This is a genomic window from Pseudomonas sp. GW821-FHT11G12 (assembly GCF_058808055.1).
The window spans coordinates 58,325-113,471 of record NZ_JBXARH010000009.1 but is presented as its reverse complement, the minus strand read 5'-3'; the positions used below and the strand labels follow the sequence as shown (position 1 = coordinate 113,471).

Genomic DNA, 55,147 nt, shown 5'->3' with positions numbered 1-55,147 from the left:
AGCATCACCACATCGGCGTGCCGACACAGCTCGGCGGGCGTCGCCACCTGCCGGGCACCGGCCTCGACCAGCGGCGCGCATTTGTCCGGGTTGCGGTTCCATACGGTCAGCGGATAACCCGCTGCCAGCAGACGCCGGCACATCGGCAGGCCCATCAGACCGATTCCGGCAAACCCCAACGAAGGTAGCGTTGACATCATTTAGCCTCCTTTTGATTAAAGATCGCCGAATAATGGCCGATCCATCATCAATCAGGAAAGGATTCCCCCGCGCGGCACTCAGGCCAGAACCCTGACGCACGGGCCAAATACGCGCAGTAAAAAGACGCGAGATTCCCATTCCGTGAGGCTCGACGACACCGGTCGCCGAACCAACCAGTCCAGGTATATGGCGCACAATGACTTCTAAAAACAATCCGGCCACTGCGGTATCCGATCTGACCCTGAGCCCAGCAGCGAACAGCCCTGCCCCGATGAAGCCATTGCCTCCTTCGCGCCCGTTGGGCACCCAGCAATACCTGTACTTCACCGAAACCAACACCGACCGCATCCTCGACAACCTCGATGGCCTGCGTGACCTGGTGTTCCCGCGCCCGCCGCATCTGGAAGGCGACAACGAGCAGCACAACGATCAGGAATTCCCGTCGGTGTGCCTGATCGGCCTCGGTCGCTGCGGCTCCAACATCGCCCTCGACGTGGCGGAGCTGGTGTACAACGCACGCAAGTTCTACCTCAACGAGTTCAACAACGAAGATCGCGCGGCTGACCGGCGTCTGGCGACCGACAAAGGCTACAGCCCGGCCCAGTGGATCAAGCAGAACCTGCGGATCGGCCCGAACAAGTCGACCAAACCGGTGTTCCTGGTGGAACCATTGGTGATGCTCGGCGACCTGGACAAAGACATCGCCGGACGCATCCGCTTCTCGCGCAAGGGCGAAAAGAGCGGCTTCCTGCGCGACTACAGCAAAATGAAGATCATGGACTTGTCCGAAGTCCACGCCGGCGGCGCCGGTAACGCGCCGATCCTCGGCCAGTACCTGGCGAAGATCATCCTGAACAAGGACACCCAGCGCTTCTCCAGCCCTGACTGGAAAATGATTCACTCGTACCTGATCGACAGCTGCGGCATCAAGGCCAACCAGTCGCGCCTGTATTTCTCGATCTTCAGTGCCGGCGGCGGTACCGGTTCGGGCATGGCCTCGGAATTCGGCCTGGCCCAGCAGCACTCGTACATGAACAAGACGTTCGACACCAAGCCGATGGACGAACATGACGGCAAGAGCGGTCATTCGTTCGTGTTCGAGCCGATCTTCACCAGCGGCATCTGCGTGCTGCCGAACATTTCCGACCACCGCAGCGAAATGTCCGAGGCGCTGCACATCAACGCCGGTCGCCTGCTGTGCAAATACCTGTCGGAAGAATGGGATTTCTCGTACAACTTCGCCAACGAAGACAGCAGCGAAGCCAGCGTCATGGGCCGTATCCGCCCATGGAACGCGATGATGCTGATCTCCAACGACATCATGCGTTACGCCGAAGAAAGCGATGACGGCAACATCCAGAACATTGATGTCAATGCGATGGAGAAGCACGCCAACCAGTACATCTCGCAGCAGATCTTCAACATTCTGACGGCCCAGGCAGTCACGACCGACTACGACCAGAACTATTTCCGTCGTGCCGGCATCGACATCGGCGAGACCATTCGCCTGGACGCCAACGACCTGTTCATGAGTCTGGCCGGCCCGGTGGCGATTGCCTACGCAGAATCGGTAGTGCCGGAAACCCCGCCGCCGAGCAGCGACAAGTTCAAGGTGTTCGACAAAGAGCCACAGCGCCTGAACATCGACGACCTGTTCTTCCGTTCGATCGACCTGCCGCACTTCAACAAGGTCACCCAGGCCATCGAAGGCATCAGCCTGCTGCCGATCGAATCCAAGCGTTATCGCGCCTCGCTTGAGCAGTACAAGAACTCCGGCTACGACGCCGCTGCGCTGCATGACCTGCACTTCTTCAAGAACTGCTCGTCGGTGGTCTCGATCGTTTCGCTGCCGAAAGACTACAAACTGTCGTACATGGACCTGAACCGGTTGAAGACCCACCTCAACAGCCTGTTCCCCAACACCACGCTCAAGCGTTACGCACTGGTGATCGGCGCCTCGGCGAACCTGTCGCTGACCACCCTGATCGCCAAGAGCCCGTGTCTGTCGGACGACTTCCTGACCCTGATCGTAGCGTTCATCAAGCGTTGCTTCGCGAAGAACCCGTACCGTTTCGACGAGACCCTGGACAACTCGATCCTCGACTTCATCATCAATGAAGAATTCGACGAAGACCGTATCGACGAACTGCTCAACGAATTCGAGAACCCGGCGAAGATCCTCGATACCAACTGGTACGCGATCAAACCGATGTACGAGAAGAAGTACCGCGAGCTGATCAACGACAAAGAGAAGTTTGTCTCGATCAACGACATCCGCCTGTCGCGCGATTGCGTGAAGAAGTCGATCAAGTACCTGCGCGAGATCTACCGCCACCGGATCGGCAAGACCAAGGTCATTTCGCTGAATAACCATACTGGCAAGACTTACTCGGTCTGACACCAGACCGAGGCTCTCCCATCGAGAGCAGGCTCGCTCCCACATTGAAAAACATTCCCTGTGGGAGCGAGCCTGCTTGCGATGAGGCCCTCGAATTCCCCGATGTATTCAGACTTTCCAACATCCAGAAACAATTAAGCAGCCGTTAGGCTGCTTACTAAACTGTGCCCGTTACGTTTACGTCACCGTTATGCCACCCCCGCTTGTGGCATTTCTCTACGGCAACGTGCCATCACGCTACTCGGCTACACACTTTTCCTCGGCGATCGCGCGCACCAACAAGGTGCACCACCTCAGGCAGACGCCCTTTCCTGGACCAGAATCCATGGCCGAACCACGACCGCCCACATCTGCGGATCACGTTCAAAAATATCCAGCGCCCGCGTTTCAGACAGCTTGGCGACTTTGTCTTCGGCCAGCCAGGCAGCGACTTTCTCGCCTTGATCCGATGCCACGGCCTCGGCCACGGCGATCAAATCCAGGTCAGCGTCGACCCACAATAGGGCACCCTGGGCGTAGAAGCGCTCCAGCTCCTTCCAGGTAATAGATGCGGTTTCACCAAGCAGCTTGGCATAGAGGGTGCTAGGTTCTTGATTCATGGGACTGTCCGGAAAAGAAATCGGCGCGAATGATAACGTCGGTGGTCCGGCAGAAAAACCCGGTAGCAAAAGGCTGTACCGAACGAAAAGAGCAGGAAGGCCAGGGAATGCTGATGATTGGGGTATAAGCCCTCTGAACGTCCCGCCGCAATTCTGTCTTTTTCTTTCATTAAAGCGACATCTCCAGAATTTGCCCCTGGGCGCCAGCTTCCCAGGCCAACAACCGGCGCTCTACACTGTACCGGTACAGTTGCCGGGGGCATTTCCGGACGATATCGCGATGATATCTGGCCCGGTTCTGCTGCTACGGCGTCAGGACTCTAAAAAAATACAACAGTAAGAGTGGAGCACTATGACTAAGGCTACTAAGCAGATTTCCAAACTGTTTGCCGCTATGGTACTGGCCGGGGTTGCCAGCCATTCGTTCGCAGCTGACACCATCAAGATCGGTATCGCCGGCCCTAAAACCGGCCCGGTAGCCCAGTACGGCGACATGCAGTTCAGTGGCGCCAAAATGGCCATCGAACAGATCAACGCCAAGGGCGGCGTCGACGGCAAGAAGCTCGAAGCCGTTGAATACGATGACGCTTGCGATCCGAAACAAGCGGTAGCCGTTGCGAACAAGGTCGTCAACGACGGCGTCAAGTTCGTGGTCGGTCACCTGTGCTCCAGCTCCACTCAGCCTGCTTCGGACGTTTACGAAGACGAAGGCGTGATCATGATCACCCCGGCTGCCACCAGCCCGGACATCACCAGCCGTGGTTACAAAATGGTGTTCCGCACCATCGGCCTGGACAGCGCCCAGGGCCCTGCCGCCGGTAACTACATTGCCGATCACGTGAAACCGAAAATCGTTGCTGTTCTGCACGACAAACAGCAATACGGTGAAGGCATCGCCACCGCCGTGAAGAAAACCCTGGAAGGCAAAGGCGTCAAGGTTGCCGTGTTCGAAGGCGTCAACGCCGGCGACAAAGACTTCTCCTCGATGATCTCCAAGCTCAAGCAAGCCAACGTCGACTTCGTCTACTACGGCGGCTACCACCCAGAGCTGGGCCTGATCCTGCGTCAGTCCCAGGAAAAAGGCCTGAAAGCCAAGTTCATGGGTCCGGAAGGCGTGGGTAACGACTCCATCTCGCAGATCGCCAAGGACGCGTCCGAAGGCCTGCTGGTGACCCTGCCGAAGTCCTTCGACCAGGATCCGGCCAACGTTGCCCTGGCGGATGCATTCAAGGCGAAGAAAGAAGACCCGAGCGGCCCGTTCGTGTTCCCTTCCTACTCGGCGGTTGAAGTGATTGCCGGCGGTATCGCCGCTGCCAAATCCGAAGACCCTGCGAAAGTGGCGGCTGCCATTCACGCCGGCACCTTCAAGACCCCGACCGGCGACCTGAGCTTCGATGCCAAGGGCGACCTGAAGGACTTCAAATTCGTGGTCTACGAGTGGCACTTCGGCAAACCTAAAACCGAAGTTTCGCCTCAGTAAGGCGCTGCCTGACTGACTGCCAATAAAGCCCACGGCGTGCCGTGGGCTTTGTTTTACGAATGTATTGGGCCGCGCTGGCGTGATCCGCCAGTCTCCCCACCTGAAAATCTCAAAACCGTCATCAGCGGTTCGCTGGCAAAACCCGGATTCGAAGTGGATAAAGATCCACGGGGCCGGGCGGGAAAATGACTCCACCAGTGAAATGCGTATCAGGTTTTTAGGAGCGCTGTAATGCCTGACATCTATCACTTCTTCCAACAGCTGGTTAATGGCATGACCATTGGCAGCACGTATGCCCTGATCGCCATCGGCTATACGATGGTCTACGGCATCATTGGAATGATCAACTTCGCCCACGGCGAGGTGTACATGATCGGCTCCTACGTGGCCTTCATCGCCATCGCCGGGCTGTCCATGATGGGACTCGACAGTGTTCCACTGTTGATGACCGCCGCTTTTCTCGCAACCATCGTCGTGACCAGTGCCTACGGTTACAGCATCGAACGCGTCGCCTACCGCCCCTTGCGCGGCAGCAACCGTCTGATCCCGCTGATTTCCGCCATCGGCATGTCGATCTTCCTGCAGAACACGGTTCTGCTGGCGCAAGACTCCAAGGACAAATCCATCCCCAACCTGATCCCCGGCAACTTCTCCATCGGGCCAGGTGGCGCACATGAAGTGCTGATTTCCTACATGCAAATCGTGGTGTTCGTGGTGACCCTGGTCGCCATGCTCGGCCTGACGCTGTTCATCTCCCGCTCTCGCCTGGGTCGCGCCTGCCGTGCCTGTGCCGAAGACATCAAGATGGCCAACCTGCTGGGCATCAACACCAACAACATCATCGCCCTGACCTTCGTCATCGGTGCTGCGCTGGCGGCCATCGCGGCCGTGCTGCTGAGCATGCAATACGGCGTGATCAACCCGAACGCCGGTTTCCTCGTCGGCCTCAAGGCCTTCACCGCCGCGGTACTGGGCGGCATCGGCAGCATCCCCGGCGCCATGCTCGGCGGGCTGGTGCTCGGTGTGGCGGAAGCCTTTGGTGCCGATATCTTCGGCGACCAGTACAAGGACGTCGTGGCGTTCGGCCTGCTGGTTCTGGTGCTGTTGTTCCGGCCAACCGGCCTGTTGGGTCGTCCGGAGGTTGAGAAAGTATGACTAGGAATCTTAAACAGGCGCTGTTCAGCGCCCTGCTGGTGTGGGCGGTGGCCTACCCGGTACTCGGTCTGAAGCTGACCATCGTCGGCATCAACCTCGAAGTGCATGGCACCAGTACCTCGACATTGATCACCATTGCCGTCTGCTCGGTACTGATGTTCCTGCGAGTGTTGTTCGACCAGCAGATCGGTGCGGCGTGGAAATCCTCACCGAACCTGCCCAAGATGCCGGCCAAGGCCAGCAGCTTCCTGACCCTGCCGACCACCCAGCGCTGGATCATCATTGCGTTGATCATCGGTGCACTGGTCTGGCCGTTCTTCGGCTCTCGCGGCGCGGTGGATATCGCCACGCTGGTGCTGATCTACGTGATGCTCGGCCTCGGCCTGAACATCGTGGTCGGCCTGGCAGGCCTGCTCGACCTCGGTTACGTCGGCTTCTATGCCGTCGGCGCCTACAGTTATGCGCTGCTGTCGCACTACTACGGTCTGAGCTTCTGGATCTGCCTGCCGATCGCCGGACTGATGGCGGCCACCTTCGGCTTCCTGCTCGGTTTCCCGGTACTGCGTCTGCGCGGTGACTATCTGGCGATCGTGACGCTGGGCTTCGGTGAAATCATCCGTCTGTTCCTGCGTAACCTCACCGACATCACCGGCGGCCCGAACGGCATCAGCAACATTCCGAAGCCATCCCTCTTCGGGTTGACCTTCGACAAGACGGCCGCAGAGGGGATGCAGACCTTTCACGAGTATTTCGGCCTGACCTACAACCCGGTGAACAAGGTGATCTTCCTTTACCTGATCGCGGTGTTGTTGTCGCTGTTCGCGCTGTTCGTCATCAACCGCTTGCTGCGCATGCCCCTGGGTCGTGCCTGGGAAGCGTTGCGCGAAGACGAGATCGCTTGCCGCGCGCTGGGCCTGAATCCGACGATCATCAAGCTCTCGGCGTTTACCCTGGGTGCCTGCTTCGCCGGTTTCGCCGGCAGTTTCTTCGCTGCCCGTCAGGGTCTGGTGACGCCGGAGTCCTTCACCTTCATCGAGTCGGCGACCATTCTCGCCATCGTGGTGCTGGGCGGCATGGGCTCGCAGCTGGGCGTCGTACTCGCCGCGGTCGTGATGATCCTGTTGCCGGAAATGATGCGTGAGTTCAGTGAGTACCGCATGCTGATGTTCGGCGCCCTGATGGTGCTGATGATGATCTGGCGACCTCAAGGTCTGCTGCCCATGCAACGTCCTCACATGGAGCTGCGCAAATGAGCCGCGAGATCCTGAAAGTCGAAAATCTGAGCATGCGCTTCGGCGGCCTGCTGGCGGTCAACGGCGTGGCCCTGACCGTGAAGGAAAAAGAGGTGGTTGCACTGATCGGGCCGAACGGCGCGGGCAAGACCACCGTGTTCAACTGCCTGACCGGTTTCTACAAGCCGAGCGGCGGCAGCATCGTGCTCGACGGCGAGTCGATCGAAGGCCTGCCGGGCCACAAGATCGCCCTCAAAGGCGTAGTGCGTACCTTCCAGAACGTGCGGTTGTTCAAGGACATGACAGCGGTCGAGAACCTGTTGATCGCCCAGCATCGTCACTTGAACACCAACTTCCTGGCCGGTCTGTTCAAGACCCCGGCGTTTCGCAAAAGCGAGCGCGAGGCCATGGAATACGCCGAATACTGGCTGGACAAGGTCAACCTCAAGGAATTCGCCAACCGTCCGGCCGGCACCCTGGCCTACGGTCAGCAACGTCGTCTGGAAATCGCCCGCTGCATGATGACCCGTCCGCGGATCCTCATGCTCGACGAACCGGCCGCCGGCCTGAACCCGAAGGAAACCGAAGACCTCAAGGCGCTGATCAGCGTGCTGCGTGAAGAGCACAACGTGACCGTGCTGCTGATCGAACACGACATGAAACTGGTCATGAGCATTTCCGACCACATCGTCGTGATCAACCAGGGCACGCCTCTGGCCAACGGCACGCCGGAACAGATCCGCGACAATCCTGAAGTGATCAAAGCCTACCTGGGGGAAGCGTAAATGCTGCAGTTCGAAAACGTTTCCACCTTCTACGGCAAGATCCAGGCCCTGCACAGCGTCAACGTCGAAGTCCGCCAGGGCGAGATCGTGACCCTGATCGGCGCCAACGGTGCCGGCAAGTCCACCCTGCTGATGACGCTGTGCGGTTCGCCGCAGGCGCACAGCGGCAGCATCCGCTACATGGGTGAGGAACTGGTCGGCCAGGAATCGTCGCAGATCATGCGCAAAAGCATTGCCGTGGTCCCGGAAGGCCGTCGGGTGTTTGCCCGACTGACCGTCGAAGAGAACCTGTCCATGGGCGGATTCTTCACCGACAAGGGCGACTATCAGGAACAGATGGACAAGGTTCTCGGACTTTTCCCACGCCTGAAAGAGCGCTTCAACCAGCGCGGCGGCACCATGTCCGGCGGCGAACAGCAAATGCTCGCCATCGGCCGGGCGCTGATGAGCAAGCCGAAACTGCTGCTGCTCGACGAACCGTCGCTGGGCCTGGCACCGATCATCATCCAGCAGATCTTCGACATCATCGAACAGCTGCGCAAGGACGGTGTGACGGTGTTCCTGGTTGAGCAGAACGCCAACCAGGCGCTGAAAATCGCTGACCGTGCGTACGTGCTGGAGAACGGCCGGGTGGTGATGCAAGGCACCGGTGAAGCGCTGCTGACCGACCCGAAAGTGCGCGAGGCGTATCTCGGCGGTTGATCGATTGCGTTAAACAAAAAACGGCCTTCGGGCCGTTTTTTTTTGCGCTTTGAAAATTATTTTCGCGATCGCTGTAACGCATCGCCAGGTCGTTTCTCTAGTGGGGTAAGCAAGCGCACATCGCTTGTTCCAACCCAAGTTGAAACCGGAGAAACATCATGACCGCTACCACCCGCACCCTGTCCGCCACCGCCCTGGTTCTGGCCCTCGGTTCCGCCCTGAGCATGGCCGCCGTTTCGACCGTCCAGGCTGCCGACAACACCAACATGGAAAAATGCTTCGGCGTGGCCATGAAAGGTCATAACGATTGCGCCGCCGGCGCCGGCACCACCTGCGCAGGCACGGCGAAAATGGATTACCAGGCCAACTCCTGGAAGTTCGTTCCGAAAGGCACCTGCGCCACCACCGAAAGCAAAACCTCGCCGACCGGTTTCGGTCAGATGGAAGCCTTCAAGGCCAAGTCCTGATCCGGCGGCTGTCCGAGTGTCGACCATGATCACTTCCTGCGACCATGCCTCCACCCGCACTCGGGCAGCCCTCCCCGGGCTCCCGCCCCGTGCCGGGCTGGGGCTCAAGACCGGGCACTTTCGTGAAGTGCTCGGTTCTTTACCGGACATCGGTTTCTTCGAAGTCCACGCCGAAAACTACATGGTGGCCGGCGGCCCCTTCCATCACTTTCTGGGTTTGATCCGCGAGGCGTATCCGCTGTCGCTGCATGGCGTCGGCTTGTCCATCGGTGCCGAAGGCCCGCTGGATGTTCAACACCTCAAACGCCTGAGCGCGCTGATCGAGCGTTATCAACCCCAATCCTTTTCCGAACACCTGGCCTGGTCGAGCCACGGCCCGGTGTTTCTCAATGATCTATTGCCCCTTGCTTACGACACGCCGACGCTGAATCGCGTCTGCGATCACATCGACCAGGTGCAGAACACTCTCAAGCGCCCGATGCTGCTGGAAAACCCGGCGACGTATCTGGCATTCCAGCGCTCGACGATCGACGAAGCGGACTTCATCCGTGAAGTCATCCGGCGCAGCGGCTGTGGTTTGTTGCTGGACGTGAACAACGTCTATGTCTCGTGCATCAACCATCAGCGCGATCCCCTGGCCTACCTCGACGCACTGCCATTGCACGCCGTCGGCGAGATTCATCTCGCGGGTTTTGCCGAAGATTCCGACAGCCTCGGTGATCGCTTGCTGATCGACGATCACGGCGCACCGATCGATCAGGCCGTCTGGTCGTTGTACCGGCAAGCGCTGGAACGCGTCGGCCCGGTGGCGACGTTGATCGAGCGGGACAATCAGGTGCCAGCCTTCAACGTGCTGCTGGCCGAAGCGCAACAGGCCGATGAGCTTCTGCTTTGCGCAGGAGGTCGGCCATGAGTGTCCAAGCCACTTTCAGCGCAGCACTCCTCGACATTAGCCAGCCTTGCCCCGACGGCTTGTGCAGCGCCAACGGGGCCGATCCGGCCAGTCGATTCGCGGTGTACCGCAACAACGTGCAGGGTTCGTTGAGCAATGCACTGGCCGACAGTTATCCCGTGGTAATGCAATTGGTAGGAGAGGAATTCTTCCGCGCCATGGCCGGAGTTTTCATTCAAAACCATCCACCACACAGTCCGTTGATGAGCGACTACGGCAGTGATCTGGCGGACTTCATCAGCGGATTCGAACCGGCGTCGAGCGTTCCTTACCTCGCCGATGTCGCGCGGCTGGAGCGCTTGCGCACGCTGGCCTATCACGCCGCCGATGCATCGCCGTTGAGCCAGGAACAGATTGCTGCTGCATTCGCTGATCAAGAGGCTCTGAGCAATCTGCAAATCGGTCTGCATCCTTCGCTGCATGTGCTCGATTCAGCCTTTGCCGTGGTGGATATCTGGGCCGCGCACCAGCACGACAACACGCTGGCCGGGATCGATCTGAATCAGGCCCAACAGGCGCTGGTCCTGCGCAACGGCCTGGAGGTCGAGGTATTCGCCGTGGATCACGGCGCCAGCCAGTTCATTCGTCAGCTCAAGGCCGGCCTGTCACTCACTCAGGCGCTGGAATCTGCAGAAGCCTTCGATCTCAGCCAGACCCTGGCCCTGTTGATCAGCCGCCATGCCCTCACCCATTTCCACCCAAAGGTTTCGCCATGAACAGCCTCGTTGCCCGTGCCATTGCACTGCTGGAAAAAATCCCACACAGCCTGATCGCCTTCATCGCACGTTTTTCCATCGCGGCGGTGTTCTGGAAATCCGGGCAGACCAAGGTCGAGGGTCTGGCCATCGACCTGATCGACGGCACCTTCCAGATCGGCTGGCCGCACTTGGCCGACTCGACGATTCCGTTGTTCCAGAGCGAATACCACGTGCCGCTGGTGTCACCGGAAATTGCCGCTCACCTGGCCGCGTTCGCCGAACACTTTTTCCCGATCCTGATCCTCGTCGGCTTCGCCACTCGGTTTTCGGCGCTGGCATTGCTGGGCATGACGTTGGTCATCGAGTTGTTCGTGTACCCCGACGCCTACCCGACTCACGGCACCTGGGCCGCCGTTCTGCTGTACCTGATGACCACCGGGCCGGGCAAACTGTCGATCGATCATCTGATCGCCCGCCGTTACCGCTGAAGCCGGTCCAGCGCCTCGCCGCTGCGCTTGAACCAGCCGATCAGGTAGTCCGCCAGCACTTGGGTACGTTTCGGTAACCCGCCCTGATACGGATGCACCAGGTACATCGGCATGCGCCGGGTCTGAAAATCACGAAGGAGCCAGCGCAATCGGCCGTCAGCCAATTCCGCCTGCAGCAGATAGGACGGCAAGCGTGCGATGCCGGCGCCGGCCAGTGCGGCTTTCTTCAACAGGTTGTAGTGATTGCTGGCGAACGGCCCCGATACCCGCACCCGCAACAATTCGTGCTGCTGGTGATACAGCCACTCTTCGCGACCGCTGTAATGACTGTTGAGCAGGCAACGGTGTTCGACCAGTGCCTGCGGCGTCAGCGGCTCGCCGAAACGCTCAAGATACGCCGGACTGGCACAGGTCATTTCCTGCCAGGCAAGCAAGGGCCTGGCTACCAGTCGCTCGTCGTTGGCGACTTCCGTGCGAATAGCCAGATCGAAGCCATCGCGGGAGAGATCGCGGTAGCTGTTGTTCAACTCCAGCTCGATCTGCACTTCCGGGTATTTCTGGGAGAACTCCAGCAGCAGTCCATCGAAGAACGTTTCCCCGAGCGACACCGGCACGGTCATACGCACGGGACCGGCCATATCGTCCTTCAATCGCGCCAATGCCTGACGCGCCCTTTCGACCTGGACTACCAGCGCCTGGGCCTGCGGTAACAGCGCCGCCCCCGCCGCTGTCAGGCTCAACCGACGCGTCGTGCGCTGCAGCAACACCACGGAAAACCGTGTTTCCAGCTGACTGATGCGCTTGGACAACTGCCCCTTGCTGCACCCCAGTTGCTGCGCCGCCAAGGTAAAACTGCCCGCCTCGATCAACACCGCGAACGCCGCCAGATCATCCATCTCGCTCATGGATTGTTTCCATTTGAAAACCAAAGGTTGCCCATTAGTGCGCTTATCAGCAGAAAAAACCACTCTAGACTGAAACCTCGTTCAATCACTTGAGGCAAGCACGATGAAAATTCTGTTGATCGGCGCAGGCGGCACCATCGGTTCGGCCGTGGACAAAGAACTGTCGCAGCGTCACGAAGTCATTCGCATCGGCCGCAGCAGCGGCGATTTCCAGGTGGATATCAGCGACAGCGCATCGATCCGCAAGCTGTTCGAAAAGACCGGCAAGTTCGACGCCCTGGTGTGCGCCGCCGGCAACGTGACCTTCGCCCCACTGGGTGAAATGAACGAAGAGAGCTTCGCCCTCGGCCTGAAAGACAAACTGATGGGCCAGGTCAACCTGCTGCTGATCGGCCGCGAGTTCGCCAACGATGGCGCGTCGTTCACCTTTACCACCGGCGTACTGAGCCACGACCCGATCCGCAGCGGTGCTTCGGCTGCACTGGTCAACGGCGCGCTCGACAGCTTCGTCCGCGCCGCCGCCATCGAGCTGCCACGCGGCCTGCGCGTGAACTCGATCAGCCCGACCGTGCTGGTGGAAGCCATGGGCAGCTACGCCCCGTACTTCCGCGGCTACAAGCCAGTTCCTGCGGCAGATGTGGCATTGGCCTACGCCAAAAGTGTCGAAGGCTTGCAGACAGGTCAGACATTTCACGTGGGCTAAACCCTTGTGATGAACGGTCAGCCTGCGTAACGTGGCGGCACTTGTCTGGAGAGCCAAAGATGCGTGTTGCCCGTTCCTTGATCGTTGTTGCCCTGCTCCCTCTGTTTGCCGCGTGCCAGTTGTTCGATGGCGCGCGGGAAAGCGCCTCCCACGTCGGCCAGACGCGGATGCAGGGGCAACTGACCGCTGCCGACGGCAAACTGGTGTTCCAGGCTTGCGGCGAGCAGCGCCAATACGTGGTCAACGACATCGGCGGTACCAGCGTCCTGCAAGAGGCCGCCACGCTGGCCGATCAACAGGGCAAGCTGTTCGCCGACGTGCGCGGGAAGATCGCCGGTGACCGCCTCGACCTGACCCAGTTGTATCGCGTCGAACGTTCCGGCACTGCCTGCGATGATCCGAACTTCAAGCAACTGATCCTGCGCGCTGCCGGCCATGGCCAGGAATGGAACGTCAAGGTCAGCGGCAAAGGCATGGTCATCGACCGCGAAGGCCAGCCACCGCTCGCCGTGCCTTACGTCGAAGAGCAACTGGGCGACGGTCGTTTCAACCTCAGCAGCGAAGCCAACAACCAGCGCATCGAGTTGTGGGTGGCGCCGCAGCGTTGCGTCGACAGCAACACCGGCAGCGTGCAGCACATGAGTGCCGAGCTGCGGATCGACGGCAAGGTGCAGCGTGGTTGCGGGTATTTCGGCGGTTCGCGCAACGACTGATCGTTTTACCCTCACGGGATCCGGCCGTTGCGGCTTATAATCGCCGCCTTCAAACGCCCTGGCGCAGTTGTGCGCCCCGCGAACCGGATCCTGTCATGTTACGAATCACTGAACTCAAGCTGCCGATCGACCATCCCGACGAAGACCTGCGCGCTGCCATCGTGCAACGCCTGGGCATCGCCAGCGATGACCTGCTCGATTTCACCTTGTTCAAGCGCAGCTACGATGCGCGCAAAAAGTCCTCCGAACTGTGCTTCATCTACACCATCGACCTCGAAGTGCGCGACGAGGCGAAAGTGCTGGGCAAGTTCGCCGATGACCGCAACGTCAACGTGGCGCCGGATGTCAGCTACAAATTCGTCGGCCAGGCGCCGAGCGACCTGAGCCTGCGTCCGATCGTGGTCGGTTTCGGCCCGTGCGGAATCTTCGCCGGCCTGCTGCTGGCCCAGATGGGCTTCAAGCCGATCATCCTCGAACGCGGCACCGAAGTGCGCCAGCGCACCAAGGACACCTGGGGCCTGTGGCGCAAAAGTGTGCTCAACCCCGAGTCCAACGTGCAGTTCGGCGAAGGCGGCGCGGGCACGTTCTCCGACGGCAAGCTGTACAGCCAGATCAAGGATCCGAAATTCCTCGGCCGCAAAGTCTTGCACGAATTCGTCAAGGCCGGCGCCCCGGAAGAGATTCTTTACGTCAGCAAGCCGCACATCGGTACGTTCCGTCTGACCGGCATGGTCGAGACCATGCGTGAAGAGATCCGCGCCCTGGGCGGCGAAGTGCGCTTCCAGGAGCGCGTCACCGACGTGCTGATCGAAGACGGCCAACTGGTCGGCGTCGAGCTGGCCAGCGGCGAAACCCTGCATTCGAAACACGTGGTCCTGGCCCTCGGCCACAGTGCCCGCGACACCTTCCGCATGCTCCACAGCCGTGGCGTGTTCATGGAAGCCAAGCCGTTCTCGGTGGGTTTCCGCATCGAGCACCCGCAATCGCTGATCGACCGTGCGCGACTGGGCAAGTACGCCGGTCACCCCAAGTTGGGAGCCGCCGACTACAAACTGGTGCACCACGCCAAGAACGGCCGTTCGGTCTACAGCTTCTGCATGTGCCCGGGTGGCACCGTGGTCGCCGCGACCTCCGAGCCGAATCGCGTGGTCACCAACGGCATGAGCCAGTACTCGCGTAACGAGCGCAACGCCAACTCCGGCATCGTCGTCGGCATCACCCCGGAAGTCGATTATCCGGGCGGTCCGCTGGCCGGGATCGAGTTGCAGGAGCGTCTGGAGTCCCACGCCTTCATCCTCGGCGGCAGTGACTACAAGGCGCCGGCGCAACTGGTCGGCGACTTCATCAACGACATTCCTTCGACCGAACTGGGCGAAGTCGAACCGTCGTACAAACCGGGGGTAGCGCTGGGCGATCTGGCCCTGGCCTTGCCGGATTTCGCCATCGAAGCGATTCGCGAAGCGTTGCCGGCGTTCGAGAAGCAGATTCGCGGTTATTCGTTGCACGATGCGGTGCTGACCGGGATCGAGACGCGCACCTCGTCGCCGCTGCGCATCACTCGTGATGAGACGCTGCAGAGCATGAACGTCAAAGGTCTGTTCCCGGCCGGTGAAGGCGCGGGTTATGCGGGCGGGATTCTGTCGGCGGGTGTTGACGGGATTCGCATCGCGGAAGCTGTCGCACGCGACATCCTCGGTCTGAAAGACTGATCTGCAATACCTGAAACAATGCAAAAACCTGTGGGAGCGAATTCGCTCCCACAGTCGTATTCGGCGTCAGATATTGGCGCGCAGAACCGAGGCCGGCAGCGCTTCACCCTTCTCGGCACTCGCCGCAACAGCGGCCATCAATCCATCCAGCTCATAGCCCTGCGCCTTGAGCCACGCCTGATCGTAATAGGTGTCTGCGTAGCGCTCGCCGCCATCGCACAGAATCGCCACGATCGACCCCGACTCTCCCGCCGCTTTCATCTGCTGCGCCGCCATCAGCGCGCCGATCAGATTGGTGCCGCTCGACCCACCCACATGCCGGCCCAGACGCTGCGCCAGGTAATGCATGGCCGCCAGCGACAAGGCATCCGGCACCTTGACCATCGCATCGATCACCTTGGGCAGGAACGACGCTTCCACCCGTGGCCGGCCGATGCCTTCGATCCGCGAACCGTGATCCAGACGCAAGCTGGCATCGCCGGTCTGGTAAAAGTCGAAGAACACCGAACGCTCGGCATCGGCACACAGCACGCGGGTGCAATGTTGGCGATAGCGCACGTAGCGGCCGAGGGTTGCGGTGGTGCCGCCGGTGCCGGGGCTGGAAATCAGCCAGGCCGGGCACGGGTGCTGCTCGTAGCGCATCTGCTGGAAAATCGACTCGGCGATGTTGTTGTTCGCCCGCCAGTCGGTGGCGCGTTCGGCGTAGGTGAACTGGTCGATGAAGTGCCCATCGTGTTCGCGGGCCAGACGTTCGGATTCGGCGTAGATCTGGGTCGGATCGTCCACCAGGTGACTCTTGCCGCCATAGAACGCGATCTGGGCGATCTTCTCCTTGGACGTGGTCGCCGGCATCACCGCAATGAACGGCAGCCCCAGCATCCGCGCGAAGTACGCTTCGGAAATCGCCGTCGAACCACTGGACGCCTCGATCACCGGCGCGCCTGGCTTGAGCCAGCCGTTACACAAGGCGTAGAGAAACAGCGAACGGGCCAGACGGTGCTTGAGGCTGCCGGTGGGATGGCTGGACTCGTCCTTGAAGTACAACTCGATGCCCGGGAACCCCGGCAGCGGCAAGGGGATCAGGTGCGTGTCGGCGCTGCGCTGGAAGTCAGCTTCGATGATCCGGATGGCTTCGCGGGCCCACTGTCGGTTGTCGCTCATGGCTGTTGATCTCGTTGAATCGGGCAGAAGTGCCTTCACAGGCTCAGCCCCCAAGCTTAGGAAAAAACCTACGGCACCGACAGATACAGCTGAGCTTCAATCCCTTGGGCAACTGCTAGGCTCTGCTGCACGTCGACTGGGCGCTCTGTAACCACATATAACAAAAAAGAATATAACTTTTGTTTTAACAACTAACGGTACGGGTTAGGGTGTCCCACCTTTTGACTTTATCGATGGAGAGCGACCTTGCCTCTGCGTAGCACTTTCACGCGTTTCTTTCAGTTGGAAGCTGCCAGCGGTCTGTTACTGATCGCCGCGGCCATCCTGGCTTTAATCATCAACAACTCGCCGCTGTCGTGGTTGTACAGCGGCCTGCTCGATACCCCCGTGGTGGCGCAGATCGGCGCGTTGAAAATCGCCAAGCCCTTGCTGCTGTGGATCAACGACGGCCTGATGGCGCTGTTCTTCCTGCTGATCGGCCTGGAAGTGAAGCGCGAAGTCCTCGACGGTCAGCTGTCGAAACCGTCGCAGATCGTCCTGCCCGGCGCGGCCGCGATTGGCGGCATGCTGGTGCCGGCGCTGATCTACTGGTTCCTCAACCGCGACAACCCGGCCGCCCTCGACGGCTGGGCGATTCCGACCGCCACCGACATCGCCTTCGCCCTCGGCGTGCTGGCCTTGCTCGGCAAGCGAGTGCCGGTGTCGCTGAAGCTGTTCCTGATGACCCTGGCGATCATCGATGACCTGGGCGCCATCGTGATCATCGCGATCTTCTATTCCGGCGAACTCTCGACCCTGTCGCTGGGTCTGGCGGCGGCGTGCATCGCGGCTCTGGTGGCGATGAACCGACTCGGGGTGGTCAAGCTCGGGCCGTACATGATCATTGGTCTGATCCTGTGGGTCTGCGTCCTCAAGAGCGGTGTCCATGCGACGCTGGCCGGCGTGACCCTCGCGTTCTGCATCCCGCTGCGCACCAAAAACGCAGAGCCTTCGCCGCTGCTGACCCTGGAACACGCGCTGCACCCGTGGGTCGCCTACGGCATTCTGCCGCTGTTCGCCTTCGCCAACGCCGGTCTGTCGCTGACCGGTGTGACCGCCGAAAGCTTCACGCACCATGTACCGATGGGCATCGCCGTCGGCCTGCTGCTGGGCAAGACCGTTGGCGTGTTCGGCCTGACCTGGCTTTCGGTCAAGACCGGCATCGCCGCCCTGCCTCAGGGCGCCAATTGGGGCCAGGTGCTTGGCGTGGCGATCCTCTGCGGGATCGGCTTTACCATGAGCCTGTTTGTCGGCTCGCTGGCCTTCGTGCCGGGTGCCAGTGAATACGCCGGGATGGACCGGATGGGCATTCTCACCGGCTCAGTGTTCGCTGCATTGATCGGTTATGCGGTGACATTGGCCGCGAGCAGAAAAGGATCCATGCAAGGCAGTTAAGTCGCACATTACGGCCCTCTCTCTGGAGGGGCCAAGACTCAATGAAAGATCCACACACATGATTGGGCTCCAGAACCTTGCAAAGACATGGTAAATCTCCCGTTGGTGCTGCTCGCAGCGCTTAACCTGAGCCTTTCAAGTGTGCTATATCTTCTGTTGACAGCAGCGTCACCTCAGAACGTTTTTTCGGAGCCTTCCATGTCACGCAAAGCAGAAAAGCGCCCAATGACGGACAGTCAGATTGCCGTGCAGGAGTCTTATATTCCAGACATTGCCCTGAAAGCGTTCAACAACGCCTACAAAATGGCGCTTGCCAATGGGGCTGCTGTGCTTGTCGCCAAAGATGGTCAGCTGTTTGAAGTGACAGAAAAATCTTCGGTTGCACTGCGCTCGATCGGCACATATGGAAACCTGAAAAGCGGGACTCGCCTGCAAATCAGCAAACTGTCTAAACAGGTCGTTTCTTGAGCACACCGAGGGTACGTATATTCGCCGGACCAAATGGCTCAGGAAAAAGCACCTTTAATCGGCTGGTTCCTGCCCATCTATTGGGAAATTACATAAACCCAGATGATATAGAGCGTGCAATCAAAGACACTGGTTATTTTGATTTCACCACCTATCGCATCGAATCTCACAAAAATGACATTTTCGATTTTTTCCGCAACCACGCCCTGCTAAAAAAAGCTCCAGAGTCATTGGCAAAATTGGATTCGATTACGATTGAAGGTGACAGGCTCAGCTTCTCGGATACTCAGATCGACTCCTATGTAGCCTCCGCTCTTTCCGACTTCATACGGCGCTCTCTGATCAAAGAGAAAATCAGTTTTACGTTCGAAACCGTCATGTCCTCATCAGATAAAGTCGACTTGCTCTACGAAGCCCAGAGATCCGGCTATAGGGTTTACGTCTATTACGTTGCAACAGCAGACCCGGAAATCAATGTTGCCAGGGTTGCCTATCGCGTATCACAGGGTGGGCACAACGTTCCTCCTGAAAAGATACGAAAGCGTTATTGGAGGTCTCTGGCGCTTCTATCGGACGCAATCCTCACCTCGAACAGAGCCTATATCTTTGATAACTCCGACGAAGGTAGCGAAGGGCTGACACAAGTAGCAGAGATCACAGACGGAGAGCTGATTGAAATCAAGTCAGACGTTCAGCCACCTTGGTTTAAAGAGTTTGTACTGGATAAACTGATCTAGATTACAAGTCCTCTCGACTTCTCTTAGCGTCGGCCCTGATTCACGTCGAACAATCCCCACGTCTTTAGAGACGCGTCCTACAGCCACGATTTTCCTGCTTCGTTAACGTCGTGCAGCCCCTTTCGAGGGGCTGCCGATGCATGAACGAAAGGACAATCAGTGGCTGGTCAAAAGGACATTCCCCGGGTTCCCAACCCACCGGCAGGCAACGGGCATCACGTCACCTACCGCTACATGACGGCCACCGAGCTGGCCGATCAGGACGAACGACAAAACAAGTACGACGCCATGCTGGCGCGACAGGACGCTTTCGAACGCAGCCGTGAGGTCGCGTCGAACAGGCCTGAGCCGGTGCGTGCCGGCTGCGTGTTCGCCAAGTCCTGCAAGTTGCCGGACGCGATCATCGATTACTCGAATCCTTCGGGGATGGTGCCGACTGACAGCCTGAAAGATTACGGCGACCTGATCCTGCTCGGTGGCCGTGAAGCCGATGACAGCGGTGGTGTTGCGCTCAAGAAAATCAGCGGCACTGCCATCCCGGCGGGTCTGGGCACCTTCGCCCTTGCGGGTGAGTCGTTCAAGGCATTGCCCGCCATAGCGTCTACCGCCGTTGTGACACCTTTGGTCGGGCTGGTGGCGTTGCTCATGCCATCGAACCTGGGCGACAGCGCCCTCTACACCGAAGACCAGTTGCTAGCCCTCAAACAGGCTCGAACCCGCGTGCGCTTGCGTGTCGAACAGCAGGCGGATGGCAGCCTCAAGGGTTACGGTTTCTACACCGGCAAGAATCGCGACTGGGAAATGGTTGATGTCGCGCAGTTCACTGCACGCGGTAACCGGTTTGTTGCAGACCTCGGCGAAGGCATCGAACTGATCTGGACACCGGCTGTGGACGGCTCCGACATCCTCGGCATCCCGGCGCTGGAGGCTGCTCCGCAGGCACCGCATATCTGGGTGTATCCGCCGACGAAAGCGGCGGACGGGATTCTGGTGAATCCGGTTTATCCTCCGGATTATCGGGATTTCATATTGGTGTTTCCGGCGGATTCTGGAGTTAAGCCGCTATATATTGTTCTAAATGTACGCGGGCATGGCACAGCCAAGGCTGGTCACACCTACCACCCGGCTCCTGAGACAGACGAAATCACTGCATTTCCGGGATTAAAGAGAGCAAAAAAGAAAACCCCGTACTCGGGTGGGCTCCGGGATCGCTGGACAGACGCGAAAGGGAGAACAATATATGAATGGGACTTTCTTCACGGTGAGCTTGAGACGTACCGGTCAAGTGACGGTACTCATTTGGGATCGTACGACCATAGAACCGGCAAGCAACTAGATCCACCCAAAAAGAAAAAGCGAAGCATCAAAAAATATTTATGAGGTTTTTATGGGACTGAAAGCCAGACTCGAATGGTATGACAAGGAAACCGAACTGGGCGTAGGAGAGGAATTAACGAAGGACTTCGGTGACGACGGCTCTGTAATCGAATCACTCGGCATGCCAATTGAAAACAATATAAACAACGGCGGATTCGATGTGCTCTCACACTGGGTGAGTATTCTTCAACCGTACTTTAAGCACGTCATTGATTCATCTTCTTATGACTATCAAATCGCATTCGTCTATCGAGATCACTGGTAAACGCCAAACAAAAAACCCCAACCAGTCACCTGATCGGGGTTTTCTTTTACCGCTCGTTCCCGCTTAGTGCGAAACGCGGCTGGTCCCGCCGACAGTCGAAATCCGTACCCGCTCACCGACGCGGAACACTTCATTCTCCTGCACTTGCTGCACGTAGGCGCGCATGCTGCCGTCGTCTTCGCGCACGGTGATTTCAACGCCTTGGGTACGGGTCAGGCCTTCTTCGGTGGCCGAACCGATCAGGCCGCCGGCCACAGCACCGATAACGGCTGCAACGATGCTGCCTTTACCGCCGCCGATGGCGCTGCCGCCGACACCGCCCACCGCTGCACCGGCGAGGCCGCCGATCGGGGTCTTGGTGCCTTCGATTTTCACTGGACGCAGGGATTCGATGGTGCCCATGCGAATCGTCTGCACGCGACGCGCTTCGTCACGGGAGTAGGAGTCACCGGTCAGGCTCGATTGGCAGCCGGTAAGCAACATCGCCATCGTGGAAAAGGAAGCAACCAGCAGAACAGACTTACGCATAGGATCAACTCCAAAGGACAGGTATTCATTAAACTCCGCAGCTTGACGCCTGTCACGGCGCCGCCCGGATAAATTTGGTTTCATTCAGGCCCGGTACAGGGCCTCCACGAACTCACCCAACAGTAGCGCCAAAATACATAGCTTGCGCCGCCGACCCCAAGGATTTTCATGGATTACTTCATCATTGTCGTCACAACCGTCGCCGGTTTGTACTTCCACTGGTGGTTGTACGTGCGGATCAAACGCTGGATGGACCGCGATCTGGCATTGTCACTGGCCGGCAAGGATGAAGGCAAACGCGCCTTCATGCTCGAACGGCTGGCGCAAGCCCGATCGCAGAAGATCAGGCGTCGGGACCTGCCGAAGTGGCTTGAGGCCGCTGCGGCAGGCTATCCCGCTCGGTAGACTGCTTAAGGTGCCAGACGTTCAAGAATCCAGTCGGCGCCCTGCAAACGGTAGTTGAGGCGATCGTGCAGACGGCTCGCGCGGCCCTGCCAGAATTCGATGCGCTCGGGGAGCAAGCGATAGCCGCCCCAGTGTTCCGGGCAGTCGGGCTGGGTGTCGGTGAAGCGTTGCTCGGTAGCCTTGAGCAAATCTTCCAGTTCACCCCGGCCGTTGATCACCCGGCTCTGCGGTGACGCCCAGGCACCCAGTCGGCTGCCCAGCGGGCGCACTTGATAGTACGCGTCGGACTCCTCGGGTGTGACCTTCACCACCCGCCCTTCGATGCGCACCTGGCGCTCCAGGGTCGGCCAGAAGAACGTCATGGCCGCGAACGGATTCGCGGCCAGGTGCTGGCCCTTGGCGCTTTCGTAGTTGGTGAAGAAGGTGAAGCCCTGCTCGTCCAGGCCCTTGAGCAGCAGAATGCGGCAGTGCGGTCGACCGTCCGCATCGACCGTGGCCAGGGTCATGGCGTTGGCTTCCACCGGGGCCTGCTCGGTTTTCACCGCATCGGCAAACCACTGGTGGAACAGCGCGAAAGGCTCGGCCGGGGCTTGCGCCTCGGTCAGGCCATCCCGGGTGTAATCACGACGCATATCTGCCAGAGCCTGGGTCATGGCGCATTCCTTTTCGTTAGCGGATTACTGTTTTGCCGCGTCGGTCGCAACGACTTTCTTGTCGCTTGCGGCGGCTTTGGCTGGAGCGGTTTTCTTCGCCGGAGTCTTCGCTGGTGCCTTCTTCGCTGGCGCCTTGGCAGCCGCTTTCTTGGCCGGAGCCTTTTTGGTCGCCGGTACTGCGGCTTTCTTCGCCGCCGGCGCCGGGGTGACCGGTTTGGCGACAGGCTTGACGTCCTGGGCAGCGACCATGGTCACTGGTGCCGGAGCCGGCATGTTGTACTTGCTCAGCAGCGCAACCATGGTGTTTTGCGGGGTCACCAGCAGTTCGACACGACGGTTCAGGGCACGGCCTTCAACGCTGTCGTTGGCCGCACGCGGCGCTTCGGAGCCCATGCCGCGCAGCATCAGGCGATCACGCTGCAAGCCGCTGAGACGGAAGATCGCTGCCACGGCCTGAGCGCGTTCCTGGCTCAGTTTGGTGTTTGCCGGGGCTGCGCCAGTGGTATCGCTGTGACCTAGCACCAGCACGGCGGTTTTCGGGTCGGCTTCGAGAATTTTTGCCACGCGGGTGAACGGGCCAAGGGTGACCGGCAGCAGCATCGCCGGACGATCCGGGTTGAACGAGCCTTCAACCGGTGCGATCACGACCAGCACGTTTTCACGGCGTTCAAGTTGCAGATTGCTGTCCTTGATCGCGGTGCGCAGGCGCGGCTCGTAGTCATCCAGCCAGGCCTGAGTGACCTTTGGATCCGGCATCGGCACGACTTTGGCGGTGTCCTGCGACTTGCCGCCGAACGGCCACCACCACTTGCTGCCCGTGTCGGCATCAGCCTTGGCGACAACAGCCGGTTTGGCTTGAGGTTTTACTTCGGGCTTCACGTCGGCCTTGGCCTTGTCCGCCGAGTCATCGGAACCGAACGGCCAGTACCAATGGCTGCTGCTCTCGGTCTTGGCGACCGTCGCGGTGGTGGCCGGTTTCAACGGTGCAGGGGCCGGAGCCGGCTCCTTGGCCGCGACTTTGTCGGAAGAACCGAACGGCCACCAGCTGCCGCCATCGGCGTCATTCTTCGGAGTCTGTGCACAACCGGTAATCGCGAAACACAGGGCCAGGGCGAGAGTTTGTTTGGACGACATTGGAAACCCACAAAATAAGTAATGGACAATCAGAGGACTTTCGCCCGGATAAACAGACGCTTTGAATCGAAAAACCGGTCGAGGTTCCGGCCCTGGAACCTCTGGTAACGCTTTACAGACAAGTGGCAAGTACCCGCGCCAGCTTCTGCGCGCGCGGATCCATCAAGACGTACGGCCCCAGGGTATTTGTCACAAATCCGAAGGCCACATCGTGCTCCGGATCAGCAAAACCGATGGAACCGCCCGCCCCCGGATGCCCGAACGCCCGCGGGCCGAGGCCGTAGGTGGCGTTTGGCACGTCAGGTTGATCGAGCATGCAGCCGAGACCGAAACGGGTGCGGGTCAGCAAGGTCTTGTCCTCGCCGAGGCTGTGTTCGCGGGTCAGCTCATCAAGCATTTCGCTTTCCAGCAGGCTGCCGTCGAGCAGACCGGCGTAGAACCCGGCCAGGCTGCGTGCATTGCCGTGGCCGTTGGCCGCCGGTTGCTGCATGCGGCGCCATTCCGGTTTGTTGGTGCTGGTAAGCACCGACGGCGGATTGGTGAAGGCGCGAGTGGTCATGGCTGTTGGCTCGCGCATGGTGACTTGCAACAGGCGCTGGGCGGCGGCGTCGCCAACGTTACCCTTGCCCCGTGCGATGTGCGCCACGCGATGGAATTCTTCGTCGGCCAGGCCGACATGGAAATCCAGCCCCAACGGTTTGGCGACCCGCGCCACGATGGATTCCCCCGGCCCGCGACCGTCGGCACGCCGCAGCAACTCGCCGATCAGCCAGCCGTAAGTGATCGCGGCATAACCATGACCGGTGCCCGGCGTCCACCACGGCGCTTCGGTCGCGAGGGCGTCGACCATGGTTTGCCAGTCATACAGGGCTTCGGGGGCCAACAGTTTGCGCAGGGCCGGCAGGCCGGCCTGATGGCAGAGCAGTTGACGCAGGGTCACGGATTCCTTGCCGGCGGCGGCGAATTCCGGCCAGTAGCGGGCGACCGGAACATCGAGTTGTAACTTGCCTTCGGCCACCAGTTGCAGCGCGGTGACGGCAGTAAAAGTCTTGGTGCAGGAAAACAGGTTGGCGATGGTGTCGCTGTGCCAGGCTTCGGCACCGTCCTTGTCGGCGGTACCTGACCAGAGGTCGAGGACGGTTTCGCCGCCGACCCGGATGCACAACGCGGCGCCACGTTCCTGGGGATCGTCGAACAGTGCCGCGAAAGCTTCGCGCACCGCTTCGAATTGAAGCTCGTAATGTCCCTGAATCTGCACCCGCAACTCCCCCGCGAAAACGCTCTACAAAGTGGCCCGCATTGTTCCAGCCCTTGAGGGTTTTGGGAACAGCGGCGGGCCGGGCGGTTCTGTCTTAGTGGCCGTTGCCGGAATGCCCGCCGGTATGGCCGGCGCCCTGCCCCGGGCCTTTTCCGGCCTCGCCTTTGCGTCCGCCTTCGGTTTCGTGACCGGCCTTGTCCGCCGCCGCAGCGGCCTTCGCGGCCTCTTTGCCAAGCTGATCGATCGTCGCCAGATTGCTCTTGCGCACGGTTTCGACAAATCCCTGGTACGGCAAGTCGGTCACACCGACCAGACCAAAGTGGCCGTTCTCACCATCAAGCAGACGTCCGGTCACCGGTTGGTCGAGGTACTGGAACCAGTGCACGCCGACGATCGACGGTTCGCTCAGCGCCTGCTTGAGGAAGTTGGCGTAGGCCGGGCCACGGTCTTCTTCCTTGTTCAACGGCGTCACACCGCCCCAGAACGGGCCGCGATCGGTCGAACCGAAGTTGAACTCGGTGATCAGCACCGGTTTGTCGAGGCTGCGCAGCGCGGCGAAGTCATAGCCGTCCTGCGGTTGCAGGGTGTACATGTTGAAGCTCAGCACGTCGCAATACTGCGCGCAGGAGGCCACGGCTTCCGGCGTGCTGATGGCGAACCGGCCGCCCAGCAACAACTGGTTCGGCGCGTGCCATTTCAGCGAATCGGAAATGGTCTTGAAGTAGGTGTCGGCGAAGACCTTCTGGAAGTATTTGAAGTCGGCCTCGATTTCCGGATGCTCCGGATTCGGCAGCGGCGCTTCGAAACCCGGATCCTCCATCAATTCCCAGGCCGGCAGATCGATGCCCCAGGCCTTCGACAGCCCCGCCTGATTGCGGTACTTGTCGCGCAATTGCTTGAGGAACGCGCGTTTGGCCGGAACGTCCGTGGTCATTTTCAACGTGCCGTAGGCCAGCGCGTAACGCGACTTCGGATCATCACCGGGGCCGGCCCAGGCCAGTTCGTTGTCGGCGAAGTAGCCGATCAGCCATGGATCGTCACGGTGATCGCGGGCGGCAATCGCCACAGCGCGCTCGGTGGCCATGGCGAAACGTGGGTCGAACGGGTCAGGCATGCCGCCCCACCAGTCGTTGCCGGTGCTGATACTGGTGTAGTCGCCGACGATCGACAGCGGCAAGGTGTACGGCACACGCTCGGCGTCGCTCAGTTGCGGTGCGCTCCAGTTGCCGACGGTGTTGAAGCCCCACGCCTGCAGACGGTCGAGGGTGTGGCTGGCCCACTTCTGCTCGTCGATGGTGGCTTTGCACGGGGTGGCAGGCGCTTGCTCAGTCGCCGCCGGAGTCACGCAAGGTTCGCCGTAAAGGCGTTGCAGGTTGGCGCCATAGAAGTCGTACCAGCGTCCGTTGCCGTAGCCACGGCCCTGATCGGAACCATTGCCACCACGGTTGTCGCCCTCGCCGAAGTGACTGGCCAGTGGCTCGTCAGGTTTTGGCAGGGATTCGAACATGTACTCGCGACCGGCCACGTAGGTCTGGTTGACCTCCGGGCTGACGGTGTTCACGCCCAGGGAATAGAACGGATGGCCTTCCGGCGTCACCAGATACCAGCGGCCATCACGTTTTTCGGTGCGGAAAAAGCCGCTGGCCTTGAATGCCGGGCCTTTGCTCCAGCCACCGAACTTGTCCAGCGACGATTTTTCGCGCTCGGCCAGCCAGGTTTTCAGCTGTTGCTGTTCCTTGGCGGCGGCGGATTTCAGTTGTTCGTCATTGGCGACTTTCTCTGGCCATTTGCTGCGAGTCGACTGACCGTAGGCATCCACCAGATTGCCGTAGGCGGCTTTGATCACCTCGCCCTCGTCCTGCACGCCAAAGCGCTCCAGCAACAGGCTTTGCGCGGCTTTCGGCTGGTCCATCGACAGGCTGACGGACACCACCTGGCTGCGATCCAGTTCACCGTTGCTGCTGGCCAGCAACACGCGCTGCCCGTCGATGGTCATTGGCATCAGCGGCCCGGCCTTCATGCCCTGGCTCAGCGGCGAGGTCGCGGTCAACGGTACGAGCAAGGTCTGCGCCGGGCCGGCCGGCAGATCAACGCGGCTGACCAGGGTCTTGCCGTCGTTGCTCTGGATTTGTACGTAAACGGTCACGGCCCAGTTCATCGCACTCTGGATGCGCAGGCTCATCATGCCGGACTGCGACCAGTCCCAGGCACCGGTCTGCGGGCTCAGGCGCAAGGTCGGGCGCGCCACCGGATTGAAGGTCACCCGGCGCAGCACTTCGCCTTCGGGGGTCTGCTCGGCGTTGGCTTGCGGCAGGTCGGCGTTTTCGGTCGCGACTTTCACCACGTCGGCGGGGCGGACAAAGTTGAACAAGGTCTGCTGCCCGGCAGGTGCCGCCAGCAAAGGCGCAGCGAAAACCAGGGCAAAAACGGCAGGCAACGAACGACGAATCATGAGAACGGATTTCTCCCTAACGACCAACAATGGCCAATGGAAAAGCGATGGCGCAGAGATAGACAACGCGGCGGGCAAAACTGCCCACCGATGTCTCAGGATATTTCACGACGGAAAGGAGGCAACGCATTGAGGATCGCCTTGCCGTAGCGCTGGGTGACCAGCCGCCGATCCAGCAAGGTGATGGTGCCGCGGTCTTCTTCGGTACGCAGCAGACGGCCGCAGGCCTGAACCAGCTTCAGCGAGGCGTCGGGCACCGAGATTTCCATGAACGGATTGCCGCCCCGGGCTTCGATCCATTCCGACAGCGCGGCCTCGACCGGATCATCCGGCACCGAGAATGGAATCTTGGCGATGACCACGTGCTCGCAATAGGCCCCCGGCAAGTCCACCCCTTCGGCGAAACTGGCAAGGCCGAACAGCACGCTGGAATCACCGCCATCGACCCGCGCCTTGTGCTTGTTCAGGGTTTCCTGTTTCGACAGGTTGCCTTGAATGAACACTTGCTTGCGCCAGTCGCGGTCGAGGCCGTCGAACACGTCCTGCATCTGTTTGCGCGACGAGAACAGCACCAACGTGCCACGCGAACCTTCGACCAGATCCGGCAACTCGCGGATGATCGCGGCGGTGTGAGCGGCAGCATCACGCGGATCGGCTTTCAGGTCCGGCACCCGCAACACACCGGCATCGGCGTGATGGAACGGGCTCGGCACCACGGCGGTGACGGCTTTTTTCGGCAGGCCGGCGCGCATGCGGAAACGGTCGAACGTGCCGAGCGCGGTCAACGTCGCCGAGGTCACCAGACAGCCGTAAGCCACGTTCCACAGGCTGCGGCGCAGAGTTTCGGCGGCGAGGATCGGGCTGGCGTTGACCTCGATGTCGAACAGCGAACCGCTTTCCGCCAGCGTCAGCCAGCGGGCCATCGGCGGGTTGTCTTCCGGGTCTTCGGCGGTGAACGCGGTCCACAGCTCCCAATTGCCGGACGCACGGGACAACAGGCTGCCGAACAGTGGGTACCATTCTTCGGCCTGATTGCTGGCGATGCCGATGTTGACCTCGCCATCCATGCCTTCCTTGAGCAGGTCGGTCAGGCGGGTGAACAGGTCGTTGAGACGTGAGTAGCCTTTTTTCAGCTCGATGCCCATCTCGCGCATGTGCTCGGGAATCACCCCGCCGATGAAGCGATGACGCGGGCGCTCGCGGCCCTCGACGTCTTCGCCGGGCTTGAAATCGGCGATCTGCTCGCAGGCGGTGAACATGAATTGCTGCTGGGTCTTGATCTCCCGCGCCAGCTCCGGCACCTGTTCGATCAGCTTGCCGAGGTCGCCCGGCAGCGGATGCTGGGCCAGCAGTTTGGTGAGGTTCTTGGCGGTAGTTTCCAGCCAGTCGGCGGTGGAACGCAGACGCGTGTAATGGGCGAAGTGGCCGATGGCCTTGTCCGGCAGGTGATGACCTTCGTCGAACACATAAATGGTGTCGCGCGGATCGGGCAGCACCGCCCCGCCGCCCAGTGCCAGGTCGGCCAGCACCATGTCGTGGTTGGTGACGATCACGTCGACCTTGCCCATGCCTTCGCGAGCCTTGTAGAAGGCGCACTGGCCGAAGTTCGGGCAATGACGGTTGGTGCACTGGCTGTGATCGGTGGTCAGGCGCGCCCAGTCGGCGTCTTCCAGCGCGTTGGGCCAGCTGTCGCGGTCGCCGTCCCATTTATTGCCGGCGAGTTTCTCGATCATGCTGGTGAACAGCTTCTGGCTGGCCTCATCGACCTCGATCTTGAAGCCTTCTTCTTCGAACAGCTGCGCCGTGGCGGTCTGTGCGTGGCCTTCCTGCAACAGCATATCGAGCTTGGACAGGCACATGTAGCGGCCACGGCCCTTGGCCAGGGCGAAGCTGAAGTTCAACCCGCTGTTGCGCATCAGGTCGGGCAAATCCTTGTAGACGATCTGCTCTTGCAGGGCGACTGTCGCGGTGGCGATCACCAGGCGTTTGCCGGCCAGTTTCGCCGTAGGAATTGCGGCCAGACTGTAAGCCACAGTCTTGCCGGTACCGGTGCCGGCTTCCACCGCGACAATCGCGGGGTCGCCACTGCGCCGGCCTTCGTCGTCGGTGTCGATATCCCCGAGGACCTTGGCAATTTCAGCGATCATCAGGCGCTGGCCGTAACGCGGCTTGAGGCTCTTGGCCTCTAGAAAACGCGAATAGGCGCCCTGGATCGTGGTTTTGAGTTCAGTGCTGATCATTGAGTGTCGGGCGCAAAAAACGCTGGATAAATTTTCAGTGGTTCGGATCGGCCGCTATCATACCCCGCTAATCAGTCCCGCGCAGAACGGAGTACCCCAATGACACCTTTTAGCCTCGTTTACCCCCTGCATGTCCTCGCCGCCCTGGTGTGGGTCGGCGGCATGTTTTTCGCCTGGATGGTGCTGCGCCCGGCGGCCGTGAAGGCTCTGGACGGCCCCGGCCGCCTGACCCTGTGGGTGGAAGTGTTTCAAGGTTTTTTCCGCTGGGTGTGGGGCGCGGTGATTCTGCTGCCGGTGACCGGGGTGGGCATGTTGCATCTGCAGCACATCGGCTTCGAGACGGCACCGAAGTACGTGCAGGTGATGATGGGCTTGTACATCGTGATGACGGCGCTGTTCATCCGGATTCAAGCATTGATGCTGCCCGAATTGCGCACGGCGGTGCAGGCGAAGGATTGGCCAGCGGGTGCGGCAGTGCTGGGGCGGATTCGCAAGGTGGTGGGGTTCAATCTGTTGGTCGGTTTGGCGCTGGTGGCGATTGCCGCGGCGCGGCCGTCGTTCTGAAGTGCGGCTGATCGTTCCCACTCAGTGGGAACGATCAGACAGGGGATGGCTTACAGGCGCTGTACGGTGACAGACCCCGCCGCTCCCGCAGGTCCCGGCTGACCATCAGCCCCAGGTTTGCCGCTCTTGCCGCCATCGGCGCGATACACCAGGCACCCCTTCGACTTGCCGCCCGCCCCCGGTTTGCCGCCAGGCCCCGCCGGGCCACCGGCACCACCGGCGACTTCAACCTTGATCAGCTCGGCCGGAAACTCACGGGGTACTTCCAGGCGCACCAGCGCGCCCGGTGCGCCCGGCTGGCCATTGCTGCCGTCACTGCCATCGAAACCGTGTCCGGCCTGGCCCCAGGTGCAACCCGGTTCCTGACCGTTGGCGCCGTCGAGCCCGACAAAGCCAGGCGCACCGGTACCGCCGCGTGCATCGACAATCAGCTGCGGTGCATTCAGCGCCTTGAATTGCAGATTCAGGTTACGTCCGGCACGGGCCGCTTTTTCATAGGTCCCCGGTGCACCGCGAGCGGTGATCCGGCTGCCTTCGGCTAACGCGGCGCGAGTGACTTTCAGATCCAGCGTCTGTTCACCCGGCACGATGGCGATGCGCGCTTCGCGGCCCAACTGCAACTCGCCAACGCTCAACTCGGTCACGTTGGAGGGCACCAGCAAGGTGCCGTAATCGGCGACCACCAGTTTTTCCAGTTGCAAGGTGCTGGCGGTGTTGGGCAAACGCATCAGGGAATTGGGTTCGACACTCACCACCTGGGCACAAGCCAAAGGACTGATGAATGCAGCGAGCAGGCAAAGTTTACGCATGGGAAGCCTCCGGAGCGGCCGGGGCCGGGATGGTTTGCAGGTGGAAAACGCCGAACAGCAGGACACGGCCGCGATCACGCCACGGGTGCGGGCGACCTTTGAGGCTGCGATTGCACAGCAGCACTTCCAGCAGATGGATCGCCAGCAGCAGAACAGCGGCCAGATTGACCAGCAGATGCAACGGATGAACAAACGGCACCAGTTGATTGGCCAGTACCACGCAGCAGAACACCAGGGTCAACAACCGCCCCAGCCCACAGAACACCTTCATACGCTCCCCCGTGTTGCGAATTATTCTTTGGGCGCACAGTAACGGCTTCCGTACGGGATAAGCCAGAGGGGGAAATAAAAAAGTTCCGGGCACTCGTCGGATGTCTGCCGGGGCGACGATGAACATCGCCCGACAGCTCTAGCCTGCGGACTACAGACACGTCCTAACGATTGATGTGCAGCTCCACACGACGATTCTGCGCACGTCCCTCTTCAGTCTCGTTGTCGGCGACCGGTTCCCGTTTGCCACGCCCTTCGCTGGTGAGTTTGTCCGGCGCCAGCCCCTGGCTCAGCAGATAGGCCGCCACGCTGCTCGCGCGACGTTCCGACAACGCCTGGTTATAAGCGTCCGAACCCTTGCCGTCGGTGTGACCGATGACCTTGATGCTCACCACATCGGCGTTGCGCAACTTGTCCATCAGCGAATCCAGATGACTTTTCGCCGCAGGTTTGAGGTCGGATTTGTCGAAGTCGAACAGCACGTTGCCGGCATCGCTCAGGGTGATGACTTCGGATTGCGGGGCCGGTTCGGCCGGTTTCTCGGCGACCGGGTATTGCGGCAGCGGACAACCACGGTGATCGACCGGGGTGTTGGCCGGAGTGTCAGGGCAACGGTCGCGACGGTCGAACACGCCATCGCCGTCCTCATCGCCATCCTGGGCGTAACAGATCAATCCGCCGGTGAGGATCCCCAGCGCTGCGCCGCCACCGGCCCAGCCACCGCTTTCAATCGCGCCCAGACCGCCGCCGACCAGTCCGCCAATGAGGCTGCAGATCGGCCAGGTACGTTGATTGAGGGGGGCAGTGCCATCGCTGTGAGTAGCGCAACCGGTCAAGAGGCTGCCAAGCAGCAGCACCGGCAAGACGGACCTTGAGAATACACTCATTGTGAAAGCTCCTGTGTCACCGGCCCATACCGGTTACACAGGAGTAAAGACCCGCATCCGCGACTGCACAAGCCGCGGATGCGAGGGGGCTAGCGTTCGATTTTGATTTCAGTGCGACGGTTCAGCGCACGGCCATCGGCGGTTTTGTTATCCGCCACTGGCTGGCTTTCACCGGCACCGGTCACCGAGACGAAGCTGGAACGTGGCACACCATCATGGATCAGGTATTCCACCACCGAGTGCGCCCGACGATCCGACAGTTTCTTGTTGTAGGCATCGCTGCCCACGCTGTCGGTATGACCGGTCACGGTCAGTCGCGCGGTGCTCGATTCCTGTTTCAGGCGCGTGGCGACCTTGTCGAGTACCTGTTTATCGGAAGGCGTCAGGGTGGCCTTGTCGAACTGGAAGTGAACATCGCGGATGACGATGGTTTCTTCCTTGACCACTACAGCTTCTTCAACCACTGGTGCAGGGGCTGGTGGAGGGCAGCCGTCAGCATCGACCTGCACGCCTTTAGGCGTATGCGGGCACTTGTCGCGACTGTCCGGCACACCATCGCCGTCTTCATCGCCATCACCGTGCACCCAGCAATAGGCTGCTGCCGTACCGCCGACGAGTAATGCGCCATAGCCTGCCCATGCAGAGCTTTCCGTCGCACCGAGACCCGCTCCGACGACACCGCCGACTGCCGCACAGGTCGGCCAGTCGGTTTTCTGCAAACCTGCGCAACCAGTCAACACACTGGTTAGCAGAACCAAGGGTAATGCTGTCCGAACTATGCTCATCTAGTTTTCTCCTGAGGGATCGGCTTAGAACCGATTCAGGGAGTAAAGACCGGAGTTTTAATCTCCGCCAGCAATAGGCCACTGCTGTTTGCGAGCGTGTTCACAGGACTTCGGCGCATTTGGCGCAAACCCGCAGGACAGAGATCTAGGCCTCGACGCCCGGGCAGGCTAGTCTTGGCGATCTGATTGAGGAACTTCGATGAACGTCGCCCTGTCTTCCCGCACGCCACAGCAGGCACTGGCCGCCCTGCTGGACCGCTACGCCCCGGCCCGTCTGCTGCTGATCGGCGCCAGCGAATTCCCCGCACTGGCGGCGTTCAAGGACGCGCACCCGGACACTTGCGTCGCCCACGCCGCGCCCGGCGCGTTGCCGGCGGAACTGGCGGCACGCCGTTTCGACCTGGCGCTGGTGGTCGATTGCCTGGAACATTTGCCCAAGCGCGACGGCCTGAATCTGCTGGGCGGAATCCGCAACCTCAACGCCAGCCGCATCGCGGTGCTGGCGGACCTGTCGGCCAGCGGCTGGCAGGAAACGGACTTCTATTCGCTGGCCCTGCAAGCCAGCGAGCGTTTTGCCCGCGACGAGCAGGTTCTGACCCTGTTCACCTATGATCTGCTTGACTACAAACAAGTCCCCGACTGGCTCAACTCGCGATTCTGGGCCAATCCGGAAAACTTCGGGAAATACTGGTGGTAATGCAATGAGTACAGCCATTTGCCCTTGCGGCAGCGGCAACCTGCTGGATGCCTGCTGCGGCCATTATCATGCGGGCCATCCGGCACCGTGCGCCGAAGCCCTGATGCGTTCGCGCTACAGCGCCTACGTGCTGGGCCTGATCGATTACCTGGTGGCGACCACCCTGCCCGCCCAGCAGACAGGGCTCGATCGTCAGTCGATCAGCGCCTGGAGCGCTTCGAGCACGTGGCTCGGGCTGGATGTCGAAAGCTCGGAAGTCTTCGGCGGTCAGCCGGAACACGCCTTCGTCACCTTCACTGCGCGCTGGCATGACAGCCAGGGTGAGCACAGCCACCGCGAGCGCTCCTCGTTCGTGCAGAACGCCGGTCACTGGTACTTCATCGACCCGACCGTGCAACTCAAACTGGGGCGCAACGATGCCTGCCCGTGCACCAGCGGCCAGAAGTTCAAGAAGTGCTGTGCGGGGTATTTCGGCAGCTGAGGCTAGACTGGGCATCAAAGGGAGTTAAACCATGCTCGGTCAATGGCGCACGTTCAAGGCTTTCACACTGCTCATGTTCCTGGGGATCAGCTTCTCGGGGCTCGGCGGCTGCACTTCATGGTTCGCCGACGACACCCTCGACCCTGCCGTGCATCTGGTGAAAGTCGAAGTGGTGCGCGCCAAGTTGCTGGAGCAGAAATTCATCCTGCACTTTCGCATCGACAACCCCAACGACAGTGACCTGACCGTGCGCGGCCTGGAATACCGCGTGCATCTGTCCGACATGTTGTTGGCCGAGGGCGAGCATGAGCACTGGATCACGGTCGGTCCCAAAAGCAGTGCTTTCTATAAAGTGCCGATCCGCACCAACCTGTGGCCGAAGGTCAAAGAGGTGGTGAAAATGCTGAAGAATCCGCACCAGCAGGTTCCCTATCGCCTGCAGGGCGAGATGGAAACCGGTTTATTCATCGCCCACTACGTGCACCTGGAGCGCAATGGCGTGATAATCCCCGCCGATTTGATTACGGAGTGACCCCGATGACCCAGCAACCTCATGTCCATGGCCCAGACTGCAACCACGATCATGACCATCACCACCATGATCACGACCATGGCCATGTTCACGGCCCAAACTGCGGCCACGCCCACCAGGAACCGGTGCGCAACGCCTTGAAAGACGTCGGCCGCAACGACCCTTGCCCATGCGGCAACGGCAAGAAATTCAAGAAGTGCCACGGCGCTTGATGTTTCGGGCGAACATTCGTTTCGCCCGTTAGATCGCTATCGCGGGCCTGCTCGCGATAGCACTGTCACCTGCGGCTTTCAGCCTGCCGCCAGAATTCGCCCGCTGCTGACCACCGTCGCATACTCCCCATGCAGATTCCCCAGCGACATCCCGTGCACCTCTTCTGCCGAACGCGGCGTGCCGAAATAATCGGCCTTGTCGAAGGTAAAGCACGCATCCTCCGCCACCCACGCATCAAACCCCAGATTGCCCGCAGTGCGTGCCGTGGACTCCACTGAATTGTTGGTGGCCACGCCGACGATCACCAGTTGCTCGATTCCCGCCTCACGCAACTTCGCTTCAAGCTTTGTTGCACAAAACGCGTCCGGCACCTGTTTCTGGATCAGCCATTCGCCGTCCTGCGGCAAAAACCTTTCCTGAAATTCCACACCTGACTGCTCGGGCCAGAACACCGATTCCGGCGAGTGTGACAAGTGCTGCACGTGGATCACCGGCCGGCCGCTGCGCCGCCAAAAGTTCAGCAAGTCGAGGATTCGCTCTTCGGCCAACGGATTATTCCGCTGCCCCAGACGCGGCTCCAGAATGCCTTTTTGCTGGTCGATGATGATCAGTGCAGCGTTGGCCTTAAGCTCCATGGCGATTTTTCTCACGCGGGGTCATTGAATTTCCCGCACTTGAGCATCACTTCCTGTCACTAAGCAAGCTATCGAACGCACACAGGACAACCTGAAGCCGGCGTTTGCTGTCCGCACGTAAGCCATTTTCCTGATTTGGAGCTTTCCATGATCGACCTGTATTACTGGACCACGCCCAACGGCCACAAGATTTCCCTGTTCCTCGAAGAGGCAGGCCTGCGCTACAACGTGCACCCGATCAACATCAGCCAGGGCGAGCAGTTTCAGCCACACTTCCTGAAGATCGCTCCGAACAATCGCATCCCGGCCATCGTCGACCATGAACCGGCCGATGGCGGCGAGCCGTTGTCGCTGTTCGAGTCCGGGGCGATTCTGCTGTACCTCGCGGAAAAGACCGGCAAGTTCCTGCCCAAGGACCTGCGTGGTCGCCAGGTGGCGCTGCAATGGCTGTTCTGGCAGATGGGCGGGCTGGGGCCGATGGCCGGGCAGAACCATCACTTCAGCCAGTTCGCCCCGGAAAAAATCCCCTACGCGATCAAACGCTACATCGATGAAACCGCCCGTCTGTACGGGGTGCTGGACAAGCAACTGGCCCACAATGAGTTCGTCGCCGGCAGCGAATACAGCATCGCCGACATGGCGATCTACCCGTGGATCGTCTCCCACAAATGGCAGAGCCAGAACCTGGAAGACTTCCCGAATGTGCAGCGCTGGTTCAACCACATCAAGGATCGCCCGGCGACCGTGAAGGCCTACGCGCTGGTGCAGAAGATCAATCCGCCGAAGGCCTGAGTCACCCGGCCTGATCGTTCCCGTACGCGGGAACGATCAACGGGAAGAAATAACCGCTCGCCCCGCTTGCGCGGCCCCCTCCTGCTCACTAACGTAGCGGCTTTATTGCGCCCCCAGCCTCTACACCCCCGCAGGAGCTTTGCCATGGCCTCGCCAGCCCTTTCACATTTTCTTCCCCGGTTCGGCGTTGCCGCAGCAGTGACCGGTGTCTTGAGCCTCTCCGGTTGCCAGACCTGGAACGCTCAGGACACCCTCCCGCCCACCTCCGGCGTGCAGCCGCTCAAGGGCCTGGCGCAGAACGTTTCGGTACGCCGCAATGCCATGGGCATGCCGCTGATCGAAAGCAACAGCTTCCATGACGCGCTGTTCGCCCTCGGCTATGTGCACGCCAGCGACCGCATCAATCAAATGGTCACCCTGCGCCTGCTGGCCCAGGGTCGTCTGGCGGAAATGTCCGGCGCGTCGATGCTCGACGCCGACCGCTACATGCGCGCCGTCAACCTGAAGAAAAGCGCCGGCGAGCTGTACAAGGCCTCGTCGCCACGGCTCAAGCGCTTCTTCGAGGTCTATGCGCGGGGCGTCAACGCCTACCTGTTCCGCTACGCCGACAAGTTGCCGGGTGATCTGGCCTCCAGTGGCTACAAGCCGGAGTACTGGAAACCGGAAGATTCGGCGCTTATTTTCTGCCTGTTGAACTTCAGCCAGTCGGCCAACCTGCCGGAAGAAATTGCTTCGCTGGTGCTGGCGCAGACCGTCAACACCGACAAACTCGCCTGGCTGACCCCGTCCGCCCCTGACGAAAACCTGCCGGTAGCCGAAGCCGACAAGTTGCAAGGCATCAAGCTCAACGGGCAGATTCCCGGCCTGAGCGAACTGAGCAACGCCAGCGAACAACTGGCGGCGATGAACCTGCTCGGCGCCAGCACTGCGAACAACTGGGCGATTGCCCCGCAACGCAGCCGCAGCGGCAAGAGCCTGCTGGTCAGCGACAGTCATGGGCCGCTGGCCGCGCCGTCGCTGTGGAGTTTCGTGCAGATTCACGCACCGAAATATCAGGCGGCCGGCGTGACCGTCGCCGGTCTGCCGATGGTGCTGGGCGGATTCAACGGCAAAGTGGCGTGGAGCCTGACCAGCGTGTTCGGCGACAACCAGGACCTGTTCCTGGAAAAAATCCGTCGCCAGGGCAGCAGCCTGACCTACGAGGTCAACGGCAAATGGCAGCCGCTGGGCGTACGCAACGAAACCTATTTCGTCAAAGGCCAGCGGCCGATTCGCGAAGCGGTATACGAAACCCGCCACGGCGCGCTGCTCAACAGTGCCCAGGCCGCGGCTCAAGGCGCAGGTTTCGGCCTGGCCTTACAGACCCCGAGCTTCACCGACGACAAATCCCTCGATGCGTTTTTCGATCTGAGTCGCGCGCAAACCGTTGAACGCGCCTCCGACGCCAGCCGGGAAATCCGCGCCATCGCGCTGAACCTGGTGTTTGCCGATGCCAGCAACATTGGCTGGCAAGTCACCGGACGTTTCCCGAACCGCCGCGAAGGCGAAGGCCTGCTGCCATCGCCGGGCTGGGAAGGTCGCTACGACTGGGACGGTTACGCCGACCCGATGCTGCACCCGTACGATCAGGACCCGAGCCAGGGCTGGCTCGGCACCGCCAACCAGCGCGTCATTCCTCACGGCTACGGCATGCAATTGTCCAACTCCTGGGCAGCGCCGGAACGTGGCGAGCGCCTGGCCGAACTGGCCGGCGGCGCCAAGCATGACGGCCGCAGCATGATCGCCATGCAGTACGACCAGACCACCACCTTCGCCGCCAAGCTGAAGAAGATGTTCGAAGCCCCGGGCATGGCGCAGCCGCTGAAACAGGCGATCGACGCCCTGCCGGAAGCCGACCGCAGCAAGGCGCGCGAGGCCTACACCCGTCTGATGGCGTTCGACGGCAAGCTCAGCCCGACCTCCGCCGACGCGGCGATCTACGAGTTGTTCCTGCAAGAAAGCATGAAGCAGATCTTCCTCGACGAACTCGGCCCGCAAAGCAGCCCGGCGTGGAAAGCGTTTATCGCCAATGGCGATCTGTCCTACGCCGCCCAGGCCGACCACCTGCTGGGCCGCGAAGACAGTCCGTTCTGGGACGACGCCCGCACGCCGCAGAAAGAAGACAAACCGGCCATCCTCGCCCGCAGTCTGGCAGCGGCGATCAGCGCCGGCGACAGTCAGTTGGGTGGCGATCACAAAGCCTGGCAGTGGGGCAAACTGCACCGCTACGAGTGGAAGAATGCCAACGGCCAGACCGTTCGCGGCCCGCTCGCGGCCGGTGGCGATCACACGACGCTGAATACGGCGGCGTTTGCCTGGGGTCAGGACTTCAACACCACCCGTGCGCCATCGATGCGCTTTATCGTCGACTTCGGTCAGAGCGAACCGCTGATGGGCCAGAACGGTACGGGGCAATCGGGTAACCCGGTGAGCCCGAACTACCTGAACGGCATCGATCCGTGGCTCAAGGGCCAGTACATCGGGTTGCCGATGCAGCCGCAGAACTTTGACCGGGTGTACGGCAAGACGCGGTTGACCCTCACTCCCGGCAAGTAACCCCCCATGATCGTTCCCACGCTCCGCGTGGGAACGATCATGCGGTATCCGCAAAATCAATCGAACTTCTGACTTCGCGCAAACCTCATAGCTAACAAGTCCCTCCATTCCGGTAACGCCATGGACCTTGTTATCGCCCGCCCCGAAGGCCTGTACTGCCCTGCCGGGGATTTCTACATTGATCCGTGGCGCCCGGTCGAACGCGCGGTGATCACTCATGCCCATGGCGATCACGCCCGCACCGGCAACGCACACTATCTGGCCGCCAGCGCCGGCGAAGGGATTCTGCGCGCGCGACTGGGTCAGGACATCAACCTGCAAACGCTCGAGTACGGCCAGCGCCTGAGCCACCACGGCGTCACCTTGAGTTTTCACCCCGCCGGGCACGTTCTGGGTTCGGCTCAGGTACGTCTGGAATACGGCGGTGAAGTCTGGGTTGCGTCCGGCGACTACAAGATCGAACCCGACGGCACCTGTGCGCCCTTCGAGCCAGTGCGTTGCCACACCTTCATCACCGAATCGACCTTCGGCTTGCCGATCTATCGCTGGCAGCCGCAGGCACAGGTGTTTGGCGAAATAAACCAGTGGTGGCAGGCGAATATCGAGGCCGGCAAGACCAGCGTGCTGTTCTGCTATTCGTTCGGCAAGGCCCAGCGAGTCCTGCACGGCATCGACGAAACCCTCGGCCCGATCCTTAGCCACGGCGCGGTCGAACCGCTGAACCGGGTCTATCGCGAGGCCGGTGTGTATCTGCCGCCGACGATCTACGCCGGCGACGTGAAGAAAAACGATCCGTTGCTGCGTCAGGCGCTGGTCATCGCCCCGCCCTCGGCCGGTGGCAGCAGCTGGATGCGACGTTTCGGCGACTACAGCGACGGTTTCGCCAGCGGCTGGATGCGCCTGCGCGGTACCCGTCGGCGGCGCGGCGTGGATCGCGGTTTCGTGCTCTCGGATCACGCCGACTGGCCCGGCCTGTTGTGGGCCATCGAACAGACCGGCGCCGAACGGGTGATGGTCACCCACGGATCGATCGGCGTGCTGGTCCGCCACCTGCGCGAACAAGGGCTGGACGCCCAAGGCTTCAACACCGAATACGGTGACGACGAACAAGACAACATCGCCGTCGAACCCGCCGTTGCCGAGGTGCAACCATGAAAGACTTCGCCGGGTTGTACGCCGAACTCGATGCCACCACCTCCAGCAAGGCGAAACTGGCGGCCATGCAACGCTACTTCGCCACGGCTGCGCCGCAGGATGCGGCCTGGGCGGTGTACTTTCTGTCGGGCGGACGACCACGGCAACTGATCCCGGTGCGAATTCTGCGTGATCTGACGGTCGAGGTGTCCGGGCTCGAGCCGTGGCTGTTCGAAGAGAGCTATCAAGCCGTCGGCGATCTGGCGGAAACCATCTCGCTGGTACTGCCGGAAAATCCGCACACCTCCGAGGCCGGTCTCGCCGAATGGATCGAACAGAAACTGCTGCCGCTACGGGGTGAAACCCCGGAGTACCTGGCCCGGCAGTTGCCGGCACTTTGGAAGCAACTCGACCGGCCGAGCCTGATGCTGTGCATCAAACTGATCACCGGCAGTTTTCGGGTCGGCGTGTCCAAACTGCTGGTGACCCGCGCCCTCGCGTCGATGGCCGGACTGGACAGCAAACGCGTGGCGCAACGATTGGTGGGTTACACCGATCTGTCCAACCGGCCGAACGCCGCCAGTTACCTGAAACTGATCGCCCCCGAATCCAGCACCGAGCACGCCCAACGGGGCGGTCAGCCTTATCCGTTCTTTCTCGCCCACGGTCTGTCGCAACCGGTCGAACAGTTCGAAGCCCTGCTCGGCCCGGCCAGCAACTGGCAAGTTGAATGGAAGTGGGACGGTATCCGCGCGCAAGTGGTCAAGCGTGATGGACGCCTGTGGATCTGGTCCCGTGGCGAAGAACTGGTGACCGAGCGCTTCCCCGAACTCGACACCCTTGTCCACGGTTTGCCCGACGGCACGGTGATCGACGGCGAAATCGTGGTCTGGAAAAACCCGCATCCCACCACCGAAGACGCCTTCGACCCGCAATCGACAGCGCCACCCGCGGTGCAACCCTTTGCCCTGCTCCAGCAACGGATCGGTCGCAAGACACTGGACAAAAAGATCCTCGAAGACGTGCCTGTGGTCGTCCTCGCTTACGACTTGCTGGAATGGCAGGGCGAAGACTGGCGCAACCAACCGCAATCCCGACGCCGCGAACAACTGGAGCTCGTCATCGCGCAGTGCAACAACCCGGTGCTGCTGCCCTCCCCGGTGCTGACCGGCAGCGACTGGTTCGACCTCGCCCGTCAACGCGAAGCCTCCCGGCGACTGGGCGTCGAGGGCATGATGCTCAAGGCCCGGGACGCGATGTACGGCGTCGGTCGCACCAAGGACATGGGCGTGTGGTGGAAATGGAAAGTTGATCCGTTCAGTGTCGACGCGGTGCTGATCTATGCCCAGCGCGGGCATGGCCGGCGCGCCAGCCTGTACAGCGATTACACCTTCGCGGTATGGGACGGCCCGCCCGGCGCCAGCCCGCGCGCACTGGTGCCCTTCGCCAAGGCCTATTCCGGGCTCTCGGACGCGGAAATGCGCGAAGTCGACAGCATCGTGCGCAAGACCACCGTGGAAAAATTCGGCCCGGTCAGCAGCGTGACGCCCAGCCTGGTCTTCGAGCTGGGTTTCGAAGGCATCGCCCTGTCGCGCCGGCACAAGAGCGGCATCGCCGTGCGCTTTCCGCGCATGCTGCGCTGGCGCCAGGACAAGACCGTCGACGAAGCGGACAGTCTGGCGACCTTGCAGGATCTGCTGGTCTGATTCCTGTCCCGTAAAAGCCCTTCCTGCGCTTAAAAGGTGCAACGCTTTTTCGGTGCCCGTTTTCGGGCACTGTTGCGGCTGCGCCCTCACTTCCTACACCTTTTAAAACACTTGTTCGGGACTCTGGTTCGGAAATTGCTACTTTCTATAAGTCGTAAGCGTTCCAGTAACAATAATTCTGCGCCACAAGCGCTCATATTGGTTCTTAGGGATTGAATAATGAAAAAAGCATTGCTGACCCTTTCTGCACTGGCGTTGTGCATGGCCGCCGGTTCCGCACTGGCCAAGGAATACAAAGAGCTGCGTTTTGGCGTTGACCCTTCCTACGCACCGTTCGAGTCGAAAGCGGCCGATGGCAGTCTGGTGGGCTTTGACATCGACCTGGGCAACGCGATCTGCGCCGAGCTGAAGGTCAAGTGCAAATGGGTCGAAAGCGACTTCGACGGCATGATTCCGGGCCTCAAGGCCAATAAATTCGACGGTGTGATCTCGTCGATGACCGTCACCGAAGCCCGCGAAAAAGTCATCGACTTCTCCAGCGAGCTGTTCTCCGGCCCGACTGCGTATGTGTCGAAGAAAGGTTCGGGCATCACCAACGACGTGGCCTCCCTGAAAGGCAAAACCGTCGGCTACGAGCAAGGCACCATTCAGGAAGCCTATGCCAAAGCCGTGCTGGACAAGGCCGGCGTGAAAACCCAGGCCTACGCCAACCAGGATCAGGTGTATTCCGACCTGACTTCCGGCCGTCTCGATGCGGGCATTCAGGACATGCTGCAGGCCGAACTGGGCTTTCTGAAGTCGCCACAGGGCGCCGAATACGCAGTCAGCGAGCCGGTTGACGCACCGTTGCTGCCAGCCAAAACCGCTGTCGGTATTAAGAAAGGTAACACCGAGCTGAAAGCGCTTTTGGATAAAGGTATCAAAGCGTTACACGACGACGGCAAATACGCCGAGATTCAAAAGAAACACTTTGGCGATCTGAATCTGTACAGCGGCAAATAATGCCCCGGCGCCCATCCTCGATGGGCGCCTTTTTCATTCAGTCAGGTTGCTGATTTATGTTCGAAAACCTCTTACAAAATCTGGGGCTCTCCGCCTTCAGCCTCAAGGGCTTCGGTCCTTTGCTGTTGGAAGGCACCTGGATGACCATCAAATTATCGGCGTTGTCGCTGCTGGTGGCCGTGTTGCTCGGCCTGCTCGGTGCCAGTGCCAAGCTGTCAAAAGTCAAACTGCTGCGCCTGCCCGCCCAGCTCTACACCACGCTGATTCGCGGGGTACCGGACCTGGTGCTGATGTTGTTGATCTTCTACAGCCTGCAAACCTGGCTGACGACGCTCACCGACTACATGGAATGGGAATACATCGAAATCAATCCGTTCAGCGCCGGGGTCCTGACCCTGGGCTTTATCTACGGTGCGTATTTCACCGAAACCTTCCGTGGCGCGATCCTCGCCGTACCGCGTGGCCAGGTTGAAGCCGCCACTGCGTACGGGCTCAAGCGCGGACAGCGTTTTCGCTACGTGGTGTTCCCGCAAATGATGCGTTTCGCCCTGCCCGGCATCGGCAACAACTGGATGGTGATGCTCAAGGCCACCGCGCTGGTCTCGATCATCGGCCTGGCCGATCTGGTCAAGGCTGCCCAGGACGCCGGTAAAAGCAGCTATCAACTGTTCTTCTTTCTGGTACTCGCCGCCTTGATCTACCTGCTGATCACCAGTGTTTCCAACGTCATCCTGCGCTGGCTCGAACGCCGCTACGCCGCCGGTGCCCGGGAGGCCGTACGATGATCGAACTCCTGCAGGACTACTGGAAAGCCTTCCTTTATACCGACGGCCAGAACATCACCGGGCTGGCGATGACGATGTGGCTGCTCAGCGCTTCGATCTTCTTCGGTTTCATCGTGTCGATTCCGCTGTCGATCGCCCGTGTCTCGTCGCATTTCTACATCCGCTGGCCGGTGCAGTTCTACACCTACCTGTTCCGTGGCACGCCGCTCTATATCCAGCTGCTGATCTGCTACACCGGCATCTACAGTCTGGCCGCCGTGCGCGCCCAGCCGCTGCTCGACAGTTTCTTTCGCGATGCGATGAACTGCACGATCCTCGCCTTTGCCCTCAACACCTGCGCCTACACCACGGAGATCTTCGCCGGGGCGATCCGCAGCATGAACCACGGCGAAGTCGAAGCGGCCAAGGCCTACGGCCTGACCGGCTGGAAGCTGTATGCCTACGTGATCATGCCGTCGGCGCTGCGTCGCTCGCTGCCGTACTACAGCAACGAAGTGATCCTGATGCTGCACTCGACCACCGTGGCCTTCACCGCGACCATCCCGGACATTCTGAAAGTCGCGCGGGACGCCAACTCGGCGACCTTCCTGACGTTCCAGTCGTTCGGCATCGCCGCGCTGATCTACCTGACCATCACCTTTGCGCTGGTCGGCCTGTTCCGCCTCGCCGAACGCCGATGGCTGGCCTTCCTCGGGCCGACTCACTAGGACCTCTCTGCAATGCGCCACCAGATACATGACCTGCTGGCCCCGCTGCCGGGGACCGCACGACAGATCCACAGCTTCCACTTCGGCCCGGACAAGGCCAAAGGCAAAATCTACATCCAGTCCTCGCTGCACGCCGACGAACTGCCCGGCATGCTCGTGGCCTGGCACCTCAAGCAGCGCCTGGCGGAGCTGGAAGCCGCTGGCCGCCTGCGCAGCGAAATCGTGCTGGTGCCGGTGGCCAACCCGGTCGGCCTCGAGCAAGTGCTGATGGACGTGCCACTGGGCCGTTACGAGCTGGAGAGCGGGCAGAACTTCAACCGCTGGTTCGTCGACCTCAGCGAAGAAATCGGCAACGAGATCGAATCGCAGCTCTGCGACGACCCGCAGCGCAACCTGGAACTGATCCGCACCAGCCTGCGCAACGCCCTCGCCCGCCACACCGCCACGACTCAGCTGCAATCCCAGCGCCTGACCCTGCAACGGCTGGCCTGTGACGCAGACATGGTGCTGGACCTGCACTGCGATTTCGAATCCGTCGTCCACCTTTACACCACGCCCGAGGCCTGGCCGCAGGTCGAGCCGCTGGCGCGCTACATCGAATCCCGGGCGAGCCTGCTGGCGACCGATTCCGGCGGCCAGTCGTTCGATGAGTGCTTCACCCTGCTGTGGTGGCAATTGAAGGAGCGCTTCGGCGAACACTTCGAGATTCCGCTGGGCAGTTTCTCGGTCACCGTCGAACTTCGCGGCCAGGGGGACGTCACCCATCCGCTGGCCAGCCGTGACTGTGAAGCCTTGCTCGATTACCTGATTCACTTCGGCGCCATCGCCGGCGAGCCGAAACCCCTGCCGGATCTGCCGCTCCCCGCCACGCCGCTGGCGGGTGTAGAGCCGGTCGTGACACCGTTCGGCGGGCTATTGGTGTACACAGCCACGCCCGGCCAGTACCTGGAAGCCGGGCAGAAAATCGCCGAAATCATTGACCCGATCACCGACCGGGTCACGCCAGTCCATTGCACCGCTTCCGGTCTTCTCTATGCCCGCTCGCTGCGGCGCATGGCGACGGCCGGCATGGTGATCGCCCACGTCGCGGGCGCCGAAGCCTATCGCAGCGGCTACTTACTTTCGCCTTGAGGATGCCTGTCCCATGTACAAACTGACCGTAGAAGGCCTGCACAAAAGCTATGGCGACCATCAGGTGCTCAAAGGCGTTTCGCTCAAGGCCAAGACCGGTGACGTGATCAGTCTGATCGGCGCCAGCGGCTCGGGCAAAAGCACCTTTTTGCGCTGCATCAACTTTCTCGAACAACCCAACGACGGCGCGATGAGCCTCGACGGCCAGGCGATCCGCATGGTCACCGACCGCCACGGCATGCACGTCGCCGACGCCAATGAACTGCAACGCCTGCGCACGCGGCTGGCGATGGTGTTCCAGCACTTCAACCTGTGGAGCCACATGACCGTGCTGGAGAACATCACCATGGCCCCGCGCCGGGTGCTGGGCTGCAGCAAACAGGAGGCCGACGACCGCGCCCGTCGTTATCTGGACAAGGTTGGCTTGCCGGCACGGGTGGCCGATCAGTACCCGGCCTTCCTGTCCGGCGGCCAGCAGCAACGGGTGGCCATTGCCCGCGCGTTGGCGATGGAGCCGGAAGTCATGCTGTTCGACGAGCCGACCTCGGCACTCGACCCGGAACTGGTCGGCGAAGTGCTGAAGGTGATTCAGGGCCTAGCCGAAGAAGGCCGGACCATGATCATGGTGACCCACGAGATGAGTTTTGCGCGCAAGGTGTCGAGCCAGGTGCTGTTCCTGCACCAAGGGCTGGTGGAAGAAGAAGGCGCGCCGGAGGAAGTGCTGGGTAATCCGAAGAGCGAACGCCTGAAGCAGTTTCTCAGCGGCAACCTCAAGTAAGCCCGCAGCCCTGCCGGCAGGGTCCCCATAACAAAATATGGCCCGTCGGCTGAAGTCTTTCAGGACATCAGCCGACGGGCCATGCATTCACTCACGGATCAGGCAACGGGCGCCGGTGGCGGTTTATCCGGCAACGTAGGCTCGCCGGGTTCGGTCGGCTCTTCGTTGGGGGTGTCGGGATCAGGCTGGTGAGGGATTCCGCCGGCCGTGGTGATGGGCGGGTGTGCCAGCAACGACCAGGCCAATACGCCAACCTGATTGGGCTCGAGCCTTGCCAGTTCGGCAGTGATTTGCGGATCGATCTTCATGGAGCACTCCTCGGCGAAGGCCCGTTGCGCTGTTCGCGAAACGGGCAGTACACCCCATAGAGTGTCTACCCGCCGAAGAATTCCCGGTAACTGCCGGATGGACGGCTCAGGTACGTGGCAGGGTCACGCCACGCTGGCCCTGGTACTTGCCGGCGCGGTCCTTGTAGGAAACTTCGCATTCCTCGTCGGACTCCAGGAACAGCATCTGCGCCACGCCTTCGTTGGCGTAGATCTTCGCCGGCAGGTTGGTGGTGTTCGAGAACTCCAGGGTCACCTGGCCTTCCCACTCAGGCTCGAGCGGGGTGACGTTGACGATGATGCCGCAACGGGCGTAGGTGCTTTTGCCCAGGCAGATGGTCAGGACATTGCGCGGAATACGGAAGTATTCAACGGTCGTGGCCAGGGCGAAGGAGTTCGGCGGGATGATGCAGACGTCACTGTGAACGTCGACGAAGCTGCCGGCGTCGAAGTTTTTCGGATCGACGATGGCCGAATTGATGTTGGTGAACACCTTGAAATGATTGGTGCAACGCACATCGTAGCCGTAGCTCGACACACCGTAGGAGATCACACGGCTGTCGTCGCTGCCGCGCACCTGGCGCTCGACGAACGGCTCGATCATGCCGTGTTCCTGCGCCATGCGGCGAATCCACTTGTCCGATTTGATGCTCATGGCGGGGTGTCCTGAATAGCGAGGTGGAAAAAATCTGTCCGGCATCTTACCGGGCGCGCCGCCGGGTTCAAAGTCCGGGCTGCAATTCTCGCCGAACATGCAGGAATTACGCGGCCTGGCGACGAACCGTCACACCGCCGATCCTTAAAACGGAGAAACCTTCGCAAGAAGCATTGGCACGTTCCGGAAAAAGGGTTAAGGTGGCGCCACTGTGCTGCTTGTGTCACTGAGAATCTCTACACGATATGTTGAATTTCGATCCAACCATCTACAAGAATTTTTCCTGCTCTTTGCACTCAGTCTCGGCCAGGGTTCTTCCTGAGTCGCAGTTATCTTTGTTCAAGGAGTTACACCATGTCTAATCGCCAAACCGGTACCGTTAAGTGGTTCAACGATGAAAAAGGCTTCGGCTTCATCACTCCACAATCCGGTGACGACCTGTTCGTTCACTTCAAAGCTATCCAATCCGACGGCTTCAAAAGCCTGAAAGAAGGCCAACAGGTTTCTTTCATCGCTACCCGCGGTCAGAAAGGCATGCAAGCTGAAGAAGTACAAGTTATCTAACTTGTAGCTTCTTTAGTAAAAAGCCCCGCCCTTAAAAGCGGGGCTTTTTTGTGGGCGTCTGTTTTGTACCGACAAAAAAATCGCAACCGGATGAGGGTTGCGATTCTTTTTCCTGGATGACCTTACCAGGCCACGCCAAACCCGGCGGTGTAGCGGGTCTTGTTCAGATCAGCATCCTTGGTACCACTGATGATGTCACGCTCGGCCTTGAGATTGAGCGAGGCCCAGTCCGTCACCTTGTAGCGCAGGCCCACTTCCGAATCCAGGGCATAGTTGGCGACGTCCGACAGTGGCTTGCCAATCTCGCCGGTGGTGAAGAACTGCACCTTCTTGCCGATCAGGTAGCGGTTGTAGTCCCACTTCATCGCGACGGAGTAGAAGTTGTCCTTGCCGCCATCGCTGTACTCGTAGTCGGTGCGGTTGAGCAGCGAGCCGAGCGAGAACGCGCCCAGTTCGTCATCCCAGAACTGATAGCCCGGACCGGTACCGACCACCCGCTGGCGCGACAGCTCTTCGACGTAATCGCGTTTGTAGTTCAGGCGCCCCTGCCAGAACCACTTATCAGTCAGGAAGCGGTCCAGTGCGTATTCGGCACGCCAGTTGTTGGTGGTCACCACCTCATCCTGGACTTCGCGGTTGTACTCCCCCTCGGCGGTGTGTCGCCAGCGCCCGTGACGTGCAGAGGTCTTGAAGCCGATGTCGTAGTCGTCGGTGTCCTTTTCGGCGCGCTGATAATCCAGGGCCAGGTCGACATTGCCCTTCCACACGAGATCCTCGACCACGGGCTTGGGCTTGAGAATCTGCTGGATGCTCGCCAGCTCGACGGTTTTCGGCGCTTCACCGTTGGCCAGGGTGACCTTGCCGTCTTCGGCGGCGGTCAGCGATTTGGCTTTTTCGCCGCTGTAGGCGTCCTGCTTGACCAGCAGCTCCTGATCACTTTCCAGCGTCTTCACCTGCTTCCAGTCGATGGTGACCGCACCGGCGTACTGGGTCTGGACCAGCAACTTGCCGCCGTCGAACAGGGTGATTTTGCCGCTCAGCTTGTCACCGTTCTTCAACCAGACGGTATCGGCAAGCAAGGGCGTGGACGCACTGAAGACAGCAAGGCACAGCAGGGTTCTGGACAACATAAGCGAATCGGGAGCTCAAGTTTGCGAAAAAAGGGTCGGCATTATCCGTAGGAATAATCCCCTGACAAGGAATGACTCGGCTATTTCTGTTGAGTTCATTTCTCAATTGCCCGATCACGGATTAACCTTTAATCCATGAATCGACCCTGTTCAGGAACGGCGCACGTGACAGACCCGATACAAGCCTGCGAAAACGATCCGCAAATCCGACGCACGGCACTCTACTCGACCCTTGCCCAAGTACCTGAGGGCAAGGTCGTCAGCTATGGTCAGTTGGCTGAACTCGCCGGGTTGGGGCGCGCCGCCCGCTGGGTCGGCCGCACCCTGAGCCAATTACCCGGCGACACGAAGCTGCCCTGGCACCGGGTACTCGGTGCCGGCGGTCGGATCAGCCTGCCGGTGGGCAGCCCTTCCGGAGATGAGCAGCGGGCACGATTGCGTATGGAAGGCGTTACCATCCTGAACAATCGTGTGGATATTCGGCGTCATGGCTGGCGTCCGGTAGAGCACAGCGGTTAGAGTGCGCGCTTTGTTTTCGCAATCTTGAGGCAGACTTCAGCCCATGCCCCGTAAAACCTGGCGCGCCGCGCTCGCCGCCTATGCCAGTCCTTCGACGCTCGTGCTGTTGTTGCTGGGTTTCGCCGCCGGCCTGCCGTACATGCTGGTGTTCTCGACACTTTCGGTCTGGCTGCGTGAAGCCGGTGTAGCCCGTGAGACGATCGGCTATGCCAGTCTGATCGGTCTGGCTTATGCCTTCAAATGGGTCTGGTCACCGCTGCTCGATCAATGGCGCCTGCCGTTGCTCGGCAAGCTGGGTCGACGCCGTTCGTGGCTGGTGCTTTCGCAATCGCTGGTGATCCTCGGTTTGATCGGCATGGGCTTCTGCGACCCGCAGAAACACCTGTCCTGGCTGATCGCCATCGCCGTGATCGTCGCCTTCGCCTCCGCCACCCAGGACATTGCCGTCGACGCCTATCGCCTGGAAATCGCCGAAGACAACCGCCAGGCCGCACTGGCCGCCAGTTATATGTCCGGCTATCGGGTCGCTGCCCTGCTCGCGACCGCCGGCGCCCTGTTCTTCGCCGAAGGTTTCGGCTCCACCGGGTTCAACTATCAGCATTCCGCCTGGACCGGCACCTACGTGCTGTTCGGCGCATTGATGGTCCCTGCCCTGCTCACCACACTGCTGATGCGCGAGCCGCCCGTGCCGTTGCGCACCCAGTTGCAGGCCGGGCGCTATACCTTCATGCATCAACTGATGTCGGTGTTCGTGCTGATCGTCCTGCTGGTCTCCGTACCGGCCATGTTCACCCAGCTCTACAACACCGATTTCGCCAGCGTGCTGTTCGGCACCATGAGCCCGCTGGACCTGCTGCTGGAAGACCGGGCCTTCCTGCGCGCCATCCTCTATACCCTGCTGACCGGCCTGTGCCTTTCGACCATGGGTCGCCGTGGCCTGGCGCCGGTGCTGACCCCGGTCAACGACTTCATCCTGCGCTACCGCTGGCAGGCGCTGCTGTTGCTGGGCTTGATCGCCACCTATCGGATGTCGGATACGGTCATGGGCGTCATGGCCAACGTGTTCTATATCGATCAGGGTTTCACCAAGGACCAGATCGCCAGCGTCAGCAAGATCTTCGGCCTGATCATGACGCTGGTCGGCGCAGGTATGGGCGGACTTTTGATCGTGCGCTTCGGCATCCTGCCGATCCTGTTCATTGGCGGCGCGGCGTCGGCAGGCACCAACCTGTTGTTCGTGATGCTGGCCGACATGGGCCCGAACCTGAAGATGCTGATCGTGACCATCTCCCTCGACAACTTCAGTTCGGGCATGGCCACGTCGGCGTTCGTCGCTTACCTGTCCAGCCTGACCAACCTGAAATTCTCCGCCACCCAGTACGCCCTGCTCAGCTCGATCATGCTGTTGCTGCCTCGCCTCATCGGCGGCTACTCCGGGGTGATGGTGGAGAAGTTCGGCTATCACAACTTCTTCATGATCACCGCACTACTGGGTGTCCCGACGCTCGTGCTGATCGCCTTGCACTGGTTCCAGGAGAGCCGCCGCGAAGGCCCGACGCCGACACCGGAACCCGTGCCGACGCCGGTCGCCGAAGAATCGTAAGACATCTCGCACCCGGCGGGAGGGTTCCCGCCGGGCCTGCACTTCTGTACGTCGGCAGCTCTCGCCGGTACACTGCTCCGTCATTTCCAGTCATAGCAACCGACAACGGCCAACCATGCGCACCAGTCAATTTTTGCTCGCCACACAGAAAGAAACGCCTTCCGACGCGGTCGTGATCAGCCATCAGCTGATGCTGCGCGCCGGCATGATCCGCAAACTCGCCTCGGGCCTGTACACCTGGCTGCCGATGGGCTTGCGGGTTATGCGCAAGGTAGAAGCCATCGTTCGCGAAGAGATGAACGCCGCCGGCTCTCTGGAAGTGTTGATGCCGAGCACCCAACCGGCCGAGCTGTGGCAGGAATCGGGTCGCTGGGAAGAATACGGCCCTGAGCTGCTGCGTTTCAAAGACCGTCACGGTCGCGATTTCTGCGCGGGCCCGACCCACGAAGAAGTGATCACCGATCTGATGCGCAATGAGTTGAGCAGCTACAAGCAGCTGCCAATCAACCTGTACCAGATCCAGACCAAGTTCCGTGACGAAATCCGCCCACGCTTCGGCTTGATGCGCGGCCGTGAATTCATCATGAAGGACGCATACTCGTTCCACGCCGACCAGGCGTCGCTGCAGGTCACCTATGACCGCATGCACGAGGCGTACTGCAACGTGTTCACACGTCTTGGCCTGAAATTCCGTCCGGTTGAAGCCGACAACGGCTCCATCGGTGGTGCCGGTTCCCACGAATTCCACGTACTGGCCGAGTCCGGTGAAGACGATATTGCCTTCAGCAACGGCTCCGACTACGCCGCGAACATCGAGAAAGCCGAAGCCGTACCGCGTGAAACCTCCCGCGCGGCGCCGGCCGAAGAACTGCGTCTGGTCGATACCCCGGACACCAAGACCATCGCGGCCCTGGTGGAGAAATTCAATCTGCCGATTGAAAAGACCATCAAGACCCTGATCGTGCACGCCGAAGAAGAAGGCAAGCTGATCGCTCTGGTGATCCGTGGCGACCACGAACTCAACGAAATCAAGGCTGCCCAGCAACCTGGCGTCGCCAGCCCGCTGGTCATGGCGTCCGATGCTGAACTGCGTGACGCCATCGGTGCCGGCGCCGGTTCTCTCGGCCCGCTGAACCTGCCGCTGCCAATCATCATCGACCGTTCGGTCGAGCTGATGAGCGACTTCGGCATCGGTGCCAACATCGACGACAAGCACTACTTCGGCGTGAACTGGGAACGTGATCTGCCGGTTCCGACCGTGGCCGACCTGCGTAACGTCGTGGCCGGCGACCCGAGCCCGGACGGCAAGGGCACTCTGGACATCGCGCGCGGCATCGAAGTCGGGCACATCTTCCAGCTGGGCAACAAGTACAGCAAGGCGATGAAGTGCGAAGTGCTGGGCGAGAACGGCAAGCCTGTGACCCTGGAAATGGGTTGCTACGGCATTGGCGTGTCCCGCGTGGTGGCGGCGGCCATCGAGCAGAACAACGACGAAAACGGCATCATCTGGAGCGACACCCTGGCGCCGTTCCAGATCGCCCTGGTACCGCTGCGCTATGAAACCGAGCAGGTGCGCGAAGCCACCGACAAGCTGTACGCGGAACTGACCGCGGCCGGCTTCGAAGTGCTGCTGGACGATCGCGACAAGAAAACCAGCCCGGGCATCAAGTTCGCGGACATGGAGCTGATCGGCATTCCACACCGGATCGTGGTCAGCGACCGCGGTCTCGCCGAAGGCAACCTGGAATACAAGAGCCGTACCGAAGGCCAGGCGCAAGCGCTGCCGGTTGCCGACGTGCTGTCCTTCCTTCAGGCCCGTATCCGCCGCTGAAACCAGATAGAGACCTCATGTTCAAGCGAAACACCTTAGGCCTCGGAGGCGCCACCTTGTGTGGCGCCCTGCTGGTCAGCGGCTGTGCCAATCACATGTCACAGCGCAGCGAACACGAAGAGCGGGTCGAGCGAAAGCTGCTCGATCACAGCCTGCAGATCGATGTCGGTGAGCCTAAGGTGCTTGAGCTGCCGCAACGACGCGTGAAGATCAACGAGCAGAAAACCTTCGAAGTCACCGAGTTCGAAGTCACCCGTCGTTATGACCGCTACACGCCTTACCAACCCTGGCGCGAAATCTACGAGATTCCGCTGGGTGCAGTGGCGGTGGTGGCCGGTGTCGGCGCGAATGTGGTCAACGTGTTCGCCCTCGGCACCCTGCCGGACAGCGTGACCAAGGACTGGCTGAGCTACGGATTCGCCGGGCTCAATCCGTTCATGAACGTGCAGTCCCATGGTCGTGCACAGCAGAACCTGGCCGGTATCGATGAAGTCCAGCGCGACAAGCGCATGGAGTATTCGAGCCTGCCGTGGAGCGAGCGCCCGGTACAGGTCAAGGCCGGCAAGCAGACCTTCGACATGACCACCGACCGTAACGGTGTGTTGCGCCTGAACCTGCTGGACAGTCCGTTCGCCGAGAACGATCTGAATCACGTGGGCAAACTGCAGATCAGCGTCGAAGACGCCAAGGATGACGTGCATTCCGACTCGTCCCTGACGATCAGCAGTCATCTGCGCGGCAAATTGCTGGAAGCACACGGGCTGATTTACGACGATCTGGAAGATGACGAAGTGAGCCAGTGGGTCCACCGGGTCAAGCGTCTGTCGGAACTGGGTCTTGAAGAAGAAGCCAGTGAGCTGGAGCAAAGCCTGATCGAACTGACGCGTAACGATCCCGAGTTGCAGGCTGAGTTTCTCAAGTCTCTGACCAAGGATGCCGGGCGACTGGTGGCGGATCCAGGTCCGAACTGAAAGCCGCTTTAAAGGAGCCCGAACCTGTTTCGGGCTTTTTTATGCGCGCTACCGCTCAAACAACTCCATTTGTTCAAAACCGCCGCGCAAATCCTCCAGCCGCACGCCCACCCCAAGCAGCCGCACCGGTTTTCCACCGCGATTGAATGCCTGCGTCAGCATCAATTGGTAACTGCCCAGATCCCGCCCTGCCCCCGCCTGTTCCAGTGTGGTCTGGGTGAAATCGTGAAACTTCACTTTGACGAACGGCTTGCCCGGCCGGTAACTGCTGTCGATCCGCGCCATACGGGTTTTCAGGGTTTCCAGCAGTTCAGGGAGCTTGTCCAGGCAACTGCGCAGATCCGGCAGGTCCACGTCGTAGGTGTTTTCGACGCTGATCGACTGACGACGACTGTCGTTATGCACCTGACGGTCATCTATCCCACGCGCCAGGCTCCACATCCGCTCGCCAAAACTGCCGAATTCACGCACCAGCGCCAGCTTGTCCCACTCGCGCAATTGCAGACAGTCGTTGATACCGAGCTTGCCCAGCTTGTCGGCGGTGACTTTGCCGACACCGTGCAACTTGCTCACCGGCAGACCGCTGACGAAGTCTTCGACCTGGTCCGGGGTGATGACAAACAGGCCGTTGGGTTTTTTCCAGTCACTGGCGATCTTGGCCAGAAACTTGTTCGGCGCGACGCCGGCCGAGACCGTGATGTGCAATTGATTGGAAACCCGGCGCCGAATGTCCTGGGCGATTCGCGTGGCGCTGCCACCGAAATGCGCGCTATCCGAGACATCCAGGTAGGCCTCGTCCAGCGACAGCGGCTCGATCAGGTCGGTGTAATCGCGAAAGATCGTATGAATTTCCTTCGACGCCTCGCGATAGGCATCCATCCGCGGCTTGACGATGGTCAGGTCCGGGCACAGTTTCAAGGCATGCCCGGAAGACATCGCCGAACGAACGCCGTAAGCCCTCGCCTCATAGTTGCAGGTGGCGATCACCCCGCGTCGGTCCGCCGAACCACCGACCGCCAACGGCTTGCCGGCCAGACGCGGATCGTCCCGCATCTCGATGGCGGCGTAGAAACAGTCACAGTCGACGTGGATGATTTTTCGCTGAGTCATGGCAGAAAAGGAAACGTGGCAAGCCGGATCGGCAGTATCTCACTGACACCTGTATATAGCACCAGTGGTATGAAGCTTCTTTTCCAGCGGTAGGAAACTTCCCTTGAATTTATTTTCTCAATCGAAATCAACCCACCAATAGAGCTGAAACCCTTGCCCTGCCTGACTCGCGGCCCCATCAGCCCTACCAAAAAGTCGCTAACCAATTGAACCAGAACAGATTTTATCCGGATTGAAGGTTGACACCCCGGCGTTCCTCTGTAGAATGCCGACACACAGACGCGGGATGGAGCAGTCTGGTAGCTCGTCGGGCTCATAACCCGAAGGTCGTCGGTTCAAATCCGGCTCCCGCAACCAAACATCAAAAAAGGCTACTCGAAAGAGTGGCCTTTTTTGTGCGCGTCTGTTTTTCATTCGGGCAACCTTCCGGGCCAAACAGGAATCCTTTGCAATTCCGAAACTTACCGCCCTCCTGCGACGGATTGACGCGATTTCACGCTTATTTGACCCTTCGCGGGATTAACGGTTGACACCCCGCCGTTCGCCTGTAGAATGCCGCCACACAGACGCGGGATGGAGCAGTCTGGTAGCTCGTCGGGCTCATAACCCGAAGGTCGTCGGTTCAAATCCGGCTCC

57 protein-coding genes and 2 tRNA genes (1 of these 59 only partly in view) are annotated in these 55,147 nt (G+C 60.5%); 40 read left to right on the top strand and 19 right to left on the bottom strand.

The genetic code is table 11. From position 1 onward, the window contains the following. Positions 1 to 200 carry the start of an NAD(P)-dependent oxidoreductase gene (locus AC1RR7_RS23725; protein ID WP_273537273.1) on the bottom strand. The gene continues 697 nt to the left of window position 1, outside the view, so 200 of the gene's 897 nt are visible here — the first part of the coding sequence; the start codon lies at positions 198 to 200; its stop codon lies off the left edge, out of view. 197 nt (positions 201 to 397) lie between these two features. Between AC1RR7_RS23725 and AC1RR7_RS23720 the strand changes: the two genes are divergently transcribed. Next, complete coding sequence (locus AC1RR7_RS23720; RefSeq protein ID WP_102621486.1) at positions 398 to 2,599, top strand: hypothetical protein; 2,202 nt, start codon at positions 398 to 400, stop codon at positions 2,597 to 2,599. A 293-nt stretch (positions 2,600 to 2,892) separates the two neighbouring features. Here AC1RR7_RS23720 and AC1RR7_RS23715 read toward each other — a convergent pair whose 3' ends face one another. Then, entirely contained in the window at positions 2,893 to 3,198 is a 306-nt protein-coding gene (locus AC1RR7_RS23715; RefSeq protein WP_096819503.1) for a DUF2288 domain-containing protein, read from the bottom strand. A 352-nt stretch (positions 3,199 to 3,550) separates the two neighbouring features. On the opposite strand from AC1RR7_RS23715, the gene AC1RR7_RS23710 reads away from it, so the two are divergent. The 9 genes from AC1RR7_RS23710 (at position 3,551) to AC1RR7_RS23670 (ending at position 11,157) form a co-directional block, all read left to right on the top strand. Then, positions 3,551 to 4,678: a branched-chain amino acid ABC transporter substrate-binding protein gene (locus AC1RR7_RS23710; RefSeq protein WP_096819504.1), complete on the top strand. Its 1,128-nt coding sequence runs from the start codon at positions 3,551 to 3,553 to the stop codon at positions 4,676 to 4,678. Between the two features lie 231 nt (positions 4,679 to 4,909). Beyond that, a complete protein-coding gene (livH, locus tag AC1RR7_RS23705; RefSeq protein ID WP_085729918.1) occupies positions 4,910 to 5,833 on the top strand; it encodes a high-affinity branched-chain amino acid ABC transporter permease LivH in 924 nt (307 codons plus the stop codon). Next, the gene (locus AC1RR7_RS23700; RefSeq protein WP_096819505.1) at positions 5,830 to 7,086 is read left to right on the top strand and encodes a high-affinity branched-chain amino acid ABC transporter permease LivM; all 1,257 of its coding nucleotides are present in this window, start codon (positions 5,830 to 5,832) and stop codon (positions 7,084 to 7,086) included. The genes livH and AC1RR7_RS23700 overlap by 4 nt, the downstream gene beginning before the upstream one ends. After that, positions 7,083 to 7,850 carry a high-affinity branched-chain amino acid ABC transporter ATP-binding protein LivG gene (gene livG, locus AC1RR7_RS23695; protein ID WP_096819506.1) on the top strand — a complete coding sequence of 256 codons (768 nt, stop codon included), beginning with the start codon at positions 7,083 to 7,085 and terminating at the stop codon, positions 7,848 to 7,850. Before AC1RR7_RS23700 ends, livG begins: the two co-directional genes overlap by 4 nt. Then, positions 7,851 to 8,552 carry an ABC transporter ATP-binding protein gene (locus AC1RR7_RS23690; RefSeq protein ID WP_096819507.1) on the top strand — a complete coding sequence of 234 codons (702 nt, stop codon included), beginning with the start codon at positions 7,851 to 7,853 and terminating at the stop codon, positions 8,550 to 8,552. It begins immediately after the preceding gene. A 158-nt stretch (positions 8,553 to 8,710) separates the two neighbouring features. Beyond that, the gene (locus tag AC1RR7_RS23685) at positions 8,711 to 9,019 is read left to right on the top strand and encodes a BufA1 family periplasmic bufferin-type metallophore (protein ID WP_096819509.1); all 309 of its coding nucleotides are present in this window, start codon (positions 8,711 to 8,713) and stop codon (positions 9,017 to 9,019) included. A 25-nt stretch (positions 9,020 to 9,044) separates the two neighbouring features. Next, a complete protein-coding gene (gene bufB / locus AC1RR7_RS23680; protein ID WP_102621487.1) occupies positions 9,045 to 9,932 on the top strand; it encodes an MNIO family bufferin maturase in 888 nt (295 codons plus the stop codon). Further along, the gene (locus tag AC1RR7_RS23675; protein WP_493158534.1) at positions 9,929 to 10,687 is read left to right on the top strand and encodes an HvfC/BufC N-terminal domain-containing protein; all 759 of its coding nucleotides are present in this window, start codon (positions 9,929 to 9,931) and stop codon (positions 10,685 to 10,687) included. The genes bufB and AC1RR7_RS23675 overlap by 4 nt, the downstream gene beginning before the upstream one ends. After that, positions 10,684 to 11,157: a DoxX family protein gene (locus tag AC1RR7_RS23670; RefSeq protein WP_102621489.1), complete on the top strand. Its 474-nt coding sequence runs from the start codon at positions 10,684 to 10,686 to the stop codon at positions 11,155 to 11,157. The genes AC1RR7_RS23675 and AC1RR7_RS23670 overlap by 4 nt, the downstream gene beginning before the upstream one ends. Here the strand turns inward: AC1RR7_RS23670 and AC1RR7_RS23665 are convergent. Next, positions 11,148 to 12,062: a LysR family transcriptional regulator gene (locus tag AC1RR7_RS23665; protein ID WP_102621490.1), complete on the bottom strand. Its 915-nt coding sequence runs from the start codon at positions 12,060 to 12,062 to the stop codon at positions 11,148 to 11,150. The genes AC1RR7_RS23670 and AC1RR7_RS23665 overlap by 10 nt on opposite strands. 103 nt (positions 12,063 to 12,165) lie before the next feature. On the opposite strand from AC1RR7_RS23665, the gene AC1RR7_RS23660 reads away from it, so the two are divergent. The 3 genes from AC1RR7_RS23660 to AC1RR7_RS23650 all read left to right on the top strand — a co-directional run bounded on the left by AC1RR7_RS23660 (position 12,166) and on the right by AC1RR7_RS23650 (position 15,187). Beyond that, the gene (locus AC1RR7_RS23660) at positions 12,166 to 12,765 is read left to right on the top strand and encodes a short chain dehydrogenase (RefSeq protein ID WP_493158532.1); all 600 of its coding nucleotides are present in this window, start codon (positions 12,166 to 12,168) and stop codon (positions 12,763 to 12,765) included. 59 nt (positions 12,766 to 12,824) lie between these two features. Then, on the top strand, positions 12,825 to 13,478 hold the full coding sequence (locus AC1RR7_RS23655) for a COG3650 family protein (protein WP_493158531.1): 654 nt from the start codon (positions 12,825 to 12,827) through the stop codon (positions 13,476 to 13,478). Between the two features lie 95 nt (positions 13,479 to 13,573). After that, complete coding sequence (locus AC1RR7_RS23650) at positions 13,574 to 15,187, top strand: NAD(P)/FAD-dependent oxidoreductase (protein WP_102621493.1); 1,614 nt, start codon at positions 13,574 to 13,576, stop codon at positions 15,185 to 15,187. Between the two features lie 66 nt (positions 15,188 to 15,253). Here the strand turns inward: AC1RR7_RS23650 and AC1RR7_RS23645 are convergent, their stop codons facing one another. After that, the gene (locus tag AC1RR7_RS23645; protein WP_096819518.1) at positions 15,254 to 16,348 is read right to left on the bottom strand and encodes a PLP-dependent cysteine synthase family protein; all 1,095 of its coding nucleotides are present in this window, start codon (positions 16,346 to 16,348) and stop codon (positions 15,254 to 15,256) included. Between the two features lie 246 nt (positions 16,349 to 16,594). Here AC1RR7_RS23645 and nhaA point away from each other — a divergent pair, with 246 nt between their 5' ends. The 5 genes from nhaA (at position 16,595) to AC1RR7_RS23620 (ending at position 20,629) form a co-directional block, all read left to right on the top strand. Beyond that, entirely contained in the window at positions 16,595 to 17,782 is a 1,188-nt protein-coding gene (gene nhaA / locus AC1RR7_RS23640) for a Na+/H+ antiporter NhaA (protein ID WP_493158530.1), read from the top strand. Between the two features lie 198 nt (positions 17,783 to 17,980). Next, positions 17,981 to 18,250: a hypothetical protein gene (locus AC1RR7_RS23635; protein ID WP_102621495.1), complete on the top strand. Its 270-nt coding sequence runs from the start codon at positions 17,981 to 17,983 to the stop codon at positions 18,248 to 18,250. Next, entirely contained in the window at positions 18,247 to 18,987 is a 741-nt protein-coding gene (locus tag AC1RR7_RS23630; RefSeq protein WP_102621496.1) for an ATPase, read from the top strand. The genes AC1RR7_RS23635 and AC1RR7_RS23630 overlap by 4 nt, the downstream gene beginning before the upstream one ends. Positions 18,988 to 19,146: 159 nt before the next feature. After that, the gene (locus AC1RR7_RS23625; RefSeq protein WP_493158528.1) at positions 19,147 to 20,367 is read left to right on the top strand and encodes an S-type pyocin domain-containing protein; all 1,221 of its coding nucleotides are present in this window, start codon (positions 19,147 to 19,149) and stop codon (positions 20,365 to 20,367) included. Positions 20,368 to 20,374: 7 nt separating this feature from the next. After that, the gene (locus tag AC1RR7_RS23620; RefSeq protein ID WP_102621498.1) at positions 20,375 to 20,629 is read left to right on the top strand and encodes a colicin E3-like toxin immunity protein; all 255 of its coding nucleotides are present in this window, start codon (positions 20,375 to 20,377) and stop codon (positions 20,627 to 20,629) included. A gap of 63 nt (positions 20,630 to 20,692) precedes the next feature. Here AC1RR7_RS23620 and AC1RR7_RS23615 read toward each other — a convergent pair whose 3' ends face one another. Continuing rightward, positions 20,693 to 21,157, bottom strand: a complete 465-nt coding sequence (locus AC1RR7_RS23615; RefSeq protein ID WP_007918566.1) for an outer membrane lipoprotein — start codon at positions 21,155 to 21,157, stop codon at positions 20,693 to 20,695. A 168-nt stretch (positions 21,158 to 21,325) separates the two neighbouring features. Here AC1RR7_RS23615 and AC1RR7_RS23610 point away from each other — a divergent pair, with 168 nt between their 5' ends. Beyond that, positions 21,326 to 21,562, top strand: a complete 237-nt coding sequence (locus tag AC1RR7_RS23610; RefSeq protein WP_096819524.1) for a hypothetical protein — start codon at positions 21,326 to 21,328, stop codon at positions 21,560 to 21,562. Positions 21,563 to 21,567: 5 nt separating this feature from the next. On the opposite strand, the gene pdxH is transcribed toward AC1RR7_RS23610, so the two are convergent. The 5 genes from pdxH to dinG all read right to left on the bottom strand — a co-directional run bounded on the left by pdxH (position 21,568) and on the right by dinG (position 29,299). Then, complete coding sequence (gene pdxH, locus AC1RR7_RS23605; protein ID WP_096819525.1) at positions 21,568 to 22,215, bottom strand: pyridoxamine 5'-phosphate oxidase; 648 nt, start codon at positions 22,213 to 22,215, stop codon at positions 21,568 to 21,570. Positions 22,216 to 22,239: 24 nt separating this feature from the next. Further along, the gene (locus tag AC1RR7_RS23600; protein ID WP_273538497.1) at positions 22,240 to 23,349 is read right to left on the bottom strand and encodes an OmpA family protein; all 1,110 of its coding nucleotides are present in this window, start codon (positions 23,347 to 23,349) and stop codon (positions 22,240 to 22,242) included. A 112-nt stretch (positions 23,350 to 23,461) separates the two neighbouring features. After that, the gene (locus tag AC1RR7_RS23595) at positions 23,462 to 24,607 is read right to left on the bottom strand and encodes a serine hydrolase domain-containing protein (protein WP_102621501.1); all 1,146 of its coding nucleotides are present in this window, start codon (positions 24,605 to 24,607) and stop codon (positions 23,462 to 23,464) included. Positions 24,608 to 24,701: 94 nt separating this feature from the next. Continuing rightward, entirely contained in the window at positions 24,702 to 27,059 is a 2,358-nt protein-coding gene (locus AC1RR7_RS23590) for a beta-agarase (protein ID WP_493158525.1), read from the bottom strand. Between the two features lie 95 nt (positions 27,060 to 27,154). Then, complete coding sequence (gene dinG, locus AC1RR7_RS23585; RefSeq protein ID WP_273541268.1) at positions 27,155 to 29,299, bottom strand: ATP-dependent DNA helicase DinG; 2,145 nt, start codon at positions 29,297 to 29,299, stop codon at positions 27,155 to 27,157. Positions 29,300 to 29,398: 99 nt separating this feature from the next. Here dinG and AC1RR7_RS23580 point away from each other — a divergent pair, with 99 nt between their 5' ends. Further along, the gene (locus tag AC1RR7_RS23580) at positions 29,399 to 29,863 is read left to right on the top strand and encodes a CopD family protein (RefSeq protein WP_102621504.1); all 465 of its coding nucleotides are present in this window, start codon (positions 29,399 to 29,401) and stop codon (positions 29,861 to 29,863) included. A gap of 50 nt (positions 29,864 to 29,913) precedes the next feature. On the opposite strand, the gene AC1RR7_RS23575 is transcribed toward AC1RR7_RS23580, so the two are convergent. The 4 genes from AC1RR7_RS23575 to AC1RR7_RS23560 form a co-directional block, all read right to left on the bottom strand. Next, complete coding sequence (locus tag AC1RR7_RS23575; protein WP_493158523.1) at positions 29,914 to 30,672, bottom strand: collagen-like protein; 759 nt, start codon at positions 30,670 to 30,672, stop codon at positions 29,914 to 29,916. Beyond that, complete coding sequence (locus AC1RR7_RS23570; RefSeq protein ID WP_096819532.1) at positions 30,665 to 30,943, bottom strand: DUF1145 domain-containing protein; 279 nt, start codon at positions 30,941 to 30,943, stop codon at positions 30,665 to 30,667. The genes AC1RR7_RS23575 and AC1RR7_RS23570 overlap by 8 nt, the downstream gene beginning before the upstream one ends. Positions 30,944 to 31,106: 163 nt before the next feature. After that, entirely contained in the window at positions 31,107 to 31,829 is a 723-nt protein-coding gene (locus AC1RR7_RS23565) for a PA1041 family peptidoglycan-binding anchor lipoprotein (RefSeq protein WP_493158521.1), read from the bottom strand. Between the two features lie 89 nt (positions 31,830 to 31,918). Beyond that, positions 31,919 to 32,614 carry a PA1041 family peptidoglycan-binding anchor lipoprotein gene (locus AC1RR7_RS23560; RefSeq protein WP_096819534.1) on the bottom strand — a complete coding sequence of 232 codons (696 nt, stop codon included), beginning with the start codon at positions 32,612 to 32,614 and terminating at the stop codon, positions 31,919 to 31,921. A gap of 199 nt (positions 32,615 to 32,813) precedes the next feature. Between AC1RR7_RS23560 and AC1RR7_RS23555 the strand changes: the two genes are divergently transcribed. The 4 genes from AC1RR7_RS23555 to AC1RR7_RS23540 are packed head-to-tail and all read left to right on the top strand — an operon-like array spanning position 32,814 to position 34,536. Next, positions 32,814 to 33,311, top strand: coding sequence for a DUF6231 family protein (locus AC1RR7_RS23555; RefSeq protein ID WP_493158520.1), 498 nt, complete (start codon positions 32,814 to 32,816; stop codon positions 33,309 to 33,311). Between the two features lie 4 nt (positions 33,312 to 33,315). Then, positions 33,316 to 33,792: a YchJ family protein gene (locus tag AC1RR7_RS23550; protein WP_096819536.1), complete on the top strand. Its 477-nt coding sequence runs from the start codon at positions 33,316 to 33,318 to the stop codon at positions 33,790 to 33,792. 31 nt (positions 33,793 to 33,823) lie between these two features. Then, complete coding sequence (locus AC1RR7_RS23545) at positions 33,824 to 34,324, top strand: LEA/WHy family protein (protein WP_192559948.1); 501 nt, start codon at positions 33,824 to 33,826, stop codon at positions 34,322 to 34,324. A 5-nt stretch (positions 34,325 to 34,329) separates the two neighbouring features. Continuing rightward, positions 34,330 to 34,536 (top strand): SEC-C metal-binding domain-containing protein, encoded by a 207-nt coding sequence (locus AC1RR7_RS23540; protein WP_007955014.1) that lies wholly within the window; start codon positions 34,330 to 34,332, stop codon positions 34,534 to 34,536. Positions 34,537 to 34,614: 78 nt separating this feature from the next. On the opposite strand, the gene AC1RR7_RS23535 is transcribed toward AC1RR7_RS23540, so the two are convergent. After that, positions 34,615 to 35,172 (bottom strand): cysteine hydrolase family protein, encoded by a 558-nt coding sequence (locus tag AC1RR7_RS23535; protein ID WP_493158519.1) that lies wholly within the window; start codon positions 35,170 to 35,172, stop codon positions 34,615 to 34,617. Between the two features lie 147 nt (positions 35,173 to 35,319). Here AC1RR7_RS23535 and AC1RR7_RS23530 point away from each other — a divergent pair, with 147 nt between their 5' ends. From AC1RR7_RS23530 to AC1RR7_RS23490, 9 genes are all read left to right on the top strand, one after another. Further along, positions 35,320 to 35,964, top strand: coding sequence for a glutathione binding-like protein (locus AC1RR7_RS23530; RefSeq protein ID WP_192559946.1), 645 nt, complete (start codon positions 35,320 to 35,322; stop codon positions 35,962 to 35,964). 144 nt (positions 35,965 to 36,108) lie between these two features. Beyond that, on the top strand, positions 36,109 to 38,559 hold the full coding sequence (locus tag AC1RR7_RS23525; RefSeq protein ID WP_493158518.1) for a penicillin acylase family protein: 2,451 nt from the start codon (positions 36,109 to 36,111) through the stop codon (positions 38,557 to 38,559). 120 nt (positions 38,560 to 38,679) lie between these two features. Continuing rightward, positions 38,680 to 39,714, top strand: a complete 1,035-nt coding sequence (locus tag AC1RR7_RS23520; protein ID WP_493158517.1) for a ligase-associated DNA damage response exonuclease — start codon at positions 38,680 to 38,682, stop codon at positions 39,712 to 39,714. Next, positions 39,711 to 41,399, top strand: a complete 1,689-nt coding sequence (locus AC1RR7_RS23515; RefSeq protein WP_493158516.1) for an ATP-dependent DNA ligase — start codon at positions 39,711 to 39,713, stop codon at positions 41,397 to 41,399. Before AC1RR7_RS23520 ends, AC1RR7_RS23515 begins: the two co-directional genes overlap by 4 nt. A gap of 219 nt (positions 41,400 to 41,618) precedes the next feature. Beyond that, positions 41,619 to 42,401, top strand: a complete 783-nt coding sequence (locus AC1RR7_RS23510; protein ID WP_096819543.1) for a transporter substrate-binding domain-containing protein — start codon at positions 41,619 to 41,621, stop codon at positions 42,399 to 42,401. A 56-nt stretch (positions 42,402 to 42,457) separates the two neighbouring features. Further along, positions 42,458 to 43,186 (top strand): ABC transporter permease, encoded by a 729-nt coding sequence (locus AC1RR7_RS23505; RefSeq protein WP_096819544.1) that lies wholly within the window; start codon positions 42,458 to 42,460, stop codon positions 43,184 to 43,186. After that, complete coding sequence (locus AC1RR7_RS23500) at positions 43,183 to 43,893, top strand: ABC transporter permease (protein WP_096819545.1); 711 nt, start codon at positions 43,183 to 43,185, stop codon at positions 43,891 to 43,893. The genes AC1RR7_RS23505 and AC1RR7_RS23500 overlap by 4 nt, the downstream gene beginning before the upstream one ends. 12 nt (positions 43,894 to 43,905) lie before the next feature. Then, positions 43,906 to 45,024, top strand: a complete 1,119-nt coding sequence (locus AC1RR7_RS23495) for a succinylglutamate desuccinylase/aspartoacylase family protein (RefSeq protein ID WP_096819546.1) — start codon at positions 43,906 to 43,908, stop codon at positions 45,022 to 45,024. Between the two features lie 13 nt (positions 45,025 to 45,037). Beyond that, a complete protein-coding gene (locus tag AC1RR7_RS23490) occupies positions 45,038 to 45,802 on the top strand; it encodes an ABC transporter ATP-binding protein (RefSeq protein WP_096819547.1) in 765 nt (254 codons plus the stop codon). 98 nt (positions 45,803 to 45,900) lie between these two features. On the opposite strand, the gene AC1RR7_RS23485 is transcribed toward AC1RR7_RS23490, so the two are convergent. After that, positions 45,901 to 46,110: a hypothetical protein gene (locus tag AC1RR7_RS23485; protein WP_096819548.1), complete on the bottom strand. Its 210-nt coding sequence runs from the start codon at positions 46,108 to 46,110 to the stop codon at positions 45,901 to 45,903. 106 nt (positions 46,111 to 46,216) lie between these two features. Then, positions 46,217 to 46,783, bottom strand: a complete 567-nt coding sequence (gene dcd, locus AC1RR7_RS23480) for a dCTP deaminase (protein ID WP_007954988.1) — start codon at positions 46,781 to 46,783, stop codon at positions 46,217 to 46,219. A gap of 354 nt (positions 46,784 to 47,137) precedes the next feature. Between dcd and AC1RR7_RS23475 the strand changes: the two genes are divergently transcribed. Next, a complete protein-coding gene (locus tag AC1RR7_RS23475; RefSeq protein ID WP_002554837.1) occupies positions 47,138 to 47,347 on the top strand; it encodes a cold-shock protein in 210 nt (69 codons plus the stop codon). A gap of 122 nt (positions 47,348 to 47,469) precedes the next feature. On the opposite strand, the gene AC1RR7_RS23470 is transcribed toward AC1RR7_RS23475, so the two are convergent. Further along, the gene (locus tag AC1RR7_RS23470; protein WP_102621514.1) at positions 47,470 to 48,477 is read right to left on the bottom strand and encodes a DUF481 domain-containing protein; all 1,008 of its coding nucleotides are present in this window, start codon (positions 48,475 to 48,477) and stop codon (positions 47,470 to 47,472) included. 135 nt (positions 48,478 to 48,612) lie between these two features. On the opposite strand from AC1RR7_RS23470, the gene AC1RR7_RS23465 reads away from it, so the two are divergent. The 4 genes from AC1RR7_RS23465 (at position 48,613) to AC1RR7_RS23450 (ending at position 53,401) form a co-directional block, all read left to right on the top strand. Beyond that, on the top strand, positions 48,613 to 48,996 hold the full coding sequence (locus AC1RR7_RS23465) for an MGMT family protein (protein WP_170929612.1): 384 nt from the start codon (positions 48,613 to 48,615) through the stop codon (positions 48,994 to 48,996). 43 nt (positions 48,997 to 49,039) lie between these two features. Further along, on the top strand, positions 49,040 to 50,599 hold the full coding sequence (locus tag AC1RR7_RS23460; RefSeq protein ID WP_096819551.1) for an AmpG family muropeptide MFS transporter: 1,560 nt from the start codon (positions 49,040 to 49,042) through the stop codon (positions 50,597 to 50,599). Between the two features lie 115 nt (positions 50,600 to 50,714). Next, a complete protein-coding gene (locus AC1RR7_RS23455) occupies positions 50,715 to 52,430 on the top strand; it encodes a proline--tRNA ligase (RefSeq protein WP_102621515.1) in 1,716 nt (571 codons plus the stop codon). 17 nt (positions 52,431 to 52,447) lie between these two features. Continuing rightward, positions 52,448 to 53,401 carry a hypothetical protein gene (locus AC1RR7_RS23450; RefSeq protein WP_096819553.1) on the top strand — a complete coding sequence of 318 codons (954 nt, stop codon included), beginning with the start codon at positions 52,448 to 52,450 and terminating at the stop codon, positions 53,399 to 53,401. A gap of 48 nt (positions 53,402 to 53,449) precedes the next feature. Here the strand turns inward: AC1RR7_RS23450 and dinB are convergent, their stop codons facing one another. After that, a complete protein-coding gene (gene dinB / locus AC1RR7_RS23445; protein ID WP_096819554.1) occupies positions 53,450 to 54,511 on the bottom strand; it encodes a DNA polymerase IV in 1,062 nt (353 codons plus the stop codon). A 280-nt stretch (positions 54,512 to 54,791) separates the two neighbouring features. Between dinB and AC1RR7_RS23440 the strand changes: the two genes are divergently transcribed. Both AC1RR7_RS23440 and AC1RR7_RS23435 read left to right on the top strand, forming a co-directional pair. Next, positions 54,792 to 54,868: transfer RNA gene (locus tag AC1RR7_RS23440), tRNA-Met, on the top strand. Between the two features lie 213 nt (positions 54,869 to 55,081). Continuing rightward, positions 55,082 to 55,147: transfer RNA gene (locus AC1RR7_RS23435), tRNA-Met, on the top strand.

Coding starts and splice junctions, on each gene's coding strand:
- AC1RR7_RS23720 (WP_102621486.1), top strand. CDS start 398: ATGACTTCTAAAAACAATCCGGCCACTGCGGTATCCGATCTGACCCTG.
- AC1RR7_RS23715 (WP_096819503.1), bottom strand. CDS start 3,198: ATGAATCAAGAACCTAGCACCCTCTATGCCAAGCTGCTTGGTGAAACC.
- AC1RR7_RS23710 (WP_096819504.1), top strand. CDS start 3,551: ATGACTAAGGCTACTAAGCAGATTTCCAAACTGTTTGCCGCTATGGTA.
- livH (WP_085729918.1), top strand. CDS start 4,910: ATGCCTGACATCTATCACTTCTTCCAACAGCTGGTTAATGGCATGACC.
- AC1RR7_RS23700 (WP_096819505.1), top strand. CDS start 5,830: ATGACTAGGAATCTTAAACAGGCGCTGTTCAGCGCCCTGCTGGTGTGG.
- livG (WP_096819506.1), top strand. CDS start 7,083: ATGAGCCGCGAGATCCTGAAAGTCGAAAATCTGAGCATGCGCTTCGGC.
- AC1RR7_RS23690 (WP_096819507.1), top strand. CDS start 7,851: ATGCTGCAGTTCGAAAACGTTTCCACCTTCTACGGCAAGATCCAGGCC.
- AC1RR7_RS23685 (WP_096819509.1), top strand. CDS start 8,711: ATGACCGCTACCACCCGCACCCTGTCCGCCACCGCCCTGGTTCTGGCC.
- bufB (WP_102621487.1), top strand. CDS start 9,045: ATGATCACTTCCTGCGACCATGCCTCCACCCGCACTCGGGCAGCCCTC.
- AC1RR7_RS23675 (WP_493158534.1), top strand. CDS start 9,929: ATGAGTGTCCAAGCCACTTTCAGCGCAGCACTCCTCGACATTAGCCAG.
- AC1RR7_RS23670 (WP_102621489.1), top strand. CDS start 10,684: ATGAACAGCCTCGTTGCCCGTGCCATTGCACTGCTGGAAAAAATCCCA.
- AC1RR7_RS23665 (WP_102621490.1), bottom strand. CDS start 12,062: ATGAGCGAGATGGATGATCTGGCGGCGTTCGCGGTGTTGATCGAGGCG.
- AC1RR7_RS23660 (WP_493158532.1), top strand. CDS start 12,166: ATGAAAATTCTGTTGATCGGCGCAGGCGGCACCATCGGTTCGGCCGTG.
- AC1RR7_RS23655 (WP_493158531.1), top strand. CDS start 12,825: ATGCGTGTTGCCCGTTCCTTGATCGTTGTTGCCCTGCTCCCTCTGTTT.
- AC1RR7_RS23650 (WP_102621493.1), top strand. CDS start 13,574: ATGTTACGAATCACTGAACTCAAGCTGCCGATCGACCATCCCGACGAA.
- AC1RR7_RS23645 (WP_096819518.1), bottom strand. CDS start 16,348: ATGAGCGACAACCGACAGTGGGCCCGCGAAGCCATCCGGATCATCGAA.
- AC1RR7_RS23635 (WP_102621495.1), top strand. CDS start 17,981: ATGTCACGCAAAGCAGAAAAGCGCCCAATGACGGACAGTCAGATTGCC.
- AC1RR7_RS23620 (WP_102621498.1), top strand. CDS start 20,375: ATGGGACTGAAAGCCAGACTCGAATGGTATGACAAGGAAACCGAACTG.
- AC1RR7_RS23615 (WP_007918566.1), bottom strand. CDS start 21,157: ATGCGTAAGTCTGTTCTGCTGGTTGCTTCCTTTTCCACGATGGCGATG.
- AC1RR7_RS23610 (WP_096819524.1), top strand. CDS start 21,326: ATGGATTACTTCATCATTGTCGTCACAACCGTCGCCGGTTTGTACTTC.
- pdxH (WP_096819525.1), bottom strand. CDS start 22,215: ATGACCCAGGCTCTGGCAGATATGCGTCGTGATTACACCCGGGATGGC.
- AC1RR7_RS23600 (WP_273538497.1), bottom strand. CDS start 23,349: ATGTCGTCCAAACAAACTCTCGCCCTGGCCCTGTGTTTCGCGATTACC.
- AC1RR7_RS23590 (WP_493158525.1), bottom strand. CDS start 27,059: ATGATTCGTCGTTCGTTGCCTGCCGTTTTTGCCCTGGTTTTCGCTGCG.
- dinG (WP_273541268.1), bottom strand. CDS start 29,299: ATGATCAGCACTGAACTCAAAACCACGATCCAGGGCGCCTATTCGCGT.
- AC1RR7_RS23580 (WP_102621504.1), top strand. CDS start 29,399: ATGACACCTTTTAGCCTCGTTTACCCCCTGCATGTCCTCGCCGCCCTG.
- AC1RR7_RS23575 (WP_493158523.1), bottom strand. CDS start 30,672: ATGCGTAAACTTTGCCTGCTCGCTGCATTCATCAGTCCTTTGGCTTGT.
- AC1RR7_RS23570 (WP_096819532.1), bottom strand. CDS start 30,943: ATGAAGGTGTTCTGTGGGCTGGGGCGGTTGTTGACCCTGGTGTTCTGC.
- AC1RR7_RS23565 (WP_493158521.1), bottom strand. CDS start 31,829: ATGAGTGTATTCTCAAGGTCCGTCTTGCCGGTGCTGCTGCTTGGCAGC.
- AC1RR7_RS23560 (WP_096819534.1), bottom strand. CDS start 32,614: ATGAGCATAGTTCGGACAGCATTACCCTTGGTTCTGCTAACCAGTGTG.
- AC1RR7_RS23555 (WP_493158520.1), top strand. CDS start 32,814: ATGAACGTCGCCCTGTCTTCCCGCACGCCACAGCAGGCACTGGCCGCC.
- AC1RR7_RS23550 (WP_096819536.1), top strand. CDS start 33,316: ATGAGTACAGCCATTTGCCCTTGCGGCAGCGGCAACCTGCTGGATGCC.
- AC1RR7_RS23545 (WP_192559948.1), top strand. CDS start 33,824: ATGCTCGGTCAATGGCGCACGTTCAAGGCTTTCACACTGCTCATGTTC.
- AC1RR7_RS23540 (WP_007955014.1), top strand. CDS start 34,330: ATGACCCAGCAACCTCATGTCCATGGCCCAGACTGCAACCACGATCAT.
- AC1RR7_RS23535 (WP_493158519.1), bottom strand. CDS start 35,172: ATGGAGCTTAAGGCCAACGCTGCACTGATCATCATCGACCAGCAAAAA.
- AC1RR7_RS23530 (WP_192559946.1), top strand. CDS start 35,320: ATGATCGACCTGTATTACTGGACCACGCCCAACGGCCACAAGATTTCC.
- AC1RR7_RS23525 (WP_493158518.1), top strand. CDS start 36,109: ATGGCCTCGCCAGCCCTTTCACATTTTCTTCCCCGGTTCGGCGTTGCC.
- AC1RR7_RS23520 (WP_493158517.1), top strand. CDS start 38,680: ATGGACCTTGTTATCGCCCGCCCCGAAGGCCTGTACTGCCCTGCCGGG.
- AC1RR7_RS23515 (WP_493158516.1), top strand. CDS start 39,711: ATGAAAGACTTCGCCGGGTTGTACGCCGAACTCGATGCCACCACCTCC.
- AC1RR7_RS23510 (WP_096819543.1), top strand. CDS start 41,619: ATGAAAAAAGCATTGCTGACCCTTTCTGCACTGGCGTTGTGCATGGCC.
- AC1RR7_RS23505 (WP_096819544.1), top strand. CDS start 42,458: ATGTTCGAAAACCTCTTACAAAATCTGGGGCTCTCCGCCTTCAGCCTC.
- AC1RR7_RS23500 (WP_096819545.1), top strand. CDS start 43,183: ATGATCGAACTCCTGCAGGACTACTGGAAAGCCTTCCTTTATACCGAC.
- AC1RR7_RS23495 (WP_096819546.1), top strand. CDS start 43,906: ATGCGCCACCAGATACATGACCTGCTGGCCCCGCTGCCGGGGACCGCA.
- AC1RR7_RS23490 (WP_096819547.1), top strand. CDS start 45,038: ATGTACAAACTGACCGTAGAAGGCCTGCACAAAAGCTATGGCGACCAT.
- AC1RR7_RS23485 (WP_096819548.1), bottom strand. CDS start 46,110: ATGAAGATCGATCCGCAAATCACTGCCGAACTGGCAAGGCTCGAGCCC.
- dcd (WP_007954988.1), bottom strand. CDS start 46,783: ATGAGCATCAAATCGGACAAGTGGATTCGCCGCATGGCGCAGGAACAC.
- AC1RR7_RS23475 (WP_002554837.1), top strand. CDS start 47,138: ATGTCTAATCGCCAAACCGGTACCGTTAAGTGGTTCAACGATGAAAAA.
- AC1RR7_RS23470 (WP_102621514.1), bottom strand. CDS start 48,477: ATGTTGTCCAGAACCCTGCTGTGCCTTGCTGTCTTCAGTGCGTCCACG.
- AC1RR7_RS23465 (WP_170929612.1), top strand. CDS start 48,613: ATGAATCGACCCTGTTCAGGAACGGCGCACGTGACAGACCCGATACAA.
- AC1RR7_RS23460 (WP_096819551.1), top strand. CDS start 49,040: ATGCCCCGTAAAACCTGGCGCGCCGCGCTCGCCGCCTATGCCAGTCCT.
- AC1RR7_RS23455 (WP_102621515.1), top strand. CDS start 50,715: ATGCGCACCAGTCAATTTTTGCTCGCCACACAGAAAGAAACGCCTTCC.
- AC1RR7_RS23450 (WP_096819553.1), top strand. CDS start 52,448: ATGTTCAAGCGAAACACCTTAGGCCTCGGAGGCGCCACCTTGTGTGGC.
- dinB (WP_096819554.1), bottom strand. CDS start 54,511: ATGACTCAGCGAAAAATCATCCACGTCGACTGTGACTGTTTCTACGCC.